The sequence below is a fragment of the Pararhodonellum marinum genome (assembly GCF_015354735.1).
Classification (GTDB): domain Bacteria; phylum Bacteroidota; class Bacteroidia; order Cytophagales; family Cyclobacteriaceae; genus Pararhodonellum; species Pararhodonellum marinum.
In genome coordinates this window covers 346,030-403,700 of record NZ_JACEFJ010000002.1, presented here as the reverse complement: position 1 = coordinate 403,700, position 57,671 = coordinate 346,030, and the positions used below count along the sequence as shown (strand labels likewise).

Annotated in this window: 59 protein-coding genes and 1 riboswitch (2 of these 60 only partly in view); of the genes, 42 read left to right on the top strand and 17 right to left on the bottom strand. The window is 40.8% G+C overall.

All coding sequences use genetic code 11. From position 1 onward, the window contains the following. Both fumC and H1A14_RS05585 read right to left on the bottom strand, forming a co-directional pair. Positions 1 to 263 carry the beginning of a class II fumarate hydratase gene (gene fumC, locus H1A14_RS05590; RefSeq protein ID WP_194775233.1) on the bottom strand. 1,141 nt of this gene lie to the left of the window's left edge, so 263 of the gene's 1,404 nt are visible here — the first part of the coding sequence; the start codon lies at positions 261 to 263; the stop codon falls past the left edge of the window. Positions 264 to 333: 70 nt separating this feature from the next. Beyond that, positions 334 to 750 (bottom strand): hypothetical protein, encoded by a 417-nt coding sequence (locus H1A14_RS05585; RefSeq protein ID WP_228527594.1) that lies wholly within the window; start codon positions 748 to 750, stop codon positions 334 to 336. Positions 751 to 877: 127 nt separating this feature from the next. Between H1A14_RS05585 and H1A14_RS05580 the strand changes: the two genes are divergently transcribed. Further along, on the top strand, positions 878 to 1,351 hold the full coding sequence (locus H1A14_RS05580; RefSeq protein ID WP_194775231.1) for a DUF2867 domain-containing protein: 474 nt from the start codon (positions 878 to 880) through the stop codon (positions 1,349 to 1,351). 109 nt (positions 1,352 to 1,460) lie between these two features. Here H1A14_RS05580 and H1A14_RS05575 read toward each other — a convergent pair whose 3' ends face one another. Next, positions 1,461 to 1,841 carry a RidA family protein gene (locus H1A14_RS05575; protein ID WP_194775230.1) on the bottom strand — a complete coding sequence of 127 codons (381 nt, stop codon included), beginning with the start codon at positions 1,839 to 1,841 and terminating at the stop codon, positions 1,461 to 1,463. A gap of 157 nt (positions 1,842 to 1,998) precedes the next feature. Here H1A14_RS05575 and H1A14_RS05570 point away from each other — a divergent pair, with 157 nt between their 5' ends. Then, positions 1,999 to 3,054: an aminotransferase class I/II-fold pyridoxal phosphate-dependent enzyme gene (locus tag H1A14_RS05570; protein ID WP_194775229.1), complete on the top strand. Its 1,056-nt coding sequence runs from the start codon at positions 1,999 to 2,001 to the stop codon at positions 3,052 to 3,054. Positions 3,055 to 3,077: 23 nt separating this feature from the next. Next, positions 3,078 to 3,812, top strand: a complete 735-nt coding sequence (locus H1A14_RS05565) for an SIMPL domain-containing protein (protein ID WP_194775228.1) — start codon at positions 3,078 to 3,080, stop codon at positions 3,810 to 3,812. Positions 3,813 to 3,824: 12 nt separating this feature from the next. On the opposite strand, the gene H1A14_RS05560 is transcribed toward H1A14_RS05565, so the two are convergent. From H1A14_RS05560 to H1A14_RS05550, 3 genes are all read right to left on the bottom strand, one after another. Then, the gene (locus H1A14_RS05560; protein ID WP_194775227.1) at positions 3,825 to 5,396 is read right to left on the bottom strand and encodes an Rne/Rng family ribonuclease; all 1,572 of its coding nucleotides are present in this window, start codon (positions 5,394 to 5,396) and stop codon (positions 3,825 to 3,827) included. A 177-nt stretch (positions 5,397 to 5,573) separates the two neighbouring features. Further along, positions 5,574 to 6,395 (bottom strand): tetratricopeptide repeat protein, encoded by an 822-nt coding sequence (locus H1A14_RS05555; protein WP_194775226.1) that lies wholly within the window; start codon positions 6,393 to 6,395, stop codon positions 5,574 to 5,576. A 21-nt stretch (positions 6,396 to 6,416) separates the two neighbouring features. Further along, positions 6,417 to 6,725: an HU family DNA-binding protein gene (locus H1A14_RS05550; RefSeq protein WP_194775225.1), complete on the bottom strand. Its 309-nt coding sequence runs from the start codon at positions 6,723 to 6,725 to the stop codon at positions 6,417 to 6,419. Between the two features lie 157 nt (positions 6,726 to 6,882). Between H1A14_RS05550 and mutY the strand changes: the two genes are divergently transcribed. From mutY to H1A14_RS05525, 5 genes are all read left to right on the top strand, one after another. Continuing rightward, positions 6,883 to 7,956, top strand: a complete 1,074-nt coding sequence (mutY, locus tag H1A14_RS05545; RefSeq protein WP_194775224.1) for an A/G-specific adenine glycosylase — start codon at positions 6,883 to 6,885, stop codon at positions 7,954 to 7,956. A 51-nt stretch (positions 7,957 to 8,007) separates the two neighbouring features. Beyond that, positions 8,008 to 8,463 (top strand): single-stranded DNA-binding protein, encoded by a 456-nt coding sequence (locus H1A14_RS05540; protein WP_194775223.1) that lies wholly within the window; start codon positions 8,008 to 8,010, stop codon positions 8,461 to 8,463. 62 nt (positions 8,464 to 8,525) lie between these two features. Beyond that, positions 8,526 to 9,875: a gliding motility-associated protein GldE gene (gene gldE / locus H1A14_RS05535; protein ID WP_194775222.1), complete on the top strand. Its 1,350-nt coding sequence runs from the start codon at positions 8,526 to 8,528 to the stop codon at positions 9,873 to 9,875. Between the two features lie 412 nt (positions 9,876 to 10,287). After that, positions 10,288 to 14,778 carry a glutamate synthase large subunit gene (gene gltB / locus H1A14_RS05530; RefSeq protein WP_194775221.1) on the top strand — a complete coding sequence of 1,497 codons (4,491 nt, stop codon included), beginning with the start codon at positions 10,288 to 10,290 and terminating at the stop codon, positions 14,776 to 14,778. 1 nt (position 14,779) lies between these two features. After that, positions 14,780 to 16,246: a glutamate synthase subunit beta gene (locus tag H1A14_RS05525; RefSeq protein ID WP_194775220.1), complete on the top strand. Its 1,467-nt coding sequence runs from the start codon at positions 14,780 to 14,782 to the stop codon at positions 16,244 to 16,246. A 146-nt stretch (positions 16,247 to 16,392) separates the two neighbouring features. On the opposite strand, the gene H1A14_RS05520 is transcribed toward H1A14_RS05525, so the two are convergent. Beyond that, entirely contained in the window at positions 16,393 to 16,845 is a 453-nt protein-coding gene (locus tag H1A14_RS05520; RefSeq protein WP_194775219.1) for a DUF4890 domain-containing protein, read from the bottom strand. A 173-nt stretch (positions 16,846 to 17,018) separates the two neighbouring features. On the opposite strand from H1A14_RS05520, the gene H1A14_RS05515 reads away from it, so the two are divergent. From H1A14_RS05515 to H1A14_RS05495, 5 genes are all read left to right on the top strand, one after another. Further along, on the top strand, positions 17,019 to 17,495 hold the full coding sequence (locus H1A14_RS05515) for a gamma-glutamylcyclotransferase family protein (RefSeq protein WP_228527593.1): 477 nt from the start codon (positions 17,019 to 17,021) through the stop codon (positions 17,493 to 17,495). Between the two features lie 163 nt (positions 17,496 to 17,658). Continuing rightward, positions 17,659 to 18,366: a YebC/PmpR family DNA-binding transcriptional regulator gene (locus H1A14_RS05510; RefSeq protein WP_194775218.1), complete on the top strand. Its 708-nt coding sequence runs from the start codon at positions 17,659 to 17,661 to the stop codon at positions 18,364 to 18,366. A gap of 57 nt (positions 18,367 to 18,423) precedes the next feature. After that, positions 18,424 to 18,999: an inosine/xanthosine triphosphatase gene (yjjX, locus tag H1A14_RS05505; RefSeq protein WP_194775217.1), complete on the top strand. Its 576-nt coding sequence runs from the start codon at positions 18,424 to 18,426 to the stop codon at positions 18,997 to 18,999. A gap of 102 nt (positions 19,000 to 19,101) precedes the next feature. Next, a complete protein-coding gene (locus H1A14_RS05500; protein ID WP_194775216.1) occupies positions 19,102 to 19,416 on the top strand; it encodes a thioredoxin family protein in 315 nt (104 codons plus the stop codon). Continuing rightward, positions 19,397 to 19,654 (top strand): DUF6952 family protein, encoded by a 258-nt coding sequence (locus H1A14_RS05495; RefSeq protein WP_194775215.1) that lies wholly within the window; start codon positions 19,397 to 19,399, stop codon positions 19,652 to 19,654. Before H1A14_RS05500 ends, H1A14_RS05495 begins: the two co-directional genes overlap by 20 nt. Positions 19,655 to 19,748: 94 nt before the next feature. On the opposite strand, the gene H1A14_RS05490 is transcribed toward H1A14_RS05495, so the two are convergent. Further along, positions 19,749 to 20,990, bottom strand: a complete 1,242-nt coding sequence (locus H1A14_RS05490; RefSeq protein WP_194775214.1) for a serine hydrolase — start codon at positions 20,988 to 20,990, stop codon at positions 19,749 to 19,751. Positions 20,991 to 21,124: 134 nt separating this feature from the next. Between H1A14_RS05490 and H1A14_RS05485 the strand changes: the two genes are divergently transcribed. Beyond that, positions 21,125 to 21,586: a hypothetical protein gene (locus tag H1A14_RS05485; RefSeq protein ID WP_194775213.1), complete on the top strand. Its 462-nt coding sequence runs from the start codon at positions 21,125 to 21,127 to the stop codon at positions 21,584 to 21,586. Here the strand turns inward: H1A14_RS05485 and H1A14_RS05480 are convergent. Continuing rightward, positions 21,583 to 22,353 carry a type III pantothenate kinase gene (locus H1A14_RS05480; RefSeq protein WP_194775212.1) on the bottom strand — a complete coding sequence of 257 codons (771 nt, stop codon included), beginning with the start codon at positions 22,351 to 22,353 and terminating at the stop codon, positions 21,583 to 21,585. The two genes, H1A14_RS05485 and H1A14_RS05480, sit on opposite strands and share 4 nt — an antisense overlap. A 77-nt stretch (positions 22,354 to 22,430) precedes the next feature. Between H1A14_RS05480 and H1A14_RS05475 the strand changes: the two genes are divergently transcribed. Next, positions 22,431 to 22,919 carry a GNAT family N-acetyltransferase gene (locus H1A14_RS05475; RefSeq protein WP_194775211.1) on the top strand — a complete coding sequence of 163 codons (489 nt, stop codon included), beginning with the start codon at positions 22,431 to 22,433 and terminating at the stop codon, positions 22,917 to 22,919. Between the two features lie 12 nt (positions 22,920 to 22,931). On the opposite strand, the gene H1A14_RS05470 is transcribed toward H1A14_RS05475, so the two are convergent. Beyond that, a complete protein-coding gene (locus H1A14_RS05470; protein WP_194775210.1) occupies positions 22,932 to 23,237 on the bottom strand; it encodes a DUF4286 family protein in 306 nt (101 codons plus the stop codon). A gap of 119 nt (positions 23,238 to 23,356) precedes the next feature. Here H1A14_RS05470 and H1A14_RS05465 point away from each other — a divergent pair, with 119 nt between their 5' ends. The 9 genes from H1A14_RS05465 (at position 23,357) to H1A14_RS05425 (ending at position 31,685) form a co-directional block, all read left to right on the top strand. Further along, the gene (locus tag H1A14_RS05465; protein WP_194775209.1) at positions 23,357 to 24,046 is read left to right on the top strand and encodes a carotenoid biosynthesis protein; all 690 of its coding nucleotides are present in this window, start codon (positions 23,357 to 23,359) and stop codon (positions 24,044 to 24,046) included. Between the two features lie 39 nt (positions 24,047 to 24,085). Beyond that, complete coding sequence (locus tag H1A14_RS05460) at positions 24,086 to 24,523, top strand: sterol desaturase family protein (RefSeq protein ID WP_194775528.1); 438 nt, start codon at positions 24,086 to 24,088, stop codon at positions 24,521 to 24,523. Positions 24,524 to 24,527: 4 nt separating this feature from the next. Continuing rightward, the gene (locus H1A14_RS05455; protein WP_194775208.1) at positions 24,528 to 25,424 is read left to right on the top strand and encodes a MerR family transcriptional regulator; all 897 of its coding nucleotides are present in this window, start codon (positions 24,528 to 24,530) and stop codon (positions 25,422 to 25,424) included. 224 nt (positions 25,425 to 25,648) lie between these two features. Further along, positions 25,649 to 26,161: an RNA polymerase sigma factor gene (locus H1A14_RS05450; RefSeq protein ID WP_194775207.1), complete on the top strand. Its 513-nt coding sequence runs from the start codon at positions 25,649 to 25,651 to the stop codon at positions 26,159 to 26,161. A gap of 4 nt (positions 26,162 to 26,165) precedes the next feature. After that, complete coding sequence (locus tag H1A14_RS05445) at positions 26,166 to 27,644, top strand: phytoene desaturase family protein (protein WP_194775206.1); 1,479 nt, start codon at positions 26,166 to 26,168, stop codon at positions 27,642 to 27,644. 24 nt (positions 27,645 to 27,668) lie between these two features. After that, on the top strand, positions 27,669 to 28,511 hold the full coding sequence (locus H1A14_RS05440) for a phytoene/squalene synthase family protein (RefSeq protein ID WP_194775527.1): 843 nt from the start codon (positions 27,669 to 27,671) through the stop codon (positions 28,509 to 28,511). Positions 28,512 to 28,781: 270 nt separating this feature from the next. After that, complete coding sequence (locus tag H1A14_RS05435; protein WP_194775205.1) at positions 28,782 to 29,627, top strand: 4-hydroxy-3-methylbut-2-enyl diphosphate reductase; 846 nt, start codon at positions 28,782 to 28,784, stop codon at positions 29,625 to 29,627. Between the two features lie 37 nt (positions 29,628 to 29,664). Beyond that, the gene (locus tag H1A14_RS05430) at positions 29,665 to 30,396 is read left to right on the top strand and encodes a fatty acid desaturase (protein WP_194775204.1); all 732 of its coding nucleotides are present in this window, start codon (positions 29,665 to 29,667) and stop codon (positions 30,394 to 30,396) included. Between the two features lie 5 nt (positions 30,397 to 30,401). Continuing rightward, positions 30,402 to 31,685, top strand: coding sequence for a cation:proton antiporter (locus tag H1A14_RS05425; protein WP_194775203.1), 1,284 nt, complete (start codon positions 30,402 to 30,404; stop codon positions 31,683 to 31,685). Here H1A14_RS05425 and H1A14_RS05420 read toward each other — a convergent pair whose 3' ends face one another. Together H1A14_RS05420 and dusB are read right to left on the bottom strand one after the other, a co-directional pair. Continuing rightward, positions 31,686 to 32,588, bottom strand: coding sequence for a DMT family transporter (locus H1A14_RS05420; protein ID WP_194775202.1), 903 nt, complete (start codon positions 32,586 to 32,588; stop codon positions 31,686 to 31,688). It abuts the gene before it with no gap. Between the two features lie 68 nt (positions 32,589 to 32,656). Next, entirely contained in the window at positions 32,657 to 33,646 is a 990-nt protein-coding gene (dusB, locus tag H1A14_RS05415) for a tRNA dihydrouridine synthase DusB (RefSeq protein ID WP_194775201.1), read from the bottom strand. Positions 33,647 to 33,683: 37 nt separating this feature from the next. Here dusB and H1A14_RS05410 point away from each other — a divergent pair, with 37 nt between their 5' ends. From H1A14_RS05410 to H1A14_RS05390, 5 genes are all read left to right on the top strand, one after another. Further along, the gene (locus H1A14_RS05410; protein WP_194775200.1) at positions 33,684 to 34,622 is read left to right on the top strand and encodes a CPBP family intramembrane glutamic endopeptidase; all 939 of its coding nucleotides are present in this window, start codon (positions 33,684 to 33,686) and stop codon (positions 34,620 to 34,622) included. Continuing rightward, a complete protein-coding gene (locus tag H1A14_RS05405; RefSeq protein ID WP_194775199.1) occupies positions 34,619 to 34,825 on the top strand; it encodes a putative signal transducing protein in 207 nt (68 codons plus the stop codon). Before H1A14_RS05410 ends, H1A14_RS05405 begins: the two co-directional genes overlap by 4 nt. Continuing rightward, the gene (locus H1A14_RS05400; RefSeq protein WP_194775198.1) at positions 34,809 to 35,648 is read left to right on the top strand and encodes a phosphatidate cytidylyltransferase; all 840 of its coding nucleotides are present in this window, start codon (positions 34,809 to 34,811) and stop codon (positions 35,646 to 35,648) included. The genes H1A14_RS05405 and H1A14_RS05400 overlap by 17 nt, the downstream gene beginning before the upstream one ends. A gap of 74 nt (positions 35,649 to 35,722) precedes the next feature. Further along, positions 35,723 to 37,000, top strand: coding sequence for a Glu/Leu/Phe/Val family dehydrogenase (locus H1A14_RS05395; RefSeq protein WP_194775197.1), 1,278 nt, complete (start codon positions 35,723 to 35,725; stop codon positions 36,998 to 37,000). Between the two features lie 75 nt (positions 37,001 to 37,075). Continuing rightward, positions 37,076 to 37,738 (top strand): phosphatidylserine decarboxylase family protein, encoded by a 663-nt coding sequence (locus tag H1A14_RS05390; RefSeq protein ID WP_194775196.1) that lies wholly within the window; start codon positions 37,076 to 37,078, stop codon positions 37,736 to 37,738. Between the two features lie 32 nt (positions 37,739 to 37,770). On the opposite strand, the gene H1A14_RS05385 is transcribed toward H1A14_RS05390, so the two are convergent. Beyond that, a complete protein-coding gene (locus H1A14_RS05385) occupies positions 37,771 to 38,175 on the bottom strand; it encodes an META domain-containing protein (protein WP_194775195.1) in 405 nt (134 codons plus the stop codon). A gap of 322 nt (positions 38,176 to 38,497) precedes the next feature. Between H1A14_RS05385 and ileS the strand changes: the two genes are divergently transcribed. The 7 genes from ileS to H1A14_RS05350 all read left to right on the top strand — a co-directional run bounded on the left by ileS (position 38,498) and on the right by H1A14_RS05350 (position 48,365). Beyond that, a complete protein-coding gene (ileS, locus tag H1A14_RS05380) occupies positions 38,498 to 41,884 on the top strand; it encodes an isoleucine--tRNA ligase (protein ID WP_194775194.1) in 3,387 nt (1,128 codons plus the stop codon). A 73-nt stretch (positions 41,885 to 41,957) separates the two neighbouring features. Beyond that, positions 41,958 to 42,605 carry a lipoprotein signal peptidase gene (locus H1A14_RS05375; protein WP_194775193.1) on the top strand — a complete coding sequence of 216 codons (648 nt, stop codon included), beginning with the start codon at positions 41,958 to 41,960 and terminating at the stop codon, positions 42,603 to 42,605. 40 nt (positions 42,606 to 42,645) lie between these two features. After that, positions 42,646 to 43,266 carry a nicotinamide riboside transporter PnuC gene (gene pnuC, locus H1A14_RS05370; protein WP_194775192.1) on the top strand — a complete coding sequence of 207 codons (621 nt, stop codon included), beginning with the start codon at positions 42,646 to 42,648 and terminating at the stop codon, positions 43,264 to 43,266. Beyond that, on the top strand, positions 43,256 to 43,798 hold the full coding sequence (locus tag H1A14_RS05365) for an AAA family ATPase (protein WP_194775191.1): 543 nt from the start codon (positions 43,256 to 43,258) through the stop codon (positions 43,796 to 43,798). Before pnuC ends, H1A14_RS05365 begins: the two co-directional genes overlap by 11 nt. 134 nt (positions 43,799 to 43,932) lie before the next feature. Next, complete coding sequence (locus tag H1A14_RS05360; RefSeq protein WP_394355326.1) at positions 43,933 to 44,181, top strand: TapB family protein; 249 nt, start codon at positions 43,933 to 43,935, stop codon at positions 44,179 to 44,181. 402 nt (positions 44,182 to 44,583) lie between these two features. Further along, positions 44,584 to 45,651, top strand: a complete 1,068-nt coding sequence (locus H1A14_RS05355) for a fatty acid desaturase family protein (RefSeq protein ID WP_194775189.1) — start codon at positions 44,584 to 44,586, stop codon at positions 45,649 to 45,651. Between the two features lie 56 nt (positions 45,652 to 45,707). Beyond that, a riboswitch (TPP riboswitch) is annotated at positions 45,708 to 45,804 on the top strand. 164 nt (positions 45,805 to 45,968) lie between these two features. Further along, positions 45,969 to 48,365 carry a TonB-dependent receptor gene (locus H1A14_RS05350; protein ID WP_194775188.1) on the top strand — a complete coding sequence of 799 codons (2,397 nt, stop codon included), beginning with the start codon at positions 45,969 to 45,971 and terminating at the stop codon, positions 48,363 to 48,365. 50 nt (positions 48,366 to 48,415) lie between these two features. On the opposite strand, the gene H1A14_RS05345 is transcribed toward H1A14_RS05350, so the two are convergent. The 3 genes from H1A14_RS05345 to dxs all read right to left on the bottom strand — a co-directional run bounded on the left by H1A14_RS05345 (position 48,416) and on the right by dxs (position 52,146). Then, a complete protein-coding gene (locus H1A14_RS05345) occupies positions 48,416 to 49,240 on the bottom strand; it encodes a hypothetical protein (protein WP_194775187.1) in 825 nt (274 codons plus the stop codon). A gap of 209 nt (positions 49,241 to 49,449) precedes the next feature. Further along, positions 49,450 to 50,217: an alpha/beta fold hydrolase gene (locus H1A14_RS05340; protein ID WP_194775186.1), complete on the bottom strand. Its 768-nt coding sequence runs from the start codon at positions 50,215 to 50,217 to the stop codon at positions 49,450 to 49,452. A gap of 12 nt (positions 50,218 to 50,229) precedes the next feature. Next, positions 50,230 to 52,146: a 1-deoxy-D-xylulose-5-phosphate synthase gene (dxs, locus tag H1A14_RS05335; protein ID WP_194775185.1), complete on the bottom strand. Its 1,917-nt coding sequence runs from the start codon at positions 52,144 to 52,146 to the stop codon at positions 50,230 to 50,232. A 175-nt stretch (positions 52,147 to 52,321) separates the two neighbouring features. On the opposite strand from dxs, the gene H1A14_RS05330 reads away from it, so the two are divergent. The 3 genes from H1A14_RS05330 (at position 52,322) to H1A14_RS05320 (ending at position 54,460) form a co-directional block, all read left to right on the top strand. Beyond that, complete coding sequence (locus H1A14_RS05330; RefSeq protein ID WP_194775184.1) at positions 52,322 to 53,071, top strand: segregation and condensation protein A; 750 nt, start codon at positions 52,322 to 52,324, stop codon at positions 53,069 to 53,071. Positions 53,072 to 53,074: 3 nt separating this feature from the next. Then, a complete protein-coding gene (locus H1A14_RS05325; protein ID WP_194775183.1) occupies positions 53,075 to 54,139 on the top strand; it encodes a lysylphosphatidylglycerol synthase transmembrane domain-containing protein in 1,065 nt (354 codons plus the stop codon). A gap of 87 nt (positions 54,140 to 54,226) precedes the next feature. After that, positions 54,227 to 54,460 (top strand): Kazal-type serine protease inhibitor domain-containing protein, encoded by a 234-nt coding sequence (locus tag H1A14_RS05320; protein ID WP_194775182.1) that lies wholly within the window; start codon positions 54,227 to 54,229, stop codon positions 54,458 to 54,460. 79 nt (positions 54,461 to 54,539) lie between these two features. Here H1A14_RS05320 and H1A14_RS05315 read toward each other — a convergent pair whose 3' ends face one another. After that, on the bottom strand, positions 54,540 to 54,962 hold the full coding sequence (locus H1A14_RS05315; RefSeq protein ID WP_194775181.1) for a nucleoside-diphosphate kinase: 423 nt from the start codon (positions 54,960 to 54,962) through the stop codon (positions 54,540 to 54,542). A 187-nt stretch (positions 54,963 to 55,149) separates the two neighbouring features. Here H1A14_RS05315 and H1A14_RS05310 point away from each other — a divergent pair, with 187 nt between their 5' ends. The 3 genes in view from H1A14_RS05310 to H1A14_RS05300 are tightly spaced (at most 3 nt apart) and all read left to right on the top strand, a layout consistent with a single transcriptional unit that may run on beyond the window. Next, positions 55,150 to 56,190, top strand: a complete 1,041-nt coding sequence (locus H1A14_RS05310; RefSeq protein ID WP_194775180.1) for a DHH family phosphoesterase — start codon at positions 55,150 to 55,152, stop codon at positions 56,188 to 56,190. Then, on the top strand, positions 56,177 to 57,121 hold the full coding sequence (locus H1A14_RS05305) for an FKBP-type peptidyl-prolyl cis-trans isomerase (protein ID WP_194775179.1): 945 nt from the start codon (positions 56,177 to 56,179) through the stop codon (positions 57,119 to 57,121). Before H1A14_RS05310 ends, H1A14_RS05305 begins: the two co-directional genes overlap by 14 nt. Positions 57,122 to 57,124: 3 nt before the next feature. Beyond that, positions 57,125 to 57,671, top strand: the 5' portion of a protein-coding gene (locus tag H1A14_RS05300; protein ID WP_228527591.1) for an FKBP-type peptidyl-prolyl cis-trans isomerase. The gene runs 8 nt beyond the window's last position; only the first 547 of its 555 coding nucleotides appear in the window; its start codon is at positions 57,125 to 57,127; the stop codon falls past the right edge of the window.

Genomic DNA, 57,671 nt, shown 5'->3' with positions numbered 1-57,671 from the left:
TCATCATGTTTACCTTCCAGAATCTCATCACAAACCTTGGCAATGATATCTGCCTTATCCTGTTCTAAAACACCAAGTTCGGCATTGGTTAAGGCTGCGGATTTTTTGAGTATGGCAAAAGCACGGATGATCTCTATTGGCATTTGGTTCCTGGTACCGCCTATTTTAAAATTGTTGATTGACCTTTGGGTCTGTGCACCCCAATACTTGTCAGCAGGAACCTCTACCGGCCCCATGGTATCTTTTTCAATTCTTATGCTCATATTGATTTGTTGGTTATTTTTTCCCTGCTAAATTACCACCAACCAACTTTAATCCATAGAATTTTACTGTTTAATCCTTTATCTCCGTTTCCAATAATTCGTGAAAAATTAATTGTGACCGCCTGGTCTTCCTTCGAAAATGGCTCCACGCAAAAAAATAATTGCCTAAACCAACCAAAAAACTGATGAATGCATATAGAGGCTGACCTGCTGTAAGCCCAAAAAAAGCAGCCATTAATAAAGTCACCAAACTCCAAAATGCCAAGAAAAAAATAGAGCTGGGAAAAAGTCGGTATTCTATAAAAAGAATAGAACCCATTTCCGAGGCTTCAATACTCCCTTTGATCAGTGGCAGGAAACTATCTGCTTTATCGATGAACAACGAAAGCCTAAAGGTATTTTCAAGAATTACTCCATTAAAGACATGACCCTTTGCCTTCCTGGCTTCAATATCCAGAAAATTGACGTTCAAGGTAACTTTTTCCAAGCGAGATTTAATTTTTCCAGGTTGAAGAGGGGAAACCAAAATTTCGCTTTGATATGGGAAAATATTCATGGATTTCTAACAGTAGACCGGATTTAAAGTTATGGGATATGGAATCAAAAATCCATTCATGCACAAATTTCCCCCAGAAAACTGCCTTATTGAAATATACGAAAGACCCATTGAAACTGGAAAAGAGGAGGTTTTGGAAAACATCTGGACCATAGGTGGAGAAAATGGTTGGTACTTTGGCACCAGTTTATGGAAAATCAGAGGGTTTTTGGACCGATGCCTTGGTGGAATAGGGTATAGAAAGGGAAGGAATCATCCGACAGAATTAAGAGAGAATGACCCACTTGATTTTTGGAAGGTCATCAGGGCAGATCGAGATGAAAAAACATTGCTGCTCAAAGGTGAAATGAAGATCCCCGGGGAAGTTTGGCTGGAATGGAAAATCCATTCAACTTTAGGCGGTTCACAACTAACCCAAAGCGTTTATTTTGCCCCAAAGGGACTATGGGGAAGGCTGTACTGGCATTTGGTGAAACCTGTACATCGGGTGGTTTTCGGGCAATTGGCCAAAAAACTAACCCAACAACCATAACCCAATAATTCTCCAAGGGGAGTGGGCAATTTACTTCTTAATTGGTCGGGGAATTAAAAAAAGGAAACTTGACCTTAGCCTTTTTGATTTGTAAAATATATTTTTTAGGTTATTTCACTGCCACACAGGATATTTCCACATTGACATCTCTAGGAAGTCTACTCACTTCTACTGTTTCTCTTGCGGGAGGATCAGTTTGGAAATACTGTGCGTAAGCTTCATTGATTGTACCAAATTGGTCCATGTCCCTTATAAAAATGCTGCACTTGACTACATCAGAAAATCCATAGCCTGCTGCTCTGAGCACCGCTTCCAGGTTTTTCATGACAGCATGAGTTTCTTCGGTGATGTTGGCATTTAGGAGTTCCCCAGATTCTGCATCCAAAGGAATCTGACCCGAAACATACAAGGTATTGCCTACTTTTACCGCTTGGCTATAAGGTCCAATGGGTGCAGGGGCTTCTTTGGAGTAAATGATGGTTTTAGACATGGCTTTCTTTTGCTGCGAAATTAATCATCTTAGTTCAGATCAAAAAATCAATGAAGCAAATATGGAAATCGGGAAGACACTAAACAAGGTTCAGTTTGTAAGTATTTTCTATCTTTGGATCCAGCGATAATGGCTAGACCAAATCTTTGCAACAATAATGATAAACATATCCACGCCATATAAAATTGACCGAAAGATATCCAACGGAGAAAAGGAATGGTTGTATTTTAGCGGAACGGCTTATTTAGGCACAAGCACAGTTGCTGAGATTGAAAAATTGGCGATTGAAGGTATTCAAAAGTACGGGCTTAACTTCGGTGCAAGTCGGTTTAGCAATGTACAATTGGATCTTTACGACAGAATTGAAAGGCTTTTTGAAGAAAAAACGGGCGCGGAAAAAGCCATGGTGCTGAGTAGTGGGTATCTTTCTGGACATTTGGTGTCAAATGTGCTGAGCGCTAGTGCGGAAGAAATATTTATCGCACCACAGACCCATCCTGCAATTCTTCCTCACGGACATTCGCCATCATCCCTGCCCACTTTTTCTGCATGGAAAGAAGAAGTAAGGGCTACCTGCGAAAAATTGGCGAAAAAAAACATCCTCCTTTTGGCCAATGCAGTGGACCCACTCGTACCTGAAATCCATGATTTTGACTGGATTCAAAATTTACCTTCACACCACCAATACACCCTGTTGTTGGATGACAGCCATGCCTTTGGGGTGTTGGGGGACGATTTATTTGGCACTTATGCCCAATGGAAAAAATTGCCTTTAAGGCTGGTGGTATCAGGTTCTTTGGGCAAGGGGCTTGGCCTTACGGCAGGCATCATCTGTGGAGATCATCAACTGATCCATAAATTGCAAGAGCAGACCATTTTCAGAGGAGCTTCTCCCCCTTCCCCGGGACCGTTGTTTGCTTTTCTGAATGGATTGAGTTTATACCGTATCCAAAAGGAAAAACTAATGGACAACATGGCCTTTTTATTTGAGGCGGTCAAGGGTCTACAGCATCTTACCTATATTGAAAATTATCCTGTAATAAGGTTTGAGAAACATGCTTGGGTAGAAGAATTGGAAAAATCCGGAATTTTGGTTTCATCTTTCCCCTATCCCTCTCCTAAAGACCCAACGATAAACAGAATTGTATTGGCAGCTTACCATACCAAAAAAGATTTATATCAATTGGCAAAAACTTTGAATTCCTTAATGTAAATTCGATCGATAACTTAACCCGTATGAAACAAAGAAATCTAGCTGCAGGCATTTTCGCCATAGCCATCATTGTCTCCTCTTTGGTATTGGGAAATGCCTTCATCAACCGCAACCAAAAGTCCGGAACGATTGATGTTACAGGGTTGGGCGAACAGGATTTTACGTCAGACCTAATTGTATGGGAGGGAAATTTCAGCCGGGAAAACATGGAAATCCAACAGGCCTATGCTGAATTGGAAAGAGACAGAAAAGCCGTAACTGATTACCTCATCAAAAAAGGGATTCCGCAGGAAGTCATTATTTTTAAGGCGGTCAATACCAATCCCCTTTACCAACAAAACTACAACAGCAGCGGAAATTACATGGGTCAGACTTTTTTAGGTTATCAACTTAACCAATCCTTGCAGATAGAGTCAAAGGAAGTGGAAAAAGTAGAAGGCATTTCGAGGGAAATCACGGAACTGCTCTTGCAAGGAGTCAAATTCTACTCACAGGCACCTAGGTACTATTATACCCAATTGGATGACCTGAAGATTGAGATGATTTCGAAAGCAACTGAGGATGCCCGGATAAGGGCAGAAAAAATTGCAGAAAACGCCAATTCAAAATTGGGAAAACTGATCTCGGCCAATATGGGAATTTTCCAGATCACAGGTCAAAATTCCAATGAGGATTACTCTTGGGGTGGTACCTTCAACACTTCCTCGAAAGAAAAAACCGCATCCATTACCATGCGATTGAGCTATACGGTGAGATAAAAAAAGCGAAACCTATTCGGTTTCGCTTTTCACATTAAGTTCTATTTCTTCTCCGGAATCGTCCAGGAATTTATACTCCGTCACAGGCAGAGATGAATCGGGGATCAGTTTTACCCACTTGAAATATTTAAAAAACCATTGGACTCTTTTCGAAATGATGCCACTTGAAAAGTAGGCATGCAGGTATGGATGAAGTCCGATTTTTATGCTTGAAAGATTTTGGTTTACTGCAATGTGCTCCAGGTCTTTTTCCAACTTGTCAGCCACCAAAATGGAAGCTTGAATCTTGCCTGTTCCGTTGCAGGAAGGGCAGGTTTCTTTTGTTACAATGTTGACTTCCGGTCTTACCCTTTGACGGGTGATCTGCATCAAACCAAATTTGGTTAAGGGCAAAACCGTATTCTTGGACCGGTCGGATCTCATTTCATTTTTCATGGCTTCAAAAATGACCTTTTTGTTTTCGGCCTTTTTCATATCTATGAAGTCAATGACAATGATGCCTCCCATATCCCGGAGTCTAAGTTGTCTGGCAATTTCTTTGACAGCTACCAAGTTTGTTTTTAAAGCTGTATTCTCTTGGTCGCTTTCTTGATTGGATTTATTGCCACTGTTGACGTCTACTACGTGTAGCGCTTCAGTATGTTCAATGATCACATAGCCTCCCTGAGGTAGGCTAATGGTTTGTCCAAACAAGCTTTTGATTTGCTTTTCAATTCCAAAACTTTCAAAGAGCTTTGCTTTACCGTTGTAAAGCTTAACAATTTTTTCTTTTTCTGGGGCGATCGATCTTATGTAAGATTTGATCTGATCATGCGTTAATTCATCCTCTACGGTGATTGCATCGAATGATTCGTTGAGTAGGTCCCTTATGATGGAGGATGCCATACTCATTTCTCCTATTACCTTGTCCCTGCTTTTGGCTTTGGCCAGCTTTTTCATGCCATCTTCCCAAGTGGTCACCAGGTTTCGCAGATCTTTGTCCAGTTCAGTAACGGACTGGCCTTCTGCAACGGTTCTAATGATGACACCGAAATTTTCGGGTTTGATGGAGGTGATCAAGCGGGCAAGCCTTCTTCTTTCTTCTGCACTTCTGATCTTTTTAGATACATTGACAGCGTTGGAAAAGGGCACCAATACCAGATAACGACCGGCTAAGGAGAGCTCACAGGAAAGTCTGGGGCCTTTTGTAGAAATTGGCTCCTTGACAATCTGAACCAAGATTTGGTTGTTCTTAGAAAGTGTGGAAGAAATCTTCCCCAGTTTTTCTATTTCAGGTTCAGTTGAAAACCCCTTTAAATTATAACTGGCGTAATTGTTATTACGCACTTGCTTGGTGAATTTGTTGAGGCTATTGAATTGGGGGCCCAGGTCCTGATAATGCAGAAATGCATCTTTTTCGTAACCCAGGTCGATGAATGCCGCATTTAGTCCATTGACTATTTTGCGGACAGTTCCCAAATAAATATCCCCGACTTTGAATTTGTTGTCCTCTCCGTTGGAGTGGAGCTCCACCAAACTCTTGTTTTTCAGCAGGGCGATTCGACCTCCGTTTTGAGCAGAATCGATTAATAATTCAGTACTCAAAGGTCTCCTTTTTTATGTTAATGAACGTTTAGTAAAAACTCAAAAAGAAGAAGTGAATTACTTCTTCTTATGTCTGTTTTTTCTCAGTCTTTTCTTACGCTTGTGCGTAGCGATCTTATGTCTTTTTCTTTTTTTACCGCAAGGCATAATGTTATCATTTAGAGTGGAACAAATATTCTATAGTTGTTGCAAATAGTTATCGACACTGGTCAAAATCATAGGATCTTGCGTCAAGTCTTTCACTTTTTGAAACTGTTTTTTTGCTTTGTTTTTTTGTTTGGATTCAAAGTAACTTACTCCAAGGTAAAACTGCCCCTGCATGTTTTCAGGATGATAGTCGACAAGTTCCTCAAATCGCTCAGAAGCTCTTTTGTATTGTCCCGACTGCATGGACAGAATACCCATGTTGAAAAGTGCAAGTTCATGTCTCGGATCTTGTTCCAACACCTCCCTGAGCATGGTAATACCCTGCATGGGATTGGATGAGGAAACATAAGTCATGGCCACTTTGGTCTTTAAATCCAATCTTTCCGGATCTTTTTCCAGAACTTTATTGAGGTAGTCCCTGGTTTTTCCTGCCAGATAAACCACCTTTTCCTCATTCAATGCAAATCCAAATGCCTCATAATATGCATTTCCGGCTTTTTCCCAATTTTCAATTTGAGGAAATTTTTCAGCAGTAAGGCCATAATAATAGGCAGAACTGTCAAATTTACCAGCGCTGGCATATTGTGAGGCAATGGAATCTGCAAAGGTAGCAAATTTTTCTGAACTTTCTTCCAGTTCCATCGCACTCCTCCAGTTCCTGATCTGTTGACTGGCTCCCTCGGGTAAAGGGCTGTCATGAATATCAGGGGTTTCTTGTGCAGATGGTGTCCCAGATGTCTCTTCAAAGTTGGTATTGCCCTCATCATTGTCTACTACCACGGTGGGCAGTGCAAAAAGCACCACGACCATTGTTACGGCAAGGACCAACAGAAGGATCTGAGACTTTCTCATAAAGGAAGTAAGTTCCCAGAATTAGTCCTGAGGAACGAATTCTTTGATTTTTTTGCTGTTTTTGATTTTTTCCACGAATACTTTGGATGGCTTGAAGGCCGGTACATAGTGCTCATCGATTACAATCGCAGTGTTCTTGGAAATGTTACGGGCGATTTTTTTAGCTCTCTTCTTGTTGATGAAGCTACCAAATCCTCTCACGTAAATGTTCTCTCCCTCTGACATGGATTCTTTTACTACCTTGAAAAAGGCCTCGATGGTCTGCGTCACATCATCTTTCTGAATTCCTGTCTTGTCCGAAATTTTGGTGATTACTTCTGCTTTAGTCACTGTGTTTTAAATTTAAATTATCAAATAAGCCTAACAACCTATTAACCAACTCATTTTGGGACTGCAAATTTACACCAAGCATTTCAAATTAAAAACAAATTGACTAAAATTAGCGTCATTTGATGAAAGATATTTTCAATTTAAATTTTCTAATGTTTTGAATTTCAATCGATTTACCCAAGTGTTGTTAGGTTGGTATCCCAATCATAAACGTGAATTACCTTGGAGAGATATAAAAGACCCTTATAAAATTTGGCTGGCTGAAATAATTTTACAACAAACCCGGGTTGCTCAAGGTCTACCCTATTTTGAGCGATTTATCCATAAATATCCTACTGTACAAGACTTGGCCTGTGCCCCTGAAGAAGAGATTATGCGTCTTTGGCAGGGATTGGGTTATTATAGCCGTGCCAGGAATCTGCATGCCTGCGCCAAAGAAGTAGTCAGCAGGCATAACGGAAATTTCCCGGATTCTTTTGAAAAACTGCTCCAACTGAAAGGCATCGGCCGATATACCGCCGCAGCCATTGCTTCCTTTGCTTTTTTGGAACCAATGGGAGTAGTGGATGGCAATGTTTTCAGGGTCATTAGCCGGTATTTCGGAATTTCTGAAGATATCGGTAGTGCTTCCGGAAGGAAAGTCTTTGAAGATCTGGTAAACCAAGCCATCTCAAAGGAAAGACCCGATGAATTTAATCAAGCCATCATGGAATTTGGCGCCCTTCAATGTGTTCCAAAAAATCCTGATTGCCCTAGTTGCCCTTTGGCTCCTGGATGTTTTGCATTCCAAAAAAATATGGTCTCTCAATTTCCGGTAAAAGAAAAACGGATCAAAATCAGCCATCGTCATTTTATGTATTTTTACATTACCTGTGCGGATTTTACAATAGTCCGTCACCGGGAGGCTGGGGACATTTGGCAAGGATTACATGATTTTCCATTGGAAGAAATGTCAAACAATTTGAGTGTGGATTTTGAGTCAAGCCAAATTTTCCACTCACTCCTAAATTTGGATCCTAATGTCTATTTCAATCCTGAATCGTCATACAGACACCTGTTGACCCACCAAAGAATTCAGGCCAATTTCGTCCATATAAAGGTAAATCAATCAAGGCTGAAGAGTTTAAAAAAATGGTCAGAATCGGCCGGCCTGTTATTGGTAAACAATGAAAAACTGGAAAGTCTGGGAAAGCCTAAACTAATTGTAAACTTTTTGAACGATCAGAAATAATGTGTAATTTTAACTATCAACTTTTTTTTCAACATAAACCTTAATCACAGTATGGCAGGAGTAAATAAAGTTATTTTAATCGGAAATTTAGGAGCAGACCCAGAAGTAAAGTACCTGGAAGGAGATAAGGTCGTGGCTAACCTTAGATTGGCTACCACAGAAACCTACAAAGACCGCTCAGGTAATCGCATAGAAAACACAGAATGGCATGACTTGGAGCTTTGGGATGGCTTGGCAAAAATTGCGGAACAATACCTAAAAAAGGGCAGTAAAATCTATGCCGAGGGAAAAATAAAGTCTGATACATGGCAGGACGAGCAGGGCAATAACCGGAAAAAAATCAGAATCCGTGTGATCAACATGACCATGCTAGATGGCAAAAGTGAAAGTGGTAATTCTGGAAACAGTGGCAATATGGGAAGTTCTGCCCCTGCACAGCAAGGAGCAAGTATGCCTTCCGGCTCCTCAGGAGCCATGGATGACGATGGGGACGACCTCCCTTTCTAAATTTAAAAAAGGGAGAATTCATGGATAAATAGTTAATTTTGCAGCAATCTTAATTTGAATTAATGGACGACCCCTACCCGAGTATTACTTTGCTGGTTGAAATTTCGCAGGTTTCAACCAGCTATCTTTTGGTAAATGGTTTGATTTTCATCCTTTTACTGTTGGGTTCTGCTTTGGTATCAGGATCAGAGGTAGCTTTTTTTTCTCTCCAACATGACGATTTGAAGGCGTTGAAAGAAGATGTTGATCCCAACGCCCAATTGGTCATCAAACTCGTAGAAACTCCCAGAAAACTCTTAAGCACGATCCTGATTCTCAATAACCTAATCAACATTGGTATGGTCACTTTGGCCACATTTGTGACTTGGTCAATTTTTGGGACGAGCGCTTCGGGGCTAACTTTGATATTGGTACAGACTGTAGGTATCACTTTTGCTATTGTGTTTTTCGGTGAGATTGTGCCTAAGGTATACGCAAACAATGCAAGGATTTCTTTTTCCTTATTAATGGCCAAATCCCTCAATTTCTTTTCCATCCTCCTTTCCCCGCTATCCTCATTTTTGATGCGAACCAGCAACGTAATAGAAAAGCGGATTGAAAAAAAAGGCTACAGCCTCTCAGTAGATGAGCTTCACCATGCCCTTGAGATGACTTCGGAGAGCACCACTGAGGAAGAAAAAGACATCTTGAAAGGCATCGTAAACTTCGGAGCCCTTTCGGTCAAACAAGTCATGCAATCAAGAATGGACATCACCGCAGTAGACATTGACATGACTTTCCATGAACTCATGGACAAAATCAACAAAAGCGGTTTTTCAAGAATTCCTGTTTACAGTGAAACCATCGATCACATACAGGGCATTTTGTACATCAAAGACCTCCTCAACCACATAGAGAAAGAGGAAGATTTTAATTGGCAAGAATTGATCAGAAAAGGTTTTTTTGTCCCTGAAAACAAAAAAGTGGATGGGCTATTGAAAGACTTTCAAAAAAAGAGAGTTCACATGGCCATAGTTGTAGATGAGTATGGGGGCACTTCAGGATTGGTAACCCTTGAAGACTTGATTGAAGAGATCATTGGGGAAATAAATGATGAATTTGATGATGGTGAGGACATCAAATACCAAGAAATTGATCCTCAGACTTTTATTTTTGAAGGCAAAGTTTCATTGAATGATTTTTGTAAAAAGCTCGAATTGGATTTGAATGTCTTCGATGAAGTAAAAGGGGAAAGCGAGTCTTTGGGAGGATTATTACTTGAATTAAACAATAAACTGCCCAAAAGCGGATCAAAGATTTATTTTGAAAATTTTGAATTTACCATTATCGCTGTAGATACCAAAAAAATAAAAAAGGTCAAGGTGCACATCAAAGACCCTGAAGCCAAAAACATCAACCATAATACAGATTGATAAATGGATGATTGGGTAAAGGAATTATTGTTTTCTAAACCAAAGGCGACCAAAAAATCTGAAATTTCCAACATTACAGTTTAAGAAGGCCAATTATGAATTTTTTAAAAAATTAAAGTAAATAATTTTTTCAGTCTGCAAAACAATTAGGAATTTTACTTGATTTGTAGTATTTTAATGAAAATGTTAAAAAATTAATTCAAATTTTAACCACATTTTTCTGATTTTACATTTTTTTGACATTTTTTTTTTAAAATGGAGGGTAGTTACTGAATTACGGATTTTTCAAACAATCGTTTGAAATGTATTTTTGTAGATAGGAAAATACTTATTTTTTTGTTTAGATTTTAATAAAAGGTAATTATTTTGTAATTTTTGCAACTTATTTCGGACCTATTAAATTTAAATATAAATGAATAAAGGACTATATCGATCAGAATTCGAGCATGATTCCTGTGGGATTGGGGCGGTAGTAAATGTAAAAGGAGCCAAAAGCCACGAAACGATCAGTGATGCCCTGTACATGCTTAGTAACATGGAGCATAGAGGCGGTAGAGGCAGTGACCCCAAAAGTGGTGATGGAGCTGGTATTTTGATCCAAAAGCCCCATGAATTCCTGCAGGAGGTAACCTTAAGATCCGGATTCACGCTACCAAATCCAGACACTTATGGGATAGGAATGACCTTTTTCCCTAAAAACAACCAACTTCATAAAAAATCTAAATCCCTTCTCAATAAAATCATCGAAGAGCTAGGTTTTGAATTGATTGGATACAGGGATGTTCCAGTTGATGAAACTATTCCCGGATCGGGAGCCTTGGAGGTGATGCCTATTATTGAACAGGTTTTTGTTTCTCATAAAGAAGGTCTGAAGGGTTTAGATTTGGAGCGAAAGCTATATGTTTTGAGGAACTACGCCTCAAAAATCATCAATTCATCCATTCCAGGGGTGAATGATGCCTTTTATTTTTCCAGTTTCAGCGCATTTACATTAATATACAAAGGTCAGTTGAGGACTGATCAGGTTTTGCTTTTTTACAAGGATTTGCAGAACAAGCGGATCACCTCCGCACTTGCCATTGTTCATTCCCGCTTCTCTACCAATACTTTCCCCAACTGGAGGCTAGCTCAGCCATTCCGCTATTTGTCTCACAATGGTGAAATCAATACCATAAGGGGCAATTTGAATAAAATGAAGTCGAAGGAAAGTCTGATGAAATCCATCCATTTTTCGGATGATGAAATTCAGAAGCTACTGCCCATAACCAACAATAAATTTTCAGATTCTGCCAACTTGGATGCCATGGTAGAGCTGCTTGCCTTGAGTGGGCGAAGCCTACCACATGTGATGATGATGTTGGTCCCGGAAGCCTGGCAAGACAATCAGGTGATGGACAAGGACAGGAAAGCCTTTTATAAATTCCATGCCTCCTTGGTTGAACCTTGGGATGGTCCAGCCGCTCTGATCTTCAGTGATGGAAAAACCCTTGGAGCAACTTTGGACAGAAACGGATTACGTCCTCTCCGTTACTTTGTGACCAATGACAACCGCCTTATACTGTCTTCAGAGGCTGGCGCATTGCCGATCAGGGAAGCTACGATTACAGAGAAGGGTAGGATCAGTCCTGGCAGAATGCTGGTGGCAGATTTGGAAAAAGGAAAAATCCTCTATGATGATGAGGTAAAGGAAAAAGTCACCAAAAACAAACCCTATTACAAATGGATCGGTGAACAAAGGCTGAAATTACGGTTGATGCCTGATCCTGAAAATCTGCTGCAACCTTACAGTACTGAGGAGCTGAGAAAAAGACAAACCGTTTTTGGATACACTTCGGAAGATTTAAAGATCATTTTGGGGCCTATGGCAGACAGTGCTTATGAACCTTTGGGTTCTATGGGTGCTGATACCCCCTTAGCGGTTTTGTCCAAACAGAGCCAACACATCTCCAATTATTTCAAACAACTGTTTGCGCAGGTAAGCAACCCTCCAATAGACCCCATTCGGGAAAGGTTGGTCATGTCTTTGTTTACGAGAATTGGAGAATCTCACAATATTCTTGAGGAAAGCCCCAAACATACCAAACAGATCCACATTTCTCAGCCCGTTTTGCTGAATGAGAGCCTTCAGAAGATTAAAAACCTTGAAGAAGAGGGATACAGATCAGCCACCTTATATGCCCATTTTATCGCAGACCATCAGCCTGGAAGGTTATTGGAAGCCTTAGACAGGCTCTGTAAAGAGGCAGAAGAAGCCATATACAATGGAAAGAATGTGTTGATCCTGTCTGATAGAGATACGAGTCCTTCTACTGCCCCCATTCCCTCTTTATTGGCAACGGGTGCTGTACACCATCACTTGGTGGCAAAAAACCTCAGGACTAAAGCAGGCATATTGGTAGAAGCAGGCGACATTAGAGAAACTCATCACTTCGCCACGGTGATTGGATATGGTGCCAGCGCCATCAATCCTTACTTGGCCCTGGAAAGTCTGATTTCCCTCAATGAAAAAGGCATGCTTTCCAAACCGTTTAGTCAAAGGGAATTATTTGAAAATTACCAAGTAGCCATAGGTAAAGGACTTTTAAAAGTGCTTTCCAAAATGGGTATCAGTACCCTTCAATCCTACCAAAGCGCCCAGATTTTTGAAGCAATAGGGTTGGGTCCTGAGGTGATAGAGCGTTGTTTTAAAGGAACAGTGAGTCGGATCAGCGGGATTTCTTTTGATGACCTTGCAGAAGAAGTATTGACGCGCCACCATGCTGCCTATGAGACAGATTCTCCCCTTTTGGAATCGGGCGGGGTCTATCAGTGGAAACGGCGAGGAGAAAAGCACCTATTCAACCCTGAAACCATTCATTTACTTCAAAAATCCACTAGGCTTAACGATTATTCCCTCTACAAAAAATTTGCGGAGAAAATTAACAATCAAACCAAAGACGCCTTGACTTTGAGGGGATTGTTTGAATTTAAGAAAAGTATCTCTGTTCCACTGGATGAAGTAGAGCCTGTAGAAAGCATCATGAAGCGGTTTGCTACAGGGGCTATGTCCTTTGGGTCCATTTCCCATGAAGCCCATACTACCTTGGCAATTGCCATGAACCGGATCGGTGCGAAAAGCAACAGTGGTGAAGGTGGTGAAGATGAGATCAGGTATGAAATCAAGGAAAATGGAGATTGGGAAAGATCCGCCATCAAACAGGTGGCCTCGGGTAGATTTGGGGTAACAAGCAACTACCTGAGCAATGCGGTAGAACTTCAGATCAAAATGGCCCAAGGTGCCAAGCCCGGTGAAGGAGGTCAGCTTCCTGGTCACAAAGTGGATGATTGGATAGGAAAGGTGAGGCATTCTACACCAGGTGTAGGGCTCATTTCACCCCCTCCACACCATGACATTTATTCCATTGAGGATTTGGCCCAATTGATCTATGATTTAAAAAATGCAAACCGGGCAGCCCGAATCAATGTAAAACTGGTGTCACAGGCTGGTGTAGGTACCGTGGCTGCCGGTGTGGCCAAGGCCCAATCCGATGTCATTCTGATTTCGGGTGCAGATGGTGGTACCGGGGCCTCACCCCTTAGCTCCATCCGACACGCCGGGCTCCCTTGGGAATTGGGACTTTCTGAAGCACATCAAACTTTGGTCAAAAACAACCTGCGAAGCAGGGTGGTTTTACAAACAGATGGACAACTGAGAACCGGAAGAGACTTGGCCATAGCCACGCTACTGGGTGCCGAGGAATGGGGAATTTCCACTGGTGCTTTGGTGGTAGAAGGATGCATCATGATGAGAAAATGTCATCTGAACACCTGTCCTGTGGGTATCGCTACCCAAAACCCTGAATTGAGAAAACTTTTTACGGGAGATCCCAATCACGTGGTCAATTATTTCCAATTTCTAGCCAAAGACCTTAGAGAAATTATGGCTTCTTTGGGTTTTAGAACCATTGATGAAATGGTGGGACAAAGCAATGTGCTTAAATCCGTAGGGAAATTGGAACATTGGAAATGGGACAAACTCGATTTAAGCCCGGTATTTCACAAAGTGGAAGTTCCAGACCATGTTGGCATTTTCAAACAGATCGATCAGGAGTTCAAGCTTAAAAAAGTGCTTGACCGCAAATTGATAGAAACTGCCAAACCTGCTTTGGAGCAGGCCAATATTGTAAGGGACAAATTTGAAATCAAAAACACAGATAGGACGGTGGGTGCCATGCTGTCCAATGAGATCTCCAAAATTTACGGTAGCCCGGGACTGCCAGATGATACCATAGAATTTAAATTTACCGGGTCGGCAGGTCAGACTTTCGGAGGCTTCCTGGCCAAAGGAGTGACCTTTGAATTGGAAGGCGAAGCCAATGATTACTTTGGAAAAGGCCTTTCGGGCGGTAAGTTGATCGTATACCCGAGTAGAAATGCCCAGTATAAAGCTGAAGAAAACATCATTATCGGAAATGTCGCCTTTTATGGGGCAACTTCCGGTGAAGCCTATATCAATGGAAAAGGTGGAGAGAGGTTTTGCGTAAGAAACTCAGGGGTAAAAACTGTGGTGGAAGGTATAGGTGACCATGGATGTGAATACATGACGGGTGGAGAGGTGATCAACTTGGGGGAAATAGGAAGAAACTTTGCTGCAGGTATGAGTGGAGGAATTGCTTACATCTTCAAATCCTATGCGGACAGCATCAACACAGAGATGGTTGACTTGGATCCACTCAATGAAGATGATTTTGCCAGCATCAAGCATGCTTTGAAGAACCATATTTCTTTTACCCAAAGTCCCCTAGCAACCTCCTTCCTTGACAATTGGGAGGAAAACAAGGACAAATTTATCAAAGTGATTCCTAGAGACTATAAAGAAGTTCTTCGGAAAAGAGCTTTGGAACATTCAAAAACACTGGTTTAAAATGGCATCGAAAGACGGATTTATCAAATACAATAGAGAGCTGGAAAAATCAAGGGATCCTGAACAAAGGGTCAATGATTATAAAGAAATTTATTTACCTCTAGAAGAGGATACCTTAAACAAACAGGCTGCCCGCTGTATGGATTGTGGCATCCCTTTTTGCCACCAAGGCTGTCCGCTGGGCAATGTAATTCCTGAGTTTAACGACGCAGTATACAATAAGGAATGGGAGGATGCTTTCCACATACTTAGAAGCACCAACAATTTTCCGGAATTTACTGGAAGGATTTGCCCGGCGCCTTGTGAGGCCAGTTGCGTACTGGGCATCAACAAAGATCCAGTTACCATAGAATTGATCGAGAAACATATTGCTGAAAAAGCCTATGAACTCGGACATGTAAAAGAAAAGCATCCTAAAGTAAGGACTGGAAAAAATGTGGCTATCATTGGTTCGGGGCCTGCTGGACTGGCGGCTGCAGATCAACTCAACCAGGCTGGACATGAAGTGACTGTTTTTGAAAAAGATGCCAAAGTGGGAGGTTTACTTCGCTATGGCATTCCTGATTTCAAATTGGAAAAATGGGTAATTGATCGGCGTATTGACTTCATGGCCAAAGAAGGTGTCATTTTTTCCACTGAAACTGAAGTTGGGTTTAATATCAAAGCAGAAAACATCCTTCAAAATTTTGATGCAGTTGTTTTAGCCACAGGAGCTGCTCAACCCAGAGAACTAAGAATTAAAGGGCATGATAGCAAGGGCGTCCATTTTGCCATGGAATTTCTCGGCCAACAAAACAAGGTCATAGCAGGGGAATTGGATGAAAACCCGATTTCGGCTAAAGGTAAACATGTGATAGTAATAGGAGGTGGAGATACTGGAAGTGACTGCATTGGTACCTCCAACAGACACGGGGCTGCAAGTATCCTTCAATTGGAATTGTTGCCAAAACCCCCCAAGCAAAGAACCAATCTCAATCCTTGGCCGGAATGGCCCATGACCCTTAGAAGCTCCAGTTCACACGAAGAAGGGGTAGAGCGTTCATGGTCTGTTTTGACCAAAGAATTTACTGTGGATGAGAAAGGGCAAGTAAATGGACTGACATTGGTGGACATAGCATGGACAGAGAAAAATGGCAGCATGCAATTTGAAGAAATAGAGGGAACCGAAAGAACACTTCCCTGTGATTTGGCATTTATTGCCATCGGGTATTCCGGGCCATCAAAAAATGGTCTTCTCGAGTCATTTGGCGTAGAGCTCATGGAAAACGGTCTTCCCAAATCAAAAAATTATTCAAGTTCTAAGAAAAAGGTCTTTCTTGCGGGAGACATGAGAAGGGGCCAATCTTTGGTGGTTTGGGCCATTTCAGAGGGAAGAGAAGCAGCAGTAAGGGTGGATGAGTTTTTGATGGGAAAATCAAATTTACCTCAAAAAGACCATTCCCATTTTCAAACCCTAGAAAATGTTTAGTTGAATATACAGTTTGTTTTTAAGTTTAGTTTGGAAAAAAGACCACCTTTTGGGTGGTTTTTTTTATGATACATAAAAAAGAGAAAGCCAATGACTTCCTCCTTTTATGAGTCCTATGTAGAACTTTTTAATCTAACCCAATTTAATTACTTGTTGTCAGGTCCACTTGGCCTTTTTCTTCTGAATTCCCTCATTCGGTCTCCATCCTTGTTTCCACGGGCATCCCTGATTCTGTCTCTTTGAACTTGTTGTTCATTTCTGATTTCAGTCCATTTTTCCTGCTGTTCTGCTGTCAAAACATCCTCTATTTTTTTCTGATGAGCCTCTTGTTGTGCTTTCATCTCCTCTCTATGTTTTTTCCTTAGCTCCATTTGGGCCTCTCTTTGGACTTCCCTGCTTTTGGCTTGCTCCAGATTGATTTGATAAATCCGATTCTTTTGTTCTTCGCTCAATGTCAAATTTTCGTTGAGCCTTTCGGTCATTCTTTCGGCCATTTTTTCTGGATTGACCTCTCCTCCTCTTTGGCCTCCTTGGCGCTGAGCGTGAGCTTGTACGCTGACTAGGGCAATCATCATGGCAATAAACAATAGCTTTTTCATGGTATATTTCGTTTTGGTTTTCAGGTATTAGATAGCTTGTCGGGTCAGAAGTTTAATCCCGTATTGGAATCATTTGTTAATGAATGTTAATTCGGTTTAAGCTTTTAGCCCATTCCCTTTTGGTTTTGCCCCGAAATAAATTCTACTTTTATAATCGGCTTTATTTAAATTCCATGAAAAACAAACCACAGCGCATGAATTCTGAAAAATTACTTTATTTTGCTTATGCGAGTAACCTTGATAGAGAAACCTTCCAGGACAGAATTAAGGGGGAATTTGCCTTTTTAGGTATTGCGGTCTTGAGAGGTTATGGTTTTCGGTTTAACCACCCAAACCGAGATGGCAGTGCTCGGGGAAACATCATCATAAGCCCCAATGAAAATGTGTATGGTGCCGTATACCAGTTAGAAAATGAAAATAAGTCCTTTCTTATGGATTCAGAACCGGGATATGAATGGATAAAAGTGCCGATAAAGACTTACCAAGGCGTCTTAGAAGCTTATACTTTTTCTTCCAAACAAAATGTGTCCGCCATCTATCCTGAAGCCCATTACATGGCTACCATTTTAAAGGGCGCCAAGGAATTAGGGATTGCAAGTGGTTACCTAGCCCAATTGATCAACCGGGCGGGCCCTTCAAATGTATTTTAGCCATGGCCATTTACTTTTAACTAAATTGCCATATTGGTTGTCTGTGAAAGGTATGAGGATAGAGAAAAGCCTGCTCTTGTCCCTACACAAAAGTTGTATTGGCGCCATACTTGTGATAATAAAAGATTTATTAATTTTACTTTCTTAAAATTTATATCGAGAAATGGGAAGAGCATTTGAATTTAGAAAAGAAAGAAAATTCAAGCGTTGGTCAAAAATGTCCAAAGCATTCACCCGATTAGGTCGGGAAATCGTCATGGCTGTCAAATCAGGTGGCCCTGACCCGGCAACCAACTCCAAGCTAAGAACGGTCATTCAGAATGCCAAAGGGGTATCCATGCCCAAAGATAGGATTGAGGCGGCTATAAAAAGGGCTTCCAATAAAGATGAGAAAAACTATGAGGAAGTAGTATATGAAGGGTATGCACCTCACGGAGTGGCGGTCATTGTAGAAACAGCCACAGACAATGGGAACCGAACGGTGGCCAATGTCCGGCATTATTTTTCAAAAGCAGGAGGTTCTTTGGGGACATCAGGATCGGTAAGTTTTATGTTTGAAAGAAAGGCAGTTTTCCGTTTTCCTTTGGGTGATTACGATTTGGAAGAATTGGAGCTTGATCTAATTGATCATGGCTTGGACGATATCGATGAAAATGAAGGGGAAATATTTGTGTATACGGCATTTGAGGATTTTGGCAACATGCAAAAAGCTTTGGAGGAAAAAAACATTGAGGTAACCAATGCTGAGTTTCAAAGATTTCCCACGAACACGGTGGAACTCAATGAAGAACAGGAGGAAGAAATCAATAAAATGATTGAAAGAATGGACGAAGATGACGATGTGCTTAATGTTTTTCACAACATGGCATAAAAATCCTTATCTTGTACATAATCTTTTTTAGCCTTTCCATTCACAAAACCACAATTCATGTCTTTTCCCAAAAGAAAAAATATACAAGAAAGCAAAAGAGAAAAATTGATCATAGTTGGATCCAAAAATCCAGTTAAGATTTTTGCGGTAGATCAGGCGTTTGAATCTACCTTTGAGGAAGGGTTTATCATCCAGGGTTTATCCGTAGACTCTGGCATTAAAGATCAGCCTTTTGGAGATCAGGACACCTATCAGGGAGCTTTCAATAGGGCTTTTAATTCGAAAAATGCTTTTCCAGAAGCCGATTTCTGGGTGGGCATTGAAGGCGGAGTAGAAAAAAGGGACGAGGAGTTAATGGCTTTTGCATGGGTAGTCACTATGGATCAATCGGGTAAAATAGGCAAATCCAAGACCGCTACTTTTTTCTTACCCAAAGTGATCTCAGACCTTATTTTGAATAACGGGATGGAATTGGGTGAAGCTGATGATGCCTTTTTTAACAAAGAAAATTCCAAACAGGGAAGTGGGGCAGTGGGAATATTAACCGATGGCTTAGTAGAAAGAAAAGATTATTACAAACAAGCAGTTATTTTAAGTTTGATTCCATTCAAGAATCCCACTATCTATTCCTAAACACCCATTGAAGAAAACTCAAAGCCTCCATAGATTTTATCAATTGGATTTTAGATTTTATAATATCTACCTTTGCAAAATAAAATTGATAAAAACTCTTGTATGTTAAACGAATTAATAAAAGATAATTTAGATTTAGTCGTTAATGAAAATGACAACGTGATCGTACAATATGGTGCTGCTTGGTGCGGGGCTTGTAGAATCATGAAACCAAAAATGAAGCGATTGAGCAATGATTTTGAAAAAGTAGCTTTCTATTATGTAGATGCTGAAAAATTTCCTGGCTCGAGGAAATTGGCAGAAGTAACCAATCTTCCCACTTTTGCCAGTTTTAAAAACGGCAAACTGGTCAGTCAAATACAGAGCAATAAAGAAGAGGCACTTAAAGATCTAATCAATGAGATTGCCGATAATTAAGCATGTACTCGGTTTCATTGAGCAGAACGATGAAGACTGGGTCAATGAAACCATAGAGTTGTTGGAATCCATGAGTGATATTTCCACACTTAAAGATGAAGAATTAGAAGTAATGGGAGAATTGCTCTCAAACTTATACGGGAGCATAGAAGTGCACCAAATGATCAAGGGAGGAATGGATAAAAAAGATGCCATGAATGCGTTTATGAAACGGGTCATGGGAGCTATAGACAAGTAATTCACACAATTCTTGGTGGATCAAGTTGCATCACCCAATCAACCAATTATCAAGTTTGTGTGCAGGCATGCTTTAACGAAGCATGCCTTTTTTATTAATTTTGATACCTTAAAGAATTAAGTTCAGCAGGATACCTGCGTTTTCTATTTAGATCAAACTGGTAGAGGTATTCACCCAAATCTCTATAAAATGGGAAACCTACTTCCTCATACTGGTAGTCGTTGTCATTTAGTGTGTTGTTTTCATTGACATAGATGACTGCCGACACCAAAAATTCCACCTGATTGTCAAAATCAACAAAATATCCATAATCCAACAAATGCCCGTAGGCCATTCCTGTTTTGTTAAAAATCCTGAAATTTTCAGGTATGGGCTCTTTGTTAGTTCCGAATTTGTAAAATTTGGAATAACTGTCATAGTAGGTCTCTTTGTCGTAACTGGGATATTGGCTTTCGCCGGGTACCATTGACATGTATTGGAGCACCATTTCCCGGTCCTCATCCAACAAATGAAATCTTTGGCTTTCAGGAAAATTATCCGGGAAAATTAATCGCTTCATTACACCTTGCATATCTTCCAGACTAAATCGGTTTTTGTAGGTGAAATCCATGGGTGATTCCACCAGTTCTCCAGCAGAATAATAAGATTCTCCGAGTTTGGGATTATTTGGATTGCTATAAATTTCTTCGGTTTTTCTCGCTGGAAGTTGAAGCAATAATTCCCCTGAATTATTTAAAAACCGAACAGGATTAAAATGCCTATTTTCCTCATCACTCATGGGCATGCTTAGCCTGTGGTTAATCAGGGTATTTTTGAAGCCTTTTTCATTTAGTTTGGCATTGATGTAATCTTGGCCGAGAAGTTCATACAATCTATTGTATGCATCATTATCGCTTACCAAAAGAATTTTTTTGACATAGTGGGCTATACTTGGAGTACCTGTTTCTGAAGTCGAGTCCACAAGGGCAGGAATCTGACTTGGCCTTACCGAATCAGTAAGCATGATACTGGCAGAGCTAAGCCCTTCTACATTGATTTCATTCAACCATTCCAAGGCCAGCAAGGCAACCGGAAGTTTAACCGTGCTTGCAGGGTAAAAATACTTGTTTTCATCTAAATTAAATGGGAAATCCTCGAAAGTAGGTTGATTGTCTCTGTCCCTGATTACCTGGGTGTAGATGATCTGAAATGGATATTTATCCGCCTGCTCCAGAACATTTTTTAAAGCCGGGAAATCATCTTCAATTTCTTGAAATGGTTGTTTTTCTTGGGAACAAGCCTGGAAAAACCCAGCTAGCAAAACGATTCCTGCTATCCGGAATAAAATTTTTTTCATGATTGTATGCGGTGTTTCAACTGGCTAATATAAACTTTCTTATTCAAAATTGGGTATATAGCATGGGTTTGATAGATAGAGCAGTTCTATTACATTTGTGGATACTTACAAGCATGTGCTTGATTGTCGTAATTATGAAAAATATTCAGTCAATTACCAAATTATTGGTTACTGTGATCATTCTTTCCGGGCTCTTGGGATCCTGCCTGAGCAGAACCACTCCAATTGATCCAATAGATCCGGGGTTGGTTGGGATCAGATTAAACAGCGGGGAAAGTGATTACCAGCAAGACGATGAAAATTTTGCGTTTACTGTCACAGTCAGTTCTTTAATCGTCCCATCTATCCTTGAAATTGAGTTCGAGGATAGGTCATTTGGAGCTAAATCCATAGTTTTTACAAAAATATTCCCAAGGAACCAGGAAGGAATGGAGTTTATCGCAGGTCCTGAGGCCAATACATTTATTTTTGAATATGAATTTCCCATAGAAGAAGCGTACCGCCGAGGGACTAGTTATGATGTCAAAGCCATCTTGTTGGATAGAAACAACCAAACATTTGAATCCAATGTTGTCCGAATAAGCGTTGCCAGTTAAACATTGGCTTCTCGTATCAACTTGATTCCAGTAAGGGTAAGATTTCGGTCAACCAAATCAAATTCATCATGAAGGTGCTCCAAAATAGAGGACAAGCCACCTGTAGCAATGACCTTATAGGGACTTTTTAAATCTTTCCGGATGTAGGTCAGCATGCCTTTGACCAAACCTGTGTAACCGTAAAGAATTCCTGCCTGTATAGATTGGACAGTATTCTGACCTAGGGTATAGGGAGGTAAAACCAGCTCCACCTCAGGAAGTTTGGCTGTGTTCATAAAGAGAGCCTTTATGGCAGTTTTAAGCCCTGGAACGATGTTTACACCCAAAACCTCTCCGTTTTCTCCTACGACTGAAAACGTAAGAGCGGTTCCGAAATCCACCACGATACAGGTTTGCTTGAAAAGATCATATGCGGCCGTCATATTGGCCATCAAATCTGTCCCTATTTCATCTGGCCTTTTTGTAGAAACTAAAAGTTTTAGGTAACTCTTGCCTTGGATCAAATACCCTTCCTGCCCAAAAAACTGTTGGCAGAATTGCAACAACAGATCATTGATTTCTGGAACCACTGAACTGATGCCTACCCCATTGATCTCCCCCACTTTGATCTTGTTTTCTAAGAGGAACAAATGGATTTTGGATTCAAGCAAAACAAGTGGTAAATTTTTTTGGGTTTCGATCCTAAATTCATACCGCCATTTCTTTATTCTCAGATCAAAGAAACCAAAAACAATATTAGAATTACCAGCATCTATGGATAAAAACATACTTTAAATATTAGGTCACACAAACCAAAGATATAAAACTGTATAAAAGTATTTTTATTTTTCTTTAATTTGAGGCCATGTACATTGTTAGAGAAGGAAAAAGAGAGGATATTCCGCAAGTTTTTGCCCTTATTCAAGAACTTGCTCTTTATGAGAAAGCCCCTGAACAGGTTACCAATTCAATAGAGCTGATGCTTAAAGATGGATTCGGGCCTGAGCCGGTATATGGTTTTTTTGTATTGACCAAAGCTGGATCCGAGAGCATCATTGGAACTGCGATTTATTATTACAGATACAGTACCTGGAAGGGTAAAAGGCTGTATCTGGAAGATTACATCATCACAGAATTGGAACGAGGGAAAGGTGCCGGTAAGGTGCTATTTGAGAGAGTCATGAAAAAATCTCTGGAAGAAAACTGTACAGGCATGATGTGGCAGGTTTTGGACTGGAATGAACCTGCTATCAATTTTTACAATAAGTATCAGACAGAAATGGAAAGTGGCTGGCTCAATTGTCATTTACAATCTCAAAACATCAAGCAGATACTTGGTCATTCAGAAGCCTAAGGCCCATGGCTCCTAGTCTACCAGTTCCAAAAGTGATCTGAAGACAACAAACCTGTCCTTGAAGTGTTTTTGTACTTCGGCTTGCAGACGAGGTGCATGCTGTGCGTGGTACTGTTGTACATCTTCCATCTTAGCCGCAAAATATTGAACACAATAATTGATCCCTCCATCTTCTGTTTCATGCAAAAGTTTGTAAAACTTTTTGTCTTGGAACATGCCTGTAGCCATTACATCTGGAATGTGGACCTCTTTCATCCAAGCTTTCCATTCCTCCTCTACTTCTTTTTCAATATTGATGGTAACATTATATAATATCATGATAGATTAGGCTTTAATGATTATTTTTGCGCAAAGTTAATTAAATATTGCGGTCTTAAGCAGCCTGCAAAGTATTTGGAAGAAGCAACACGGAAGTTTCTTTGGCCTAAGGCAGAGAAATGAATAAAGTAATTATGAGGAGAAAAAGGAGAAAAGAAACCATCAAAATTGGAAAATATGAGGTTGATCGGGTTCATTTATTTAAAGGATTTATCGTTCTGCTTCACCTTGCAGGGGTAATCGGGATGGCTATTCCGAGTGTAAGGCCATTCTTTAAGTTTCTAACTCCTTTTCATTTGATACTATGCACGCTGTTGATTCTTTTTTTTCACCGGGACTGGCGAATTGCTTTTTTCTCTTTCTCATTGTTGGCTTTTTTTATCGGTTTTGGATCTGAGGTCCTAGGGGTCAAAACCGGTTTGATATTTGGTGATTACAATTATGGTAATGTCTTGGGTCTAAAATGGCTGGAAGTCCCACTCATCATTGGGGTGAATTGGTTTTTGCTGGTTTACATTACAGGGGAATTGTTCAACCTGCGTATCGAGAATGACTGGCTGGCTGCAGGGATGGGGGCATTGCTGATGGTCATGATTGATTTTATCATAGAACCTGTGGCCATTGGACTGGATTATTGGCAATGGCATACGGATAATATTCCTTTTTCAAATTATTATGGCTGGTTTGCTATTGCTTTTTTGATACATTTGATATACCGAAAGCTTGATTTCAGAAAAAAGAACCCTTTGGCCACCTTTCTGCTAATCAATTTGATTTTATTTTTTACCGTATTGACACTTATTGTATAGATCGTTGAACAATTTAGTATCAAAAAAGTTGATTTTATGATGTTGTACGCTTTACTGTATTTCATTGTAGGTTTTGCGATTATGGAATTATCCGGATGGATAATCCATAAATTTCTAATGCATGGACCACTTTGGAGGATTCATAAGACACATCATCAAAAAACCGTTGGGGTTTTTGAGCTGAACGACTTGTTTTCATTCCTTTTTGGATCAGTGGCAGTCGCACTGATTTTCCTAGGTCTTGAATCTTTGGATGCAAGATTCTGGATTGGTTTGGGCATTTCGTTTTATGGAGTCTGCTATTTTATCCTTCACGACGTTTTGATACACAGAAGAGTGAAATGGTTGGATAAACCTAAAAATAAATTCCTTAAAGGAATCTTTAGGGCACATCAGGCCCATCATGCCACCAACAAAAAAGAAGGCGCAGTTTCATTTGGTTTGTTCCTTGTGCCGAAAAAATATTTTAAAGATTAACGATGTGAGTACTTATTCAATCAAAGACTTCGAACAGCTTTCAGGAATCAAAGCCCATACCTTGAGAATATGGGAACAACGTTACAATTTGCTTTCACCAAAGCGGACGGACACCAATATTCGATTCTATGATGATGATGACCTCAAGTTGATCCTGAATGTGGCCTTACTGAATGACAATGGTTTTAAGATCAGCAAGATAGCCAACATGTCAGCTCCGGAAATCCGGGAAGAAGTGGTCAAGCTTACCGAAAGGACACTCACCCATGACGATCAAATCCATGCGCTCACCATCTGTATGATTGAGATGGATGAGGAAAGATTTGACAAGGTCTTGTCGACCAACATACTTAAATTGGGCTTTGAACAGACCATGATGAATGTCGTTTATCCTTTTATGTCAAAAATAGGCGTGTTATGGCAAACAGGAGCAATAAATCCGGCACAGGAACATTTTATTAGCAATCTGGTCAGGCAAAAACTTATTGTGGCCATTGACGGTCAAATTTATAAAGGCGGTGGAAAAAAATTTCTGCTTTATTTACCTGAAGGAGAATTGCATGAGGTCTCCATTCTTTTTGCAGCTTATCTTATCAAATCCAAAGGTCATAAGGTGGTTTACCTGGGACAAAGCACTCCGAATGATGACTTGCTTTCTGTTTATAATCTCCATAAACCCGATTACCTCCTCACGGTCATCACCACTTCTCCAAGTTCGGAATATGTTCAAGATTATATTGATGCCCTCAGTGAAAGGTTTAGCAATGCGGAAATCATTTTATCTGGCTACCAAGTCTTAGGACAGGATCTGAATTTCCCAAAAAATGTAAAAATCATGCATTACATTAGGAACATTAAGGAGTTTTTGGAACAGCTCGAAGAAGTGCCTCAAGAAAAATAATTAATGTTTTCAAGTTTTTTTTCAACAAAGCGGATATTTATTGTTCCGCTTTTTTTTTGTGCGATTTTAGCTCAAAACCCTTAAATTCGAGATGAATCGCCTATTTTAGACAATTAAACATGCGTGTATTTAGTTTTTGTTTAATCTTTTTTAAAATTTATTACACAAATATTTTGTGGTTTGTTTAATAGTTTCTATATTTGATTAAACAAAAATACACAGCCATGACGACTCTTGAATTTAGCTACTCCTTAGAAAAACTATCCAAGTCACTCAAGCCTTTTGCCCTGAAGTTGACCAGAGACATGGATGATGCCAATGACCTGATGCAGGACACCATTGTAAAGGCATTTACCAATAAAGACAAGTTTACAGATGGAACAAATCTGAAAGCATGGTTGTATACCATCATGAAAAATACTTTTATCACCAACTACCAAAGAATGGTAAGAAGAGGTACCTTTGTGGACACAACAGATAACCTCCACTACCTGAATTCTGGAGACACATTGATTGAGAACGGTGCATTTGGTGACTTTACGATGGAAGATGCCACCAAAGCCATTGATAACTTGGACGATGTTTACAAAATCCCTTTTATGATGCATTTCAAGGGCTTTAAATATCATGAGATCGCGGATAAACTTGAAATCCCTATCGGAACTGTAAAAAACAGAATTCACATTGCAAGGAAAGTTTTGAAGGAAGACTTATCAGTATATAGACACAAAAACTAAACATATGCCCGCAAAAAATGTAGTAGTCATCGGATCTGGCTTTGCCGGATTGTCTGCAGCTACTCACCTTGCGCACCTTGGATACAAGGTGGATTTATTAGAAAAAAACAGTACCCCCGGTGGTCGAGCAAGAAAGTTCGAAGCCGAGGGTTTTGTTTTTGATATGGGCCCGAGCTGGTATTGGATGCCTGATGTTTTTGAATCCTACTTTGGCCATTTCGGAAAGAATGTATCGGATTACTACCAGCTGAAAAGGCTTGACCCTTCCTACGTAGTGATTTTCGGTAAAGATGATTTTATGGATATTCCTGCCGATCTAAGCGCTTTTAAAAGTCTTCTGGAATCTATAGAAGAGGGCAGTGGAGCCCAACTCGATAAATTTTTGGAACTGGCCGCTTATAAATATAAAGTAGGCATTCAGGATCTGGTGTATCGGCCAAGTCGTTCAATCATGGAATTTACGCAACCCAAATTGATTGGGGATATGGTAAGAATGAACATCTTTCAATCCATGTCCAAGCATGTCCGACAATTTTTCAAACATGAAAAAATCATCCGGTTGATGGAGTTTCCGGTTCTTTTTTTGGGAGAGACCGCAGAAAATATTCCCGCATTATACAGCCTGATGAATTACGCGGATATCGCACTGGGTACATGGTATCCCGATGGAGGCATGCATAAAATCATTGAAGGAATGGTGGCGCTTGCTAAGGAAAAAGGCGTGACTTTGCACCTCAATGCTGATGTTTCCCACATCAATGTGAAAAACGGTAAGGCAACCAATGTGGTATTAAAAACAGGTGAAAAGTTTTTCGCTGATATAGTGGTAGCAGGTGCAGATTATCAGCACGTGGATAAAACCCTCTTGGCTCCAGAATACAGCAATTACAGTGATACTTATTGGGAAAAGAGGGTAATGGCACCATCAAGCTTGTTATTTTACCTAGGCATAGACAAAAAACTCAAAAACCTAAAACACCATAACCTTTTTTTTGACGAACCTCTGGGTCCCCATGCTGATGCCATCTACACACATCCACGGTGGCCGGAAAAGCCACTTTTTTATGTTTCCGCCCCATCTATCACCGACCCAACCGTGGCCCCTGAAGGGAAAGAAAATTTGTTTATCCTTATTCCTTTGGCACCTAATTTGGAAGACGGGGAGGAGTTGAGAGAAAAATATTATCACATGGTGATGGAAAGGCTGGAAAAACTAACCGATCAGGAAATCAGGAAACATGTGATTTACAAAAGAAGTTATGCCCACAGTGACTTCAAAGCAGACTACAATGCTTTCAAAGGCAATGCTTATGGTTTGGCCAATACGTTGATGCAAACTGCCATTCTCAAACCATCCTTAAAAAGTAAAAAGGTAAAAAACCTCTACTATACTGGCCAATTGACCGTTCCGGGTCCTGGTGTGCCGCCGTCTCTGATTTCTGGCCATGTAGTGGCAAGGGAAGTGGATAAAGAAAATATTTGACTTAAAAATTTGTATATTGATCTTATGGATGCCAAGGCCTTATATGACCAAACCACTTTTGAATGCAGCAAACTGATTACTCAAAGATATAGTACAAGTTTTACACTTGGCATCAAAACCCTTGACAGTAAATTCCACATGCCCATTTATGCCATCTATGGGTTTGTCCGTTATGCGGACGAGATTGTGGATACTTTTCATGATAAGGACAAAAAACAACTGCTGCACACCTTCAAAAAAGACACCTACAAAAGCATTAAAGACAAAATAAGCCTTAACCCGGTACTTCATGCCTTCCAGTTGGTAGTCAATAGCTATCAAATCGATTTGGATTTGATCGAAGCGTTCTTAACCAGCATGGAAATGGACTTGGATTTTAAAACCTACAATGACTCCCGTTACCATGAATACATCTATGGTTCAGCCGAAGTAGTTGGATTGATGTGTTTGAAAGTTTTTTGTGAAGGCGACCAAAATCAATATCTTTTCCTCAAAGACGCTGCCTGTAAACTCGGTTCCGCTTTCCAAAAAGTTAACTTTCTGAGGGATATCAAAAGTGATTATGAAGAGCGAGGCCGGGTATATTTCCCAGGTGTGGATTTCAACACTTTTGACAAATCCGCCAAGTCATTGATTGAAGAAGATATTCAAAGAGATTTTGATGCGGCTCTGCAAGGGATACGCCTTTTGCCTTCCGGTGCTAAATTAGGCGTAAAAGTGGCTTATCTTTATTACCTGAAACTATTCAAAAAAATCAAAGGTCTTCCGCCTGAAACCATCACCCAACAGCGGATCAGGATCCCAAATGCGAGAAAAATTTCCTTACTTATCAGCACCTACTGCGGAACCAAGCTCGGCTTTAATTAAAGCCAATCGGGAATTAACTTTTTCTTCATTTAGAACTTGTTCAAGTTTTGTCTCTGGTAATGAGCGGCATGATTTCTTCCTAAATTCTGCTCTTGCCTCCGATCAGTCATTCCCAATATATGTGAAATTCCTTCCAAAGGCCATTTTTCTGAAAAACTTAAAGTTTAGCAGAAAGGGTAAAAAAAATATGATTATATTGGATTAATTCATTGATCCAGGGAATCTAATTCATGGCCCAAAACATTTCATTCCTCGAAAAGTTTATAGGTTATGTTAAATCTAAATGTTCAAATTGATCAGCATTCGGGCTTTTGCTTTGGCGTGGTCTATGCCATAGAAATGGCAGAAGAAATCTTGGATGAACAGGGTTATTTATACTGTTTGGGAGATATTGTCCACAATGACGAGGAAGTGAAAAGGTTGAGCATTAAAGGCCTGAAAATCATCAATCATGAAGATTTAAAAGCTTTGTTTGGTGAAAAAGTTCTGATTAGAGCACATGGCGAGCCTCCGTCCACCTATGAATTGGCCATCACCAACAACCTTACACTAATTGATGCCAGTTGTCCGGTCGTTTTAAAGCTTCAAAACAGAATCAAAAATTCTTTTGACAAAAAAGAAAGCATTTATATTTATGGCAAACACGGCCATGCTGAAGTCATCGGGTTATTGGGCCAAACCAACAACAAGGCGGTTGTTTTTCAGGATATCAACGAACTGAATTTGGAGAGCCTTCCGAAAAACATTACTTTATACAGTCAGACTACGAAAAGCACAGATAAATTTTACGAAATCAATAAAATATTAAATGAAAACGGGATCACTGTCAATACCAATGACACCATATGCAGACAAGTATCCAATAGAGATAAAGAACTCCGGGAATTTGCATCGAAGTTTGATAAAATAATCTTTGTGAGTGGGACCAAATCTTCCAACGGAAAAGTTTTGTACAATGTCTGCAAAGAAAAAAACCCAAACACCTATTTTGTTTCCAATACCCTTCAACTTGAAAAAAGCTGGTTTAATTTCCAAGACACAGTAGGAATTTGTGGGGCCACTTCCACGCCCATGTGGCTGATGGAACAGGTTAGAGACAGTCTCATGACTTTTTGAATTTATGTCGTAAATTGCTTGTTCATAAATCAGTTACATGAGCAACCCAATCATAATAAAAAAAAACGTGGATCCAAAAGGCATTTTAATCGCTTTTGGGGTGATTGCTTTATGGTTTTCTTCTTTGATCGTTTTGCTGCGGTTGAATGTGGATTTTTCAAGCCCTTGGACTTATTTGGGCATTCTGGTACAGACCCATTTGTATACAGGTTTGTTTATTACTGCTCATGACGCAATGCATGGTCTTGTTTCTTCCAGAAAAAAAACAAACCATGCCATTGGATGGCTTGCAGCTATTCTTTTCTCCTATAATTTTTATTGGAAACTCTTCCCAAAGCACCATGAACACCACCGTCATGTGGCGACTGAACTTGATCCTGATTACCATGCTTCTGGCAATTTCTTCCTTTGGTATTGGCGCTTTATCACCACTTATGTAAACTGGTGGCAGTTTATTTTGATGGCCATAACCTTCAACCTATTAAAATTAGTGGTGCCTCAAGAAAATTTAATTGTCTTTTGGATGTTGCCGGCAGTACTTTCTACTCTGCAGCTGTTTTATTTTGGCACATACCTTCCACATAAAGGTCAACCTGAGAACACCCACCATTCCCGCACGCAATCTAAAAATCATGTTTGGGCTTTTATTTCCTGCTATTTTTTTGGGTATCATTATGAACACCACGATTCTCCAGGTACGCCTTGGTGGCGTTTATGGCGGGTTAAAGAAAGACAGTTTGAGGAGAAGAAAATTACTTCAAGCCATTAAGCGGAATGGATACCTACCAAGCCAAGGCCTTTCTCGAAGAGGGAAATTGGGATTTTTTTGAGTTGGATAAATATGATGTGAATCTCTTTTATATAGGTTTAATCATTTTGATTGCAGGATTATTACCTAGAATAATTGAGAAACGTCTGATTACCGCACCCATCATCTACCTACTTTTTGGTGTGGCAATATTTTTGATTTTTCCCTATTTAGACAATATTCCACATTTAGCCGAAGAACCTTATTGGGGTAAACGCCTCACGGAAATGGGTGTGATCATTTCTCTTACAGGAGTAGGTTTAAAGCTAAATCGACCCTTTGATATGGAAACCTGGAGAGATTCCAAACGGCTTCTTTTGGTAACCATGCCCCTCACCATGTTGGCTTGTTTTGCAATGGGATACTGGCTTATGGGTTTGTTGCCTGCTGCTGCCGTGTTATTGGGAGCCATTTTGGCCCCTACCGATCCAGTATTGGCATCTGATGTCCAAACAACGCCCCCTGACCAAGAAGACTATTCAAAAGTAAAACTTGCACTGACTACAGAAGCAGGCCTCAATGATGGCTTGGCATTTCCATTTACCAACATGGCTATTGCGATCGCGATAGTGGGGATCTCACCTACTGATTGGTTCACAAGTTGGTTCGTTATGGATTTTCTTTATAAAATTATAGGAGGTACGGTTATCGGCATCATGACCGGCTGGCTTTTGGCCAAATTGCTGTTTTCCATACCTCAAGCCAAAAGCCGACTTCCTTCCATCACTACAGGAATCATTGCTTTGAGCCTTACTTTGATTCCCTATGCTATCGCTGAAATGCTAAGTACCTATGGATTTATAACCGTGTTTGTAGCGGCATGTGTTTTTAGAAATGTAGAATCGAAGCACGAATATTTGGAAACACTTCACGACTTTTCTGAAGAATTGGAAAGAATCCTCATAGCCGTATTGTTTGTGCTTTTGGGCTGTTATCTTGTAATGGATTTCCCAGCGGACTTTGAATTGTCCATGGTTCCTATTGCCCTGTTGACAATTTTTGTGATTAGGCCTTTGGCGGGTATGGTATCCTTCTGGAAATCCCCACTTTTACTTCGAGAAAAATGGGTCATTTCATTTTTCGGCATTAGGGGAATAGGTTCGCTCTATTATTTACTTTATGCTTTTGAAAAAGCGGATTTTCCTCAAAAAAAGCTGCTTTTGGCATTTACGGTAACGGTAATTGTACTATCAATATTTATCCATGGTTTGACAGCCCAAAAAGCAGTGAGCTGGGCAACCAATGATTGATCAAGCTTTCCGGTTTCCTATCCAAACCCCAATCACTACTGCCAGGATGCCCAGATAATGCCCGACCAACAATACTTCTCCATCAACAACCCCCCAGGCAATAGCTACAATTGGGATCAAATAAGTCACTGAACTTGCAAAAACAGGTGTAGCAATCTTGACCAAAAAATTGAAAATGATCAGTGCTATCGCAGTCCCAACCACCCCCAACAGCGTAATGTAGCCAGCAGCCAACCATGCTCCGTCAACATGGAGGAGTTTAAAAGAAAAATTGGTCCAGCCAGTCAGGTACAACAAAGCCACAGGCAGCACCATCATAAGAGAAATAGCTGTGATTTCGACAGGTTTCAGGGCCACAAACCAATACTTGATAATGTTTAGGTTGATACCATAGCATAAGGTGGCCAAAAGTACAAAAAAAGCATAGGAGTTGATAGTTGAAAAAGCATCCCATCCGTTTCCCTCTTTCACAGTAATGAGAATTATGACCCCTATGAAGGCTATGAACAGTCCCAGTGCATTTATACCGGTAATCCTAGCACCAAAGAACAAGGCGCCAACCACCACGACAAACAAAGGTGTTAGTGCATTCAGCACACCTGTGATGGATGAACTGAGTCGGGTCTGAGCGATTGCAAAAAGGAAGGAAGGTATGAAACTGCCTACCAATCCGGCAATGATTAAATTTCCAACCTGCTTTTTATTGAGCCTTTTAATTCTTGGAATAGATAGCGGCAGCAAGACCAATGCCGCTGAAACGATTCTGTAGGCCCCAACCTCGCCAGGAGAAAAAACCAACAAGCCCTTTTTGATCAAAATAAAGGAACTCCCCCAGATGATCGCCAATAAAATGAGCATTAACCAGCTTTTTAGGGTGTCTTTTCCCTTTAAATTGTCGGTCATGTATGATAAAGGAAACCCATAAGTAGAACAGCTGTTTTGTATATTAACCTTGGCTATTGGGAAGAGGTTTAAAACTCGTAATCAGCATACACTTGTGCCACTTGGTCTAAAACCCCGGAAACCTGCTCATAGTTTTCAGCTGTGACCATTTCTGTTCTGAAGGCCTTAAAATTAGGCATCCCTCTAAAATAATTGGTATAGTGTCTTCTCATTTCAAGAATCCCAAGTTTTTCTCCTTTCCATTCCACTGAAAAATCAAGGTGCTGTTTGGCTACCCTTATTCTTTCCTCCAAATCCGGTCCCTGAAGTTTTTGGCCTGTTTCTAGAAAATGCTTGATCTCATTAAATATCCAAGGATATCCGATGGCTGCCCTGCCGATCATGATACCGTCAATGCCGTATTTCTGCTTATATGCTAAGGCTTTTTCAGGTGAGTCAATGTCTCCGTTACCGAATACCGGAATTTGAATTCTTGGATTTTGCTTCACTTTAGCCAAATAAGACCAATCAGCCACCCCCTTATACATTTGTTTTCGTGTACGGGCATGAATGCTGATGGCTTGAATCCCTATATCCTGAAGCCGCTCCACTACCTCTTCTATCCTGATCGTTTTTTCATCCCAACCCAATCTGGTTTTGACGGTCACGGGGATATTCACTGCCTTGACGATTTCCGCTGTCATGGACACCATCTTATCTATATCGAGTAGAATTCCAGCTCCGGCACCTTTACAGGCCACTTTGTTGACTGGGCATCCGTAATTGATGTCTAAGATATCCGGACCTGCAGCCTCTACAATGGCTGCCGCTTCTCGCATCGAATCGATTTCATTTCCAAAAATCTGAATCCCTACTGGTCTTTCATATTCAAAAATGTCTAGCTTTTGCACGCTTTTGGCCGCGTCTCGGATCAGCCCCTCTGAACTGATGAATTCCGTGTACATCAGGTCAGCCCCGTTCTGCTTACATACTGCTCTAAATGGGGGATCACTTACATCCTCCATGGGCGCGAGTAGCAAGGGGAAATCTCCCAATTCCAAGTTTCCTATTTTAACCACTTTCGAATTATAATTTTCGTGTAAATTTACCTCAATTATGGAGATTTACGAAACACAAAGTAAAATTGGCACCAGGCCTTACTGGTTTTTATCTTTAGTATCCCTTTTTTTGATCGTCCTGGGTACCATGATCATGCTCCAATTGCTCGCAGTAGGATTACTTCCTTTTCTGTTTGGGATACCATTTGAGGATATCATCAAACTTGCTGCTGGCGAATCGGTTGGTAAACACAGCCGGATGGCATTTTTGTTCCTTCAGGCACTAGGGTCTGGACTTGGTTTTTTATTGGGTGGCTGGATTTATGTGAAATGGGTCGATAGGGCTGATCTGGGCTGGCCAAAACAAATTAATAGGGTACGGTGGGGAGCGATGTTGTTGTTGATTCCTTTGATTTTTGGCTTTATGGCTTTCAATGCACTCGTGATTGAGTGGAACATGGGAGTGAGTTTCCCTGAGTTTTTGAGTGGATTTGAAAAATGGGCCGCGGCGAAAGAGGCGGAAATGATGAGAATAACTCTTTTTTTTACAGATTTTGACAGTTTTTGGGAGTTTTTGCTTGGAATATTGGTCATTGGGGTTTTGGCAGGGATAGGGGAGGAATACCTTTTCCGTGGCATCCTTCAACCCAAACTTCAAACCTATACCGGAAACCCTCATGCAGGGATCTGGCTAAGTGCTTTTATCTTTTCGGCCATACACTTACAATTCTATGGCTTCTTTCCTAGACTTTTTCTGGGAGCCTTATTCGGATACTTGTATAATTTTTCTGGGAGCCTACTTTACGCCATGGTAGCCCACATCATCAACAATGCATTTACAGTCACCATGGTTTATTTAAACAAAATTGGCTGGGTTTCATTTAACATGGGAGAACCTGAACGAGTCTCATGGTTCATGGTGATTTTGGGAATTCTGGTTTTTGGGATTAGCTTTAGGTTCTTTGATGGCCTTCATCAGAAAAAATTACAAACATGAGAAAATGGCAGAAAGTTTTTGAAACAGGTTCCCCGGTAAGGGCAGAAATCGTAAAAGGGGTTTTGGAGGAAAAGGGAATTTTAGCCATCATTGTAAACAAAAAAGAGTCTGTCTACCAAATTCATGGGAACCTTGAAGTCATGGTACCTGAATCACAAACCCTAATAGCCATCAATATCGTCAAGGATGAGATCACGTTTTAATATCAGCAATTACAGTGAATTAGGACAAAGGGCCATTACGGCCATTATTGGAGCGGTTGTCATCATAGGTGGTACGTTGTATAGTGAATGGTGCTATTTTCTGATATTTGGATTGATCTGTGGTTTTACCCAAATGGAATTTTACAAACTTTGTGGTCTAGACGGCATGTTGCCTCTGAAAAGTTTCGGGACTTTTTTGGGTATTGTTATTTTCAGTATGTCCTTTCTGGTTGAAAAAGAAAATTTACCTCATCAGTATTATTTTTTGATCTTTCCTTTAGTTGCACTTATCTTTTTCATCAAACTCTACCGTAAATCGGATAAAAAACCTTTTACAGGGATTGCTTTTACCATATTGGGGGTATTTTATGTAGCTGTTCCTTTTGCTTTGCTCAACATTGCGGCATTCTCTGTCGACAATTCATTTCACTATGAGATTATCATAGGATCTTTGTTGATTTTATGGGCGAGTGATACAGGGGCTTATTTTGCCGGAACGCGCTTTGGAAAAACCAAGTTATTCGAAAGGGTCTCTCCAAAAAAGTCTTGGGAAGGTAGTCTGGGCGGTGCAGCTTCAGCACTTTTAATTGCCTACTTTCTTTCTCATTACTTTCAAGCTCTTCCTCCGTGGAAATGGTATGGCATCGCCACCATAATTGTGATTGCCGGCACCTATGGTGACCTTATCGAATCGCTTTTTAAACGAAGCATTGAAATCAAAGATTCAGGAAACAGATTGCCTGGACATGGCGGATTTATGGATCGTTTTGATGGATTGTTATTATCCGCTCCTTTTATCGTGTCATTTTTGAAAATCTTTTAATTTCTCCCCTTTGATATTAAAAAAGTCCTTAATATTGTACCGAAAATCAATAATCCACAAACTGAAAACCCAATATGGCTTACATTGAACCGGCTCCCATAAAGGACAAAGAAAATCCTTTGGAGTCCATGATGGAAAGATTTCACATTGCCGCTGAAAAGCTCGGCCTCTCAGATGAGGTATACAATGTTCTGAAAAATCCCGCCAAACAAGTTATTGTTTCCTTGCCGATTACCATGGACAATGGTAAGATTCAGGTTTTTGAAGGAATCAGAGTGATTCACTCCAACATTTTAGGCCCCGCCAAAGGGGGTATTCGATTTGCACCAGATGTACACATTGATGAAGTAAGGGCACTTGCTGCCTGGATGACTTGGAAGTGTGCAGTGGTAGACATCCCATATGGGGGAGGAAAAGGAGGCGTAAGATGTAATCCCAGAGAAATGTCTGCGGGAGAAATCGAACGATTGATGAGGGCATATACCCTTGCTATGATTGATGTATTCGGTCCAGACAAAGACATTCCAGCCCCGGATATGGGCACAGGCCCCAGAGAAATGGCTTGGTTGATGGATGAGTATTCCAAAGCCAATGGGATGACTGTCAATGCAGTGGTCACCGGTAAGCCGCTTGTGTTGGGAGGGTCATTGGGAAGAACCGAGGCGACTGGTCGAGGTGTCATGGTAAGTGCATTGGCCGCCATGGTTAAATTGAAAATCAATCCTTTCCAGGCGACCTGTGCTGTTCAGGGTTTTGGGAATGTGGGCTCTTGGGCTTCCATTTTGTTAGAAGAAAGGGGATTGAAAATTGTAGCTGTTTCGGATATTTCGGGTGCTTATTTCAATGAAAAAGGCATTGACATTCAAGAGGCCATCAAATACCGCGACAACAACAAGGGAACGTTGGAAGGCTTTAAAGGGGCCGAAAAAATGGATGATCCGGGAGATTTGCTGGAACTTGAAGTAGATGTTTTGGTTCCTGCGGCTGTCGAGGATGTCATAACTGTAAAAAATGCAGATAAAATCAAAGCAAAACTGATTGTAGAGGGAGCCAACGGACCTACCTCAGCCAAGGCAGACAGCATCCTCAATGAGAAAGGCATCATGGCAGTTCCGGATATTTTGGCCAATGCTGGCGGGGTTACGGTTTCTTACTTTGAATGGGTACAAAACCGCCTTGGATACAAATGGACAGCTGAGAGGGTTAACAGACGCTCAGACCGGATCATGAAAGAAGCTTTTGACCACGTCTATGAGGCTTCTGTCAAATATGATGTACCGATGCGAATAGCCGCTTACATAGTTGCGATAGACAAAGTGGCAAAAACCTACACCTTTAGAGGTGGGTTTTAAATATATTACAATACTAAAAGTTTATTATATTTGGGGTGTAGATCGTGAGATTTACACCCTTTTAAATTTGGTATTATGAATATTCACAAAGAAGGTAGAGCCTTACTGTTTTGGATGCTTGTCATCCTCGTCGGAATTAATGTGATTCTACACATGACCCTTACAGGTCAAGAAACACTCTTGAATGTGGTCCTTTTAGCAAGTGTTGTGATTTACCTCTTGGTTCTTCAGTTTTTCAGGAACCCCCGCGTGCCACTTCCCCAGAACGACCAATACGTATATGCTCCGGCAGATGGTAAAGTCGTGGTGATAGAAGAAGCCATGGAGGAAGAATACCTTCATGAAAAAAGAAAACAGATTTCCATCTTCATGTCTCCGATCAATGTCCACGTCAACCGGTCACCAGCCACAGGAAAGGTAGAATATTTTAAATACCATCCTGGCAAATATTTGGTGGCATGGCATCCTAAATCAAGTTTTGAGAATGAAAGGACCACCATGGTCATACAGCAACCCAATGGGATCAAGCTATTGGTTAGACAGATTGCAGGTGCGGTAGCCAGGAGAATAAAGTATTATGTTAAAGAAGGGGATCCTGTCATTCAAGGAGGGGAATTTGGCTTCATCAAGTTTGGTTCAAGGGTGGATGTATTTGTTCCTTTGGATGCAGAAGTCTTGGTAAGCGTTGACCAAAAAACAAAAGGTGGTGTGACCCAGATAGCTAAATTGAAAGCATAAAAAAACCGGAAACTTAATCCGGTTTTTATTGATTACATTTTTTCCATTTCCAAAAGCAGGTTCCCATTGTCATCAAAAAAGGCCAACGTGTTTCCACTAATGGTATACCTGCTGCTGGCCTCAAGGTTTGTGAGAAAAATTTTCTCCAAATCATAATCATCACAGATTTTTCTGTCTGTATAAAGCGCTGAAAATTTGATTTGTTCCCGGTTATAAGTTGCTCCACCTCTAAAGGAATTACAAGGTGCTTCTCCACTAATTTCCTGACCTTCTCCAAATTCCAAAGTCAGATTGGAAACCTTCTCCTGGTTAGCTGAAGTCCCTGCAATGCTTTTACCTTTCCAGTTATGGTCTGCAAGGTCAATTGGTTCAGAAGTACAGGCTGTGGAAATCACCACTATGAGTATCAAGAGGCTTATTTGTTGGATAATTTTCATGATTGATTGGTTTAGTACACAGAAATTGCCACAAATACCGTTCTAGGGTAGTCCTTTTGAAAATTAATTCCAAAAAATAAACATTGGAATTCATGAGAAAACCTTGGCCATAATCATTTTTCAATACAATTGCCCCAAAAAGTCCAAAATCTCTTAACTTTGTGCCTGCATTTCTCGGTGGTCATTTTACTAACCTGGAGGTTTTGAGGTAATTCCGCGAATTAGGAATAAACGGATCTCCCAACCCAGTTTGAATGCAGAAAATGAAAATAGGGTGATGCCAGAAACCATCCCTTAACCAAATTGCCATAATACGCGAAACGTGAAAAAGTATCAGGAATATAAGCAGGTGGATTATCCAGGAATTGGAAATGAAATACTCCAATTTTGGAAAGCCAATCAAATCTTTCCCAAATCTGTCCAAAAAAGGCAAGGAGGTGAGATATTTACTTTCTTTGAGGGGCCGCCATCTGCAAATGGCACCCCAGGAATACACCATGTCATGGGCCGTACCATCAAGGATATTTTCTGCCGCTACAAAACCCTCAAAGGATTTCAGGTCAAAAGAAAGGGAGGATGGGACACCCATGGTTTGCCAGTAGAATTACAGGTAGAAAAAGACCTTGGTATCACTAAAGAAGACATAGGCAAGAAAATTACTGTAGAAGAATACAACAGAAAGTGCCGGGAAACGGTCATGCGATTCAAGCATGAATGGGATGAGCTAACAGAAAAAATCGGATATTGGGTGGATTTGGATGATCCCTACATCACTTTTGAATCCAATTACATTGAGAGCCTTTGGCACCTGCTCAAAAAACTATACGATAAGGACCTTTTGTATAAAGGCTATACCATACAGCCTTATTCACCTGCAGCAGGTACTGGCCTGAGTTCACATGAACTCAATCAGCCAGGGTGTTACAGGGAAGTCAAAGATACATCCATTACGGCCCTTTTTAAACTCAAAGATAGTGAAGAGGAATATTTGCTGGCATGGACCACCACGCCATGGACTTTGCCTTCCAATTCAGCTTTGGCTATTGGTGAAAAGTTGGATTATGTCAAAGTCAAAACTTTTAATCCATACACCTATCAGCCACAGACTGTCATTTTGGCAAAATCCAGGATCGAAGCCTACTTCCATCCAAAAGCCAAAGCACTTAACCTGTCTGATTACAAGCCAGGAGATAAGTTGATCCCATATGAGGTAGTAAGTTCTGTGAAAGGCTCAGACCTGTTGGGACTGGAATATGAACAGTTGTTTCCTATAGCAGGGATTGCCCTACCTTTTCCAGCCTTCACCGTGGTTTCGGGAGATTATGTCACTACTGAGGATGGTACTGGTATTGTCCACTTGGCCAAAGCTTTTGGAGCAGATGATTTTAGGACTTTGGTTCAAAATAATGTGCCAGGTGTGTTTGTCAAAGACGAACTGGGCAATGATATTCCTGTCGTGGATAAGCAGGGGAAATTTCTGCCGGTGATCGGGGAATACCTGAGTTCTAAAATGGTGGAACATGGAATCACGGCACATAAAATCCATGGCCCCAATGATTTCTATGTTAAGAATTATCCCATGGATGATGAAAGCAACTCCGACTACAAAAGCACGGATGTGATCATCTCCATCATCTTGAAAAATGAGAATAGGGCCTTCAAAGTAGAAAAATACGAGCACAGTTATCCGCACTGTTGGAGAACTGATATGCCCATCCTTTATTACCCACTCGAAAGCTGGTTTATCAAGACCACCGAGTACAAGGATCGTCTTGTGGCCCTCAACAATACCATCAACTGGAAGCCGGAAGCCACCGGAACAGGCCGGTTTGGGAACTGGTTGGAAAATCTGGTGGATTGGAACCTAAGTAGGTCGAGATTTTGGGGAACACCATTGCCCATTTGGCGCACCGAAGACGGAAAAGAAGAAAAATGTATTGGCTCCATTGATGAACTTCAGACTGAAATGGAAAAATCCATAGAAAAAGGCTTTATGGCTGCTTCACCTTTTGGTGAGAAAGAAATGGATTTACACAGACCCTTTGTGGATGAAATCGTTCTGGTTTCACCCAGTGGTGCGAAAATGTTCCGCGAACCCGATTTGATTGACGTCTGGTTTGATTCAGGGGCCATGCCTTATGCCCAATGGCATTTCCCCTTTGAAAACCAAGAGCTGTTTAAGGAGAATTTCCCTGCAGATTTCATCGCTGAAGGAGTAGACCAAACCAGGGGATGGTTTTTTACCCTTCATGCCATCGCAGGCATGCTCTTTGACGATGTGGCCTTTAAAAATGTCATTGCCAATGGTTTGGTTTTGGATAAAAACGGCAATAAAATGTCCAAAAGAATGGGCAATGCCATTGATCCGTTTAAGACACTTGAGGCTTATGGCCCTGATGCTGTACGCTGGTACATGCTCAGCAATGCCAATCCTTGGGACAACTTAAAATTCAGTCTGGATGGAGTCGCTGATGTGCAGCGAAGGTTCTTTGGTACCCTGCAGAATACTTATAATTTCTTCGCCCTATATGCAAATTTGGATGCATATACCTACGAAGCTTCCAATGCGGTAACCATCAAGCAAAGGCCTGAACTGGACAGATGGATCATTTCTAAGCTTCAATCGCTGATAGAAGAGGTAGAAGTGGCCATGGACCAATATGACGCCACTAAAGCCACCCGAGCCATCATGGCTTTTACTGTGGATCAATTGTCCAATTGGTATGTACGCTTGGCCAGAAAAAGGTTCTGGAGAGGGCACATGAACCAAGACAAACAGGCTGCTTACGATACCCTATATGAATGCTTGATGGGTTTGACGCAATTGATGTCTTCCTTTGCCCCATTCTATTCAGATTGGCTTTTCCAAAATCTTACAGAAGGTGCCAAAGCTGCAGGTCAGGAAATCCCTGAATCCATACACCTTACAGACTGGGAAAAAGCCCAACCGGATTTGATCAGTCCATATCTGGAACGTTCGATGCAATTGGCGCAGGACATTTCCTCATTGGTTCATTCTTTGCGTAAAAAAGAAAAACTAAAAGTTCGCCAACCCCTTCAGAAAATTTTGATTCCAATTCTGAATAAGCATACCAAAGACCAAATCCATCACGTGGAGGATCTGATCAAATCCGAGGTGAATATCAAAGAGATCGCCTACATCGACGACACCTCGGGCATTTTAGTCAAAAGCATTAAACCAAACTTCCCTGTTTTAGGTAAAAAATTTGGCCCCAAGATGAAAGGAATCAGTGCGGCAGTCACCAAATTTGGAAAAGATGATATTGCTTCTATCGAAGCAAAAGGCACCTATGACATTACTATAGATGGAGAAAAGATTACCCTTTCTTTGGAAGATGTAATCATAAGTTCCCAAGATATTCCAGGCTGGTCTGTGGCCAGTGACCAAGGGATAACCGTGGCCTTAGACGTCACCCTGACCGAGGAATTGAAACAAGAAGGACTGGCTAGGGACTTGGTGAATCGCATCCAAAACCTAAGAAAGGATATGGGACTAGACGTGCAGGACAAAATCACCATCAAAGTAGCAGAATCCGACGATTTGGTAACGCATGCCCTAACTAATTTTGGCAATTACATCCAATCCGAAACCCAAGCCCTCAGTCTGGAGTTAAATGGCCATATGACAGATGCAACGGTATTGGAGATGGACGATTTTGAATTATCAATCAAAGTAGAAAAAGCGTAAGCACTAAAATAATTGACTACCTAAGGCTGAAAATTCCATATTTTGGTTAATCTTTGGCCATTCACCTGAAGCAATGAAGTATTTAAAATATTTTGGAATTGCCTTATTGATCATTTTGATCGATCAAGCTGTTAAGATGCTGGTTCATTATCAAATGGACTTTGGTACACCTGGGCAGATCAAGGTATTTGGAGATTGGTTCAAGCTCCATTATACCACCAATCCAGGTATGGCTTTTGGCATGGAGCTAGGGACTAAATACGGAAAGGTCCTCTTGACCTCTTTTCGTCTCGTGGCCATGTTTGGAATAGGTTATTATTTGTATTACCTCATCAAAAAAGGTACCCATGCCGGTTATCTGGTCTGCATTTCGCTAATCTTAGGAGGTGCCATTGGCAATCTCATAGATAGTATGTTTTACGGAGTTTGGCTCAAAAATGCTCCCCTAGATGCCCCAACACCCTGGTTTCATGGCCAAGTAGTTGATATGTTTTATATTGATATTTGGGAAGGTTTTGTACCTCAGTGGGTCCCGTTGTGGGGAGGTAGCTATACGGCACTGTGGCCAATTTTTAATGTGGCTGACGCATCCATTTTTGTTGGGGTAGCCATCATTTTGATCTTTCAGGGCCGTTTTTTCAAAGAGAAAACAGCTGAGGATGAGAGCCAGGAGGTCGATGAAATCCAGAAGCAATTTATAGAGGACAAAAGTGAAAAGTAATCCTCCTTTAAGATGAATAATATCTCTGTTTATTCTTAGGATGGATTTGACTTGGTTTTTAAATGAATTGAAAGAAGGAGTACAGGAAATGTCCTGGTTAGAAGCGATTGCAGTTTTTTTTGGCATTGCAAGTGTGATCTACTCCATTAAGAAAAACATCCTAGTCTTCCCAACAGGCATGGTAAGCACTCTAATTTATGTGTTTATTTGCCTGAAGTACAAGCTCTATGCAGACATGGGCATCAATGCCTATTATTTTTCCATGTCTATCTATGGCTGGTATTTGTGGAGCAGGCCCAGCAACAATGAAACCGCCAGGCCAGTCACTTGGCTAAGTAAAAAAGGAGTCATCCAATCCATTCTGCTGTTTTTGGTTTCGTATGGCCTTCTCTACTTTGTTTTGGCAAATTTTACGGATAGTGATGTTCCCTACTGGGATTCATTCACCACAGCCTCAGCCTTCGTAGGCATGTGGTTGATGGCAAAGAAAAAAGTGGAAAACTGGATTGCATGGATCATAACCGATTTGGTTTCCGTTCCTTTATATTTCTATAAAGGCCTGATGTTGACGAGTTTTCAATTCCTCTTCTTTACGGTTTTGGCCACCATAGGTCTTATCCAATGGATCAAATCAGCCAAAACCCAGACGTATGCCCATTAAGAAGATTGTCATTCTAGGTCCTGAGTCCACCGGAAAAAGTACGCTTACCCAAAGTCTGGCTTCACATTTTAAGGAACCATGGGTGAGGGAATATGCGCGTGAGTATTTAGACAGGTTAGCAGGTCCTTATCAGTACGAAGACCTTTTGATAATCGCCCAAGGGCAGCTCGCTCAAGAAGACCAAATGGTCAAATTATCCAAAGAGTTTTTGTTTTGCGACACCGACCTGCATGTTATCGATATATGGAGTCAGCACAAGTATGGCAAAACAGAACCATGGATAAAGAAAAACCTACAGCAAAGACATTATGATTACTACCTGCTCACCGATATTGATGTGCCTTGGCAAGAAGACCCCCAAAGAGAACATCCGGAACCAATAATGAGAAATTATTTTCTACAGGAATATAAAAAGTTACTTGAATTTTACAATCGCCCCTATTCGCTGATTTCTGGAAGTGGGAAACAGCGGTTGAAGTTGGCCATTCAGGTGATCTCAAAACATTTTAATGTACCAGAAAACAGGTTTTAACAATATTCTTGTCTTCAAATTAATTTGGCCAGCTTAGATTAAACCTCTCGAATTTTTTCAAAATTGTATAATGAAATTACCTTTTTAAAAGCTAATCCATCAATAATTAATCCGAGTATCCTCAATCCGGGCCTATTGGCCTCAACATGACCGTAGAGGTTTTGGATAGAAAGGTAGAATCCCAAGAGGAAATCAATGTCTCTGCGGGTAGTTTCAAAGCTTTCAAAATTTCCCAAACTACCAAGATTTCGAGTAAATTATTTAACCGTTCCATCTCCTCCATTGAGTATTTTGTTCCAGGGTTTGGCGTGATAAAATCTGTCACATTAGACAAAAAGGGTGAGACCTCTAGTTACTCAGAACTTATTGCCATCAAAAACTGAATCTGCCATGGATTGAATTCCCAAAAATGGTATAGAGGTATAGAATTACTTTAAAAATCAATGTTCTTCCAGGGCTTTACTATCAACATTTGGATTTATATCCATCAAGAAATTTGATTTGTCAGTGCTTTGCCTTCTAGCATCAAGTTTTTTAAATTTTTCACCTATGTTTTGGTTGAAGCTGTGCATCATTATAAGGTTTGAAAATATGATTTTTGACAGGTATATATTTATAAATATTTGAAAATGAATATTTTGCAAAATTAAAAAGAGAAAAAACTGAATCTATTCTTAAGGCTTGGTGTTTTTAAAACAAAGAATAGTGGTAAATTTAGGTTTTAATAAAAGCTTATCTCCCTTTCTATTTCAAAAGAATGCTTATACATCCTAAATATTGCCTTTATGCGTCCCCCAAGATTTAATACATCCACTGCTTTTCATGCAGACCTTAAAGACCGGATAAAAAACTATTTTTCTGAAACCGGGCTCAACACTACTGGAAATCCTGCTTTGTTTTTTAAAGCCATATTATTTGTGATTTCATATATTGCTGTCTATGTCCATTTGGTGTTTTTTACACCGGTTTGGTCTGTCGCTTTATTGGAGTGTATACTCTTGGGCGGCTTGGCTGCAGCCATCGGATTTAATGTAATGCACGATGGTGCCCATGGTAGTTTCAGCAAAAAAGGCTGGATCAACAACCTGGCAGGGCTTTCAATTAATGTTTTAGGTGCAAACGTGTTTATGTGGAAAACCAAACACAATGTAGTTCACCATTCCTTTACCAATGTATTTGAGGTGGACGATGACATGAATGCGAGACCCATGCTTCGCCTTTGTCCAGGTCAAAAGCGATATAAAATCCACCAGTATCAGCACTATTATTTTTTGATGGTTTATGCGCTACTGTATCTCTATTGGGTTTTCTTTACAGATTATAAAAAATATGTCACCAAAAAAGTAGGCATAACATCTATTCAAAAAATGAGTTGGAAAGACCATTTTTCTTTTTGGTCATTCAAGTTCATCAACCTGGTGCTTTTTGTAGCCATCCCCATCTATTTCTTGGGTTTCTTAAGTTGGTTGATCGGATTTTTGGTATATGGTGTAGCTGCTGGAATTTTCCTGAGTGTCGTATTCCAATTGGCCCATTCGGTGGAAGAAACAGCCTACCCTTTGCCTGATAAAGTAAGTAATAGACTTGAGGATGATTGGGCCATGCACCAATTAAGGACCACAGCAAATTTTGCAACCAAAAATCAGGTGCTTTCTTGGTTGATCGGTGGGCTGAATTTTCAGATTGAACACCACCTTTTTCCCCACATTTCCCATGTACATTATCCGGCCATCAGCCAGATCATCAAGGATACTTGTGCGGAATACAACATTCCTTATTTGGAACATAAAAAGATCAAACTAGCTTTCGTTTCCCATGTCAACCATTTAAAGACTTTGGGCAGGGTTCAGTAAGTTTTTCACAAAGGAAAATTGTTTGCTTAACAAAATTTTCCTTCTACCTTTGTTTCTAAGATCATTAGGGGTGCCTTAACAAAACGGGCTGAGATCATACCCACAATACCTGATCCGGGTAGTGCCGGCGAAGGGAAATGAGAAACTGATACAGGATTTATGATATGCGCTACATTACTTGCGGAAAATTTTGCATGGTAATTTGGCATTGCACAAGAAGCATTACCTGTACAGCTTATGGGTTAACAAAAAAGGAATTTCCCCCTAGACTTTCCGATGTTTGACCAACCGCAAAAGCGGGTAGATGTACGATTACCATGAAAACTTTATTGATGACAGGTATGGCCTGTCTTGTTTTCTCTTTTTCCTTTTCCCAAAACCTTGTAAAGGGCCACATTCGGGATCAAGCAACCGGAGAAGTCCTACCCGGGGCTAATGTCTTGGTGGAAGGAACTGGTAGAGGCACCGTTTCCGATAGGAATGGTATCTTTCAGATCAATAAAATTCCTGATGGGAGTTATTCCCTCAAAGTCTCCTATTTGGGATACGAGACCCAGCGCAAAGAAATCCAAATTCCCGCTTCTGAGTCATTGGATATTTCTCTAAATCCAAGCACCTTACTTTCCGAAGAATTTGTAGTCTATGGAACCAGGGCATCCGCCACTACGCCTACAACCTTTAAAACCATTGAAAAAGGGGAGTTGAACAAAAACAATCTTGGACAGGATATCCCCTTTTTGCTCAATTTCACGCCTTCGGTGGTTTCCCATTCAGACGCAGGCAATGGCATAGGCTATACAGGTTTGAGAATTAGAGGTTCCGACCAGACTCGGATCAATGTAACAGTCAATGGTATTCCCTTGAATGATGCAGAGTCCCACGGTGTTTTTTGGGTCAATATGCCTGATTTTGCCTCTTCAGTTGACAACATTCAAATTCAAAGGGGCGTGGGGTCATCCACCAATGGCGCGGCGACATTCGGAGCCAGCTTGAATATACAGACAGATACCCGAAGGGACGAGGCATATGCAGAAGTGGATAATTCCTTTGGCTCATTCAATACCTGGAGGCATACCGTAAAAGCAGGGACAGGCCTGCTCAACAACCGATGGGCCGTTGATGCCAGACTCTCCCAAATCTCAACCGATGGGTTTATTGATAGGGCTTTTTCGGATTTAAAATCGTTTTATTTATCCGGTGGGTATTATGGGGAAAACCACGTCATAAAGATGAATGTCTTTTCTGGTGCTGAACAGACCTATCAGGCTTGGAATGGGGTACCGGAAGCCTTATTGGAGACCAACCGTACTTTCAATAGCTACACTTATGACAATGAAACGGACAATTATCAACAAGATCATTATCAACTTATCTACAACGGAAAACTGGGTAAAAACTGGAAAACCCATGCCGGACTTCATTACACGTATGGAAGAGGTTTTTATGAACAATTCAGGCCTAATGATCGACTTTCCAACTACGCACTTTCACCTATAGAAATCGGTGGAGAGACCATAACCCGAACAGACATCATCCGGAGACGGTGGTTGGACAATGATTTTTATGGAGCTGTATTTTCTCTCAATTACGTATCTGACAATGGTGCATGGGATGTAATCCTAGGTGGCGGTGCCAACCGCTATGACGGGGATCACTTTGGAGAAATCATCTGGGCCAGATTTGCCGGGGAGACCAATATCCGAGACAGATATTATGACAACAATGCCATTAAAGATGACCGAAACATTTATCTTAAAGCTACTCACGAAGTGAGCAGGGGTTTATTTCTGTACGGTGATCTTCAATATCGGGGCATTGACTACCGCTTTGAGGGTATCAACAATGACCTGAGAGATATTTCTGGATTTCAGCACTATGACTTCTTCAATCCTAAATTTGGTATGACCTACGAGGCTGAAAATGGGAAGACTTGGTATGTTTCCTATGCGGTAGCCAATAGAGAACCCGTCAGAAGAGATTTTACGGATTCTCCGTTAATTGAAATTCCCAGACCCGAAAATCTTCAAAATGTGGAGGCTGGGCTAAGGGTGCAGAAAGGCAATTTTCAATACAATGCCAACCTCTATTACATGCATTACCGCGACCAATTGGTATTGACCGGGCAATTGAATGATGTGGGTGCCTACATCAGGGAAAATGTGGCCAGCAGCTATCGGGCAGGTATAGAACTGGATGGTGCAGTCTTATTGAGTCCAAAATGGACAATCGGAGGTAACATTACTTTCAGCCGAAACAAAATAAGCGAGTTTACGGAGTTTATAGATGACTATTCTGCAGACCCCTTTCAGCAGGAGGCTTTCACTTTTACAGATACAGATATCGCTTTCTCCCCTAATGTGATCAGTGGTGCCATGGTGGATTTCAGACCTATCAATGGATTTGAAATCAGCCTTCTGTCCAAATATGTTGGCGATCAGTATCTGGACAATACACAAAACGAAAACAGAAAATTGGATGCTTTCTGGACCAATGACCTAAGATTCAAGTACCTTTTTCGGCCAAGATTTGTGAAAGAAGTGGAATTTACTTTGTTGGTCAACAACATCTTCAACGTGATGTATGAACCCAATGGCTATACATTCAGTTATTTTCTTCCGGCTGAAACGGCTGGAGGAAGGGAACTGGTTACCGAAAACTTTTACTACCCTATGGCAGGCACCAATTTCCTGATGGGCTTGAGCTTGAGGTTTTGAAAAGATTTGCCGTGCATTTCAGAATGCACGGCATCTTTCCTGCCTACAGCTTAATCCCCTGCCCTTTGCCTTCTTTTGGATTCGCGAAGGATGGTGGTGCTCACTGCCGCCAGTAAAAGTTCATCCCTAGGATTTAGGTCATCTGCCAACCATACGTAACCTTTGTACTTTTCAGCTGCCGTTTGAACAGCTGCCAATGCCTCTCCTTTTTCCCTTAACTCAAATCCGGGAAAATAATTATTGACCATCAACTGTAATTGCATTAGGCTGGATTTGTTAGATGGTTCATATTTAGCCACTGGAGCGATTTGAACCGTTCGATCACCATTGGTCAACCATCCATTGAATACTTTTCCTCCTAAAACTTCCTGCCCTACTTTTTCTATAAAGACCACCTCCCAATACCCTGTGTCTAAATTGGTTAAAATATTGGCTGTATAGTGATAGCTGGTTTCTAAAATATCAGGGTCATTTTCTATATTAAAACTTCCCTTTTCTTCATCATTGAAGACCAAGGATTTGTTGTTCCGTTGCTTTCTATAAATGGTAAGGCCTACTTTTATGCTGGCTATCGCTCCCTCTTGAGACACCATGGTAAAGGAACTTGTCTTTTCTACATTCACTTCTTTAAGGGGATTGAATGCTTTCTTTTTTCTGCTTCTATTCGCGGTTTCATCCTGAACCGTGGTCATGGCAAATCCCCCAAATTGAAAAATCATATTTGCCCCAATTCCCTTACCCTTTACTTCGTACCTTTTTCCGTTTTGCTTCAAAGATTCCGAAACTTCTATGATGGATTGGGCTTGCACAGCAAACGAAATGATTTGCAAATACATCAAAGGAATCATGGCTTTGTATAAGGCTAGCTTTGTCATGGTGAATTCATTTAAGGGTTTGAATCATACCTATAAATGTAAACAGCCACTAAAAATTTAACCAGTCTTTGCCTTTCTAGCTTTAGGGGTTTTCACCAAAACCGAAAACATGTTTCTTATTTTATCCTAAAAATCATTTTTCAACGGACAAAATCCGCGAGTAACCCTTAAAAACCAAATACAGATCTTCTTATGAAGCGCTCTTCAAATCAAACAAAAGCGCTCTTCAAAAAATTATCGACTACTTCCAGGGTCTCCTTTTCCTTTTCAAACATCCCCATATGTCCACAGTCAGAAATTTCGTGGTAGTCATCCACCATATTTTTTTGCCTCCTGCTTGACGCTAATGGGACTGCCCCATCTAAGGTACCGGCGATAAAAAGCTTTCTTCCGGCAAATTCTCCAAGAACCTGACTTCTGTCCTTCCTGTCTCTCATGGCTTTGGTAAAAGCCACCAATCCATTTAATGAGGTGTTTTTGGCCATTTCCACAATTTCTTGTATGGTTTCTGCCAAATCAGTTCGATGGTGTTCAGGAAACAGTTGAGGAATAAAAGAGGTCACAAAGGTCTCTACCCCATATTTCTTGACAAAAGTAATTGTTCTATTTCTTATCTTAATTTTCTCTTCATCATCCGAAAAGGCCGTCGAATGAAACAACCCCAATCCTTTCAGCCTATTTCCCATCAATTCAGCCATTGCAAGCGCCACATATCCTCCTAAAGAATGTCCAATCACCACTGCCCCTTCGATTCCCAACTCCTCCATCCATTCCTGCATCAAGACAGCAACTTCCTCCAAATTTATGTTTTCCTCCTGAAGAGGACTTTCACCAAACCCAGGCAAATCGGGGCACAACACCCTATAACGCAAAGAGAGCTCTTTTTCAAAAGCTCTCCACATCTCTTTGGATTCACAGAATCCGTGAATCAGTATCACAGGATTCCCTTTACCTTGATCGGTATAGCGAATGTTCATAAATGCTAAATTTTACTTGAGCGAAGAGACTATTGTACTGAGGCTTCTCACAGTTTGAACAATACCTTCAGGGTCAATTCCACATTCCCGGTGGAGCTCTATTTGCTCGCCATGCTCTATGACCTCATCAGGTATGCCAAGCCTTTTTACCTGGGCCTGATATCCATTGTCCACCATCCATTCCAACACGGCACTGCCAAATCCGCCTATCAGGCAACCGTCTTCTATGGTGATAACTTTTTTAAATTTACTAAAAACTTCATGCAGAAGAGATTCATCAAGGGGTTTTACGAAACGCATGTCGTAATGAGCGGGATTCAATCCTTCTTTTTCCAAAATTGCAGTGGCTTCTACTGCATAATTTCCTATATGGCCTATACTCAAGATAGCTACTTCTTCACCTTCATTAATTATTCTGCCCTGGCCCAAAGGTATTTCCCGCATAGGTGTCCGCCATTCTGGCATCACACCCTGCCCTCTTGGATAGCGAATAGAATAGGGGCCTTCATGAAGAGAAGCCGAAAACATCAGGTTCCTCAATTCCTCTTCATCCATAGGTGCACTGACTACCAAATTCGGGATACACCTAAAAAAAGCCAAATCATAGGCTCCATGATGGGTTGGCCCGTCTGCCCCGGCAAACCCTGCCCTATCAAGACAAAATACTACCGGAAGGTTTTGAAGACAGACATCGTGGATCACCTGATCATATGCCCGCTGCATAAAAGTACTGTATATATTGCAGAATGGTTTCAAGCCTTGAGTGGCAAGACCTGCAGAAAACGTTACAGCATGTTGCTCTGCAATCCCTACGTCAAATGCCCTATTTGGCATTTCCTTCATCATGATATTCATGGAAGATCCGGATGGCATTGCCGGAGTGATACCCATGATTTTTTCGTTATCCTTGGCGAGCTCCACCAGGGTATGACCAAATACATCCTGGTACTTGGGTGCTTGGGGAGTACTGTATGTTTTCTTGGCGATTACGCCTGTGATTTTGTCAAATTTTCCGGGTGCATGCCAGAGGGTCTGATCCTTTTCAGCCAAAGCATATCCTTTGCCCTTTACCGTGACACAATGCAATATTTTTGGTCCAGGAATATCCTTTAGATCTCTCAGGACTTCCACCAAATGATCCACATCATGGCCATCCACTGGACCAAAATAGCGGAGGTTGAGGGATTCGAATAGATTACTTTGCTTTAATAGCGTAGACTTAATGGCACCTTCCAATTTTGAAATGATCTCCTGCGCACTGCTACCGAACTTGCTAAATTTACCTAACATCTTCCAGATGTCATCTTTCACTCTATTATACGTGTGGGAAGTGGTGATGTCTGTAAGATAATCTTTCAAAGCGCCTACATTGGGGTCTATGGACATGCAGTTGTCATTGAGTATGATAAGCAAGTTGCTATCAGAAACGCCTGCATGGTTCATCGCTTCAAAAGCCATACCTCCGGTCATGGAGCCATCGCCAATAACTGCCACGTGCTGCTTGAGCGCATCACCCTTGTATTTTGAAGCAGCAGCCATCCCCAAGGCAGCGGAAATTGAGGTACTTGAATGTCCTACCCCAAAAGCATCAAATTCGCTTTCTTTTCGTTTTGGAAAACCAGATAAGCCTTGGTAAATCCGGTTTGTATGGAAATTGTCTCTTCTTCCTGTTAAAATCTTGTGCCCGTACGCCTGGTGCCCTACATCCCATACAAGTTGATCTTCAGGTGTGTTCAACACATAATGAAGCGCAACCGTGAGTTCTACCACTCCTAAACTAGCCCCAAAATGACCTCCATACACGGAGACATTGTCTATAATAAATTGCCTTAACTCATCACTGACTTGAACCAACTGGTGTTTACCCAATTTTTTTAGATCAGAAGGGGAATTGATTTGAGCGAGTAATTTTCCAGGTTTTATGAGCATGCGCAGTAACAATCTTTTAAAAATAAATAACTCCCTCCCAATTCGATTGTTTAAGATAACAAATCTTAAATACTTCCTGAGGGCTTTTTGACTAGTTGAATATAAAATTAAACTTTAATATAATATCTTTGGATTGAATTACGGGTCAAATTTACAACAAATATCTTAGTATCCAGTGAGTTTTGAAATCAAATTGCCACTCTTCGAGGGACCATTCGATTTGTTGCTGTTCTTTATTGAGCGGGACGAACTGGATATTTATGATATTCCCATAGCCCAAATCACACTTGATTTTCTGGATTACCTCCACCAACTTGAAATCATGGAAATGGAAGTGGCCAGTGAATTTATCCTAGTGGCAGCCACTCTCATGAAAATAAAGTCGAGGATGCTCATTCCCAGACCCGAATTGGACGAACAAGGGCATGAAATAGATCCTAGGGAGGAGCTGGTCAAACATCTTCTAGAGTATAAAAAGTATAAATCGGTCATTCAGGAACTCTCAGCCCTAGAAGAAAATCGACTAGCCAAAGAATCCAGAGGAAATATACTCAGTGAACTGAAAGCCTTATCGAAAATTGATGAGGTAGAGGCAGAAATACAAGACCTGGACCTTTACAAACTTCTCAAGGTCTATCAAAAAGTTATGGCTAAATTCGCCGACAGGACTGATGAAACCATGCATACTGTGATTCAGTATCCCTACACCATAGATCAGCAAAAAAATTTCGTTTTAGAAAGAATCACCTTGCGGGATAAAGTGCCCTTCTCTGACTTCATCGAGTACAAAGCCGATAAAATTTTCGTAATCTATACCTTTTTGGCCATATTGGAACTGTTACAGCTTTCTTTGGTTACCTTAACTATCGGCGACGGCTTCAATAATTTTTGGGTGCAAAAAACAGAGGGGGTTTCGGCAACCTGATTTATGAAATTAGATAACAAGAAAATCTTCCAAACACTGAATCCCAACAAGGTTTGGGTTCCTATCCTTATTGGACTTGGAATCGTCTTTTTGTTGTTTTACCTGGATCCATCAGTCAATGCCAAGACCCTGAGAGGGGTTTTTGATGCCTCAGCCGTCTCTATTTTTCTGGCCATTTTGGTAATCATAGGTCGAGATGCCGGTTATGTGTATAGAATCAGGGAAATCACAGACCGCAAACTTACCTGGGTAAGGGCCATTTATGTCATCATTCTCTGGGAATTCGCATCCGCCGTAACCCCTTCAATCGTTGGGGGCACAGCAGTGGCGGTATTTATTTTGAACAAAGAAGGTATCAAACTAGGAAAAGCCATCGCATTTGTCATGGTGACGGCTATTTTAGACAACTTGTTTTTTGTGATCGGTGCACCCATTATTTTGTTTTTGGCAAAAGGAAACATCTTTCCGGAAAGCAGGACCATAGAATTGCGGATAGGAAATAGTCTGCAATACATTTTCTGGGTGAGTTATTCTCTCTATGCTTTTTATACCTTGGTCATGTCTGCTGCCTTGTTTTACAAACCGAGGGTATTTAAATGGATTCTCCTGAAAACCTTTTCCATCAGATGGCTGCGCAAATGGAAGCAACAGGCTAACGAATACGGCAACCAAATCATGGAGGCATCCCGGCAACTGAAAGGAAAGAGTTTTTCTTATTGGATACCCATTGTTTTGGCCACCGTGTTTATTTGGTCCTCCCGATACCTTATGCTAAATGCACTCATCACTGCTTATAATTCATTAACAGTGACTGAGCATATCATTGTCTTTGCCCGACAGATCATCATGTGGATTGTCATGATGATTTCGCCTACTCCAGGCAGCAGTGGCACGGCAGAATTTTTCTTTACACAATTTTTCTCAGAATTTCTTGGTGGATACACCTTTGTTACCAGTATCCTCTGGAGACTGCTTTCCTATTACCCTTACCTGTTTCTTGGGGCTATCTTTTTACCTAGATGGATCAGGCAGGTCTTTTTTAAAAAGAAAACAGAAGAAAACGAATAGAATTTGTTCAATCCTTGTAGCATATCTACCCCTTTTTTCGTCTACACGATATAAGGCTAAGGGTTATTTGAGAAAAAAATGTCTGTTATGAAAAAGATCTTGGCGGTAATGGGAATGATCCTGGTTTTGGGGTTTCAATGTGAGGACCAGCAACCTCAGGAAAGGCTAAGCTGTATTGACCCTTCAAAGATTAACGAGGAGGGCATCTGTACCATGATTTACTTACCGGTATGCGGTTGTGATGGAAAAACCTACTCTAATTCTTGTGTGGCGCTTAACTCGGGCGTTCTGAGGTGGGATGAGGGGGCTTGCGGAGAATGACTTCACTCAACCTGATGAAATAAAAAAGCCTTAAGCAAATGGAAATGCTTAAGGCTTTAGTATGCTTTTTGAAAGTTTATTAAACAACCCGCTCAAATTGACTGAAGAAGAAATTGCCTTCAATTGAAGCATTTTCATCAGAATCGGAACCGTGAACTGCATTCGCTTCTATGGATGTGGCAAATAATTTTCGAATGGTTCCCTCTGCTGCATCAGCAGGATTGGTCGCACCGATTAGTTTTCTAAAATCATCCACCGCATTGTCCTTTTCCAGAATGGCTGCAAAAATAGGTCCTGAGGACATGTAAGCGCAGAGATCTTGATAAAAAGGTCTTTCTTTATGTACTTCATAAAACTTTCCAGCTAGTTCGCGAGAAAGAATAGTGGCTTTCATGGCCACTACCTTGAATCCGGCTTCTTCAATCATTTTCAATATTGCACCCGAGTGGCCAGCTTCAAAAGCATCTGGCTTGATCATCGTGAATGTTCTTTTTCCTGCCATTATGTTGATTGTTATTTGTTTATTCCGTCGGCAAATTTAGTGGGAAATATGCGAAAGTCCGAATTGACATCGTTATTTTAAAACGGCCAAGGAAATCAAAGCAAAAGTCCCCTATTGGGAAAATTCAAAATTTATACAGACCTTTGCGCCTGATGTACTTTGAAAGTACTTATGCTAAAGAGTTCAGATGCAAGCATTAGAATCATTTAAAAGGCAGATCACCCCCCCAAAAAAAATAGTCATAACCACCCATCCAAAACCAGATGCAGATGCGCTAGGTTCTTCTTTGGGGATGGCTAATTACTTGATTAAAAAGGGGAACGATGTAACTGTCATCACGCCTACTGATTACCCTTCTTTCCTCAATTGGATGAAAGGACATGAGGATGTGATCAATTTTGAAGACAAAAATCTTAAGCCTTTGGCCCTTAAGAAAATTTCTGAGGCTGAAATCATCATTTGCCTTGACTTTTCCAACCTGTCAAGAATCAATGAACTTGGTGAAATCATCGGTAAGTCCAAAGCATATAAGGTAGTCATAGACCACCACCAAGACCCTGAAGACTTTGCTGACTTCATGTATTGGAGTACCAAAGCCGCCGCTACCTGTGAACTGATTTATGATCTGATTGTAAAAATCGGAGATCAGGAGCTTATTGACAAGGACATTGCAGAATGCCTGTACGCAGGCATCATGACGGACACAGGTGGTTTTAAGCACCCTAATACCACAAAGAATGTACATTTGGTTACAGCTGAGTTGATAGAGCTCGGTGCTGACAACTGTAAAATTGCGCGATTGATTTATGATACCAATTCAGTTAACCGGCTTAAGTTTATAGGTTTTGCTTTAAGTAGAAGACTGGTGATACTTCAGGAACTGAAAACAGCCTATTTTTCCATCAACAAAAAGGATTTGAGAAAATATGCTTCACAGACCGGCGATACCGAAGGCTTGGTGAATTATGCATTGTCCCTGGATGGAATTAAAATTGCAGCCCTTTTTACCGAAAGAGAAGACGGTATAAAAATCTCTTTCAGGTCAACTGAAGATGTAGTCATCAATAAATTTGCTGCTGAATATTTTAACGGAGGTGGACATAAAAATGCAGCGGGAGGCAAATCAGATTTGCCTCTGCCTGAAACCCTTGAGAAATTTGAAACCCTTATCAAAGAAAATAAAGAAACATTATTCAACCAATTAGAATTCATCCATGAAAAAAGTTAATACCTTATTCCTGTCGACTGTGTTGCTTCTAGCTACTGTCGGCATGCAATCCTGCAACAAATCTGGCATCAAAAGAACGGCTACCACAGAAGACGGGATGGAATATGCCTATATTGAAGAGGGTGATTCAAGACCCAATGAGGGTGACTATGTACTCTACCATGTCATTGCCAAAACTTCAAATGACTCGATTTTTATCAATACCTATGATTTTGGGATGCCTCAATATTTTATCAGCAGTGATTCCATTCCTTTCCAAAGAGGAATTGACGAAATTGTATTGGGTCTAAAAAAAGGAGACAGCATTCAAATAAATGCAACAGTTGAAAAAATATTTGGAGAATTTGGTGCGCCACCTTTCCTGAAAAGTGATGAATCAGTGGCTTTAAACATTGGTGTTGTTGATGTAATTCCTGAAAATGAATTTCAGGATTATTTTACAGCCATGAGTGATCAAATGAGGTTAAAGCAAGAACGGGATGCTGAGAAGCAGTTAACTGATGACATTGCCTCCTTGGAAAATTATATCTCAGAAAATAATTTGAATGCAACCAAGACAGAATCAGGGCTTTTTTACGTCATAGAAGAAGAAGGTGAAGGCGAGCCAGTGGATGCTGGTGACATGGTTTCTGTACACTACACCGGCTATGTGCTGGATGGTACCCTTTTTGACACAAGCGTGGCGGAAACTGCACAGGAAAAAGGCGTGTTCAATGCACAAAGAGATTATGCACCGATCGAAGTTCAGGTTGGAACTGGAATGGTCATTAGAGGATGGGACGAAGGACTTGGATACCTCAAGAAAGGCTCCAAAGCCAAACTCTTGATTCCTTCTCCATTGGCATATGGACCCAACCAAAGAAGCGAGGTCATCAAACCTAACTCTATCCTCATCTTTGACGTAGAAGTTACAGACGTAAAAAAACAATAATTAATGAGCAATAGGCTAAAGATTTTCATGTCGTTCCTGATCACAGGTTTGACATTTGCTTGCATCTCTGAGCAGGAAACCATTGAATCCATCATTCAACGAGACCTTCAGACGATCGAAAACTATGTAGCCAATAATCCGATGACCAATGTAAAAGAAGTCACGGAGGAAATGTCAGGAATCAGGGTGATTTGGCAAGAGCTTGGTGAAGGCCTTGAAGTGGAATTGGGGGATACAGTTTACGTGGATTACATCGGCAAGCTTACCAACAACCAAATTTTTGATACCTCTCTAGATTCAGTGGCTCGGGCAAATGGAATTTTTAATCCAAACCGGACTTATCAACCTTTGGAAACAATCGTTGGGAGTGGGCAGGTTATTCCTGGGTTTGAGTATGCTTTGTCAATCATGAGAGAAGGTGATGAAACCACCGTGTTGATCCCTTCTATATATGCTTATGGAAATTCTCAGCAAGGAAATATACCGCCTAACTCCGTATTGGTTTTTGAATTGGATATGGTAGAGGTAAGGAGTGCGGAAATGGAGACCC

Coding starts and splice junctions, on each gene's coding strand:
- H1A14_RS05580 (WP_194775231.1), top strand. CDS start 878: ATGCACAAATTTCCCCCAGAAAACTGCCTTATTGAAATATACGAAAGA.
- H1A14_RS05575 (WP_194775230.1), bottom strand. CDS start 1,841: ATGTCTAAAACCATCATTTACTCCAAAGAAGCCCCTGCACCCATTGGA.
- H1A14_RS05570 (WP_194775229.1), top strand. CDS start 1,999: ATGATAAACATATCCACGCCATATAAAATTGACCGAAAGATATCCAAC.
- H1A14_RS05565 (WP_194775228.1), top strand. CDS start 3,078: ATGAAACAAAGAAATCTAGCTGCAGGCATTTTCGCCATAGCCATCATT.
- H1A14_RS05555 (WP_194775226.1), bottom strand. CDS start 6,395: ATGAGAAAGTCTCAGATCCTTCTGTTGGTCCTTGCCGTAACAATGGTC.
- H1A14_RS05540 (WP_194775223.1), top strand. CDS start 8,008: ATGGCAGGAGTAAATAAAGTTATTTTAATCGGAAATTTAGGAGCAGAC.
- gldE (WP_194775222.1), top strand. CDS start 8,526: ATGGACGACCCCTACCCGAGTATTACTTTGCTGGTTGAAATTTCGCAG.
- gltB (WP_194775221.1), top strand. CDS start 10,288: ATGAATAAAGGACTATATCGATCAGAATTCGAGCATGATTCCTGTGGG.
- H1A14_RS05525 (WP_194775220.1), top strand. CDS start 14,780: ATGGCATCGAAAGACGGATTTATCAAATACAATAGAGAGCTGGAAAAA.
- H1A14_RS05520 (WP_194775219.1), bottom strand. CDS start 16,845: ATGAAAAAGCTATTGTTTATTGCCATGATGATTGCCCTAGTCAGCGTA.
- H1A14_RS05515 (WP_228527593.1), top strand. CDS start 17,019: ATGAAAAACAAACCACAGCGCATGAATTCTGAAAAATTACTTTATTTT.
- H1A14_RS05510 (WP_194775218.1), top strand. CDS start 17,659: ATGGGAAGAGCATTTGAATTTAGAAAAGAAAGAAAATTCAAGCGTTGG.
- yjjX (WP_194775217.1), top strand. CDS start 18,424: ATGTCTTTTCCCAAAAGAAAAAATATACAAGAAAGCAAAAGAGAAAAA.
- H1A14_RS05500 (WP_194775216.1), top strand. CDS start 19,102: ATGTTAAACGAATTAATAAAAGATAATTTAGATTTAGTCGTTAATGAA.
- H1A14_RS05495 (WP_194775215.1), top strand. CDS start 19,397: ATGAGATTGCCGATAATTAAGCATGTACTCGGTTTCATTGAGCAGAAC.
- H1A14_RS05490 (WP_194775214.1), bottom strand. CDS start 20,990: ATGAAAAAAATTTTATTCCGGATAGCAGGAATCGTTTTGCTAGCTGGG.
- H1A14_RS05485 (WP_194775213.1), top strand. CDS start 21,125: ATGAAAAATATTCAGTCAATTACCAAATTATTGGTTACTGTGATCATT.
- H1A14_RS05480 (WP_194775212.1), bottom strand. CDS start 22,353: ATGTTTTTATCCATAGATGCTGGTAATTCTAATATTGTTTTTGGTTTC.
- H1A14_RS05475 (WP_194775211.1), top strand. CDS start 22,431: ATGTACATTGTTAGAGAAGGAAAAAGAGAGGATATTCCGCAAGTTTTT.
- H1A14_RS05470 (WP_194775210.1), bottom strand. CDS start 23,237: ATGATATTATATAATGTTACCATCAATATTGAAAAAGAAGTAGAGGAG.
- H1A14_RS05465 (WP_194775209.1), top strand. CDS start 23,357: ATGAATAAAGTAATTATGAGGAGAAAAAGGAGAAAAGAAACCATCAAA.
- H1A14_RS05460 (WP_194775528.1), top strand. CDS start 24,086: ATGTTGTACGCTTTACTGTATTTCATTGTAGGTTTTGCGATTATGGAA.
- H1A14_RS05450 (WP_194775207.1), top strand. CDS start 25,649: ATGACGACTCTTGAATTTAGCTACTCCTTAGAAAAACTATCCAAGTCA.
- H1A14_RS05445 (WP_194775206.1), top strand. CDS start 26,166: ATGCCCGCAAAAAATGTAGTAGTCATCGGATCTGGCTTTGCCGGATTG.
- H1A14_RS05440 (WP_194775527.1), top strand. CDS start 27,669: ATGGATGCCAAGGCCTTATATGACCAAACCACTTTTGAATGCAGCAAA.
- H1A14_RS05435 (WP_194775205.1), top strand. CDS start 28,782: ATGTTAAATCTAAATGTTCAAATTGATCAGCATTCGGGCTTTTGCTTT.
- H1A14_RS05430 (WP_194775204.1), top strand. CDS start 29,665: ATGAGCAACCCAATCATAATAAAAAAAAACGTGGATCCAAAAGGCATT.
- H1A14_RS05425 (WP_194775203.1), top strand. CDS start 30,402: ATGGATACCTACCAAGCCAAGGCCTTTCTCGAAGAGGGAAATTGGGAT.
- H1A14_RS05420 (WP_194775202.1), bottom strand. CDS start 32,588: ATGACCGACAATTTAAAGGGAAAAGACACCCTAAAAAGCTGGTTAATG.
- H1A14_RS05410 (WP_194775200.1), top strand. CDS start 33,684: ATGGAGATTTACGAAACACAAAGTAAAATTGGCACCAGGCCTTACTGG.
- H1A14_RS05405 (WP_194775199.1), top strand. CDS start 34,619: ATGAGAAAATGGCAGAAAGTTTTTGAAACAGGTTCCCCGGTAAGGGCA.
- H1A14_RS05400 (WP_194775198.1), top strand. CDS start 34,809: ATGAGATCACGTTTTAATATCAGCAATTACAGTGAATTAGGACAAAGG.
- H1A14_RS05395 (WP_194775197.1), top strand. CDS start 35,723: ATGGCTTACATTGAACCGGCTCCCATAAAGGACAAAGAAAATCCTTTG.
- H1A14_RS05390 (WP_194775196.1), top strand. CDS start 37,076: ATGAATATTCACAAAGAAGGTAGAGCCTTACTGTTTTGGATGCTTGTC.
- H1A14_RS05385 (WP_194775195.1), bottom strand. CDS start 38,175: ATGAAAATTATCCAACAAATAAGCCTCTTGATACTCATAGTGGTGATT.
- H1A14_RS05375 (WP_194775193.1), top strand. CDS start 41,958: ATGAAGTATTTAAAATATTTTGGAATTGCCTTATTGATCATTTTGATC.
- pnuC (WP_194775192.1), top strand. CDS start 42,646: ATGGATTTGACTTGGTTTTTAAATGAATTGAAAGAAGGAGTACAGGAA.
- H1A14_RS05365 (WP_194775191.1), top strand. CDS start 43,256: ATGCCCATTAAGAAGATTGTCATTCTAGGTCCTGAGTCCACCGGAAAA.
- H1A14_RS05355 (WP_194775189.1), top strand. CDS start 44,584: ATGCGTCCCCCAAGATTTAATACATCCACTGCTTTTCATGCAGACCTT.
- H1A14_RS05350 (WP_194775188.1), top strand. CDS start 45,969: ATGAAAACTTTATTGATGACAGGTATGGCCTGTCTTGTTTTCTCTTTT.
- H1A14_RS05345 (WP_194775187.1), bottom strand. CDS start 49,240: ATGACAAAGCTAGCCTTATACAAAGCCATGATTCCTTTGATGTATTTG.
- H1A14_RS05340 (WP_194775186.1), bottom strand. CDS start 50,217: ATGAACATTCGCTATACCGATCAAGGTAAAGGGAATCCTGTGATACTG.
- dxs (WP_194775185.1), bottom strand. CDS start 52,146: ATGCTCATAAAACCTGGAAAATTACTCGCTCAAATCAATTCCCCTTCT.
- H1A14_RS05325 (WP_194775183.1), top strand. CDS start 53,075: ATGAAATTAGATAACAAGAAAATCTTCCAAACACTGAATCCCAACAAG.
- H1A14_RS05320 (WP_194775182.1), top strand. CDS start 54,227: ATGAAAAAGATCTTGGCGGTAATGGGAATGATCCTGGTTTTGGGGTTT.
- H1A14_RS05315 (WP_194775181.1), bottom strand. CDS start 54,962: ATGGCAGGAAAAAGAACATTCACGATGATCAAGCCAGATGCTTTTGAA.
- H1A14_RS05310 (WP_194775180.1), top strand. CDS start 55,150: ATGCAAGCATTAGAATCATTTAAAAGGCAGATCACCCCCCCAAAAAAA.
- H1A14_RS05305 (WP_194775179.1), top strand. CDS start 56,177: ATGAAAAAAGTTAATACCTTATTCCTGTCGACTGTGTTGCTTCTAGCT.